The sequence below is a fragment of the Pseudonocardia petroleophila genome, assembly GCF_014235185.1.
GTDB classification, from domain to species: Bacteria; Actinomycetota; Actinomycetes; order Mycobacteriales; family Pseudonocardiaceae; genus Pseudonocardia; species Pseudonocardia petroleophila.
The window spans coordinates 4288238-4344269 of sequence record NZ_CP060131.1; the positions used below are offsets into that span (position 1 = coordinate 4288238).

At 74.6% G+C, this 56032-nt stretch carries 57 protein-coding genes (2 of these 57 cut by a window edge); 30 read left to right on the plus strand and 27 right to left on the minus strand.

Translation table 11 applies throughout. The features are described 5' to 3' along the window. From H6H00_RS21205 to H6H00_RS21220, 4 genes are all read left to right on the plus strand, one after another. A protein-coding gene (locus H6H00_RS21205) for a sensor histidine kinase (protein ID WP_255425294.1) crosses the window boundary here: on the plus strand, window positions 1-7 show its final stretch. The gene continues 2510 nt to the left of window position 1, outside the view; only the last 7 of its 2517 coding nucleotides appear in the window; its start codon lies off the left edge, out of view; it ends in the stop codon at window positions 5-7. Further along, window positions 4-684 (plus strand): response regulator, encoded by a 681-nt coding sequence (locus tag H6H00_RS21210; RefSeq protein WP_185717482.1) that lies wholly within the window; start codon window positions 4-6, stop codon window positions 682-684. Before H6H00_RS21205 ends, H6H00_RS21210 begins: the two co-directional genes overlap by 4 nt. Window positions 685-735: 51 nt before the next feature. Continuing rightward, window positions 736-1464, plus strand: a complete 729-nt coding sequence (locus H6H00_RS21215) for an alpha/beta fold hydrolase (RefSeq protein WP_255425295.1) — start codon at window positions 736-738, stop codon at window positions 1462-1464. Window positions 1465-1544: 80 nt separating this feature from the next. After that, window positions 1545-1745 (plus strand): hypothetical protein, encoded by a 201-nt coding sequence (locus H6H00_RS21220; protein ID WP_185722928.1) that lies wholly within the window; start codon window positions 1545-1547, stop codon window positions 1743-1745. Window positions 1746-1762: 17 nt separating this feature from the next. Here H6H00_RS21220 and H6H00_RS21225 read toward each other — a convergent pair whose 3' ends face one another. Beyond that, complete coding sequence (locus H6H00_RS21225; protein WP_185717483.1) at window positions 1763-2917, minus strand: acyl-CoA dehydrogenase family protein; 1155 nt, start codon at window positions 2915-2917, stop codon at window positions 1763-1765. A gap of 50 nt (window positions 2918-2967) precedes the next feature. Between H6H00_RS21225 and H6H00_RS21230 the strand changes: the two genes are divergently transcribed. The 6 genes from H6H00_RS21230 (at window position 2968) to H6H00_RS21255 (ending at window position 9031) form a co-directional block, all read left to right on the plus strand. After that, entirely contained in the window at window positions 2968-4062 is a 1095-nt protein-coding gene (locus H6H00_RS21230) for a sensor histidine kinase (protein ID WP_185717484.1), read from the plus strand. Continuing rightward, window positions 4059-4832 carry a LytR/AlgR family response regulator transcription factor gene (locus H6H00_RS21235; protein WP_185717485.1) on the plus strand — a complete coding sequence of 258 codons (774 nt, stop codon included), beginning with the start codon at window positions 4059-4061 and terminating at the stop codon, window positions 4830-4832. Before H6H00_RS21230 ends, H6H00_RS21235 begins: the two co-directional genes overlap by 4 nt. A 13-nt stretch (window positions 4833-4845) precedes the next feature. Continuing rightward, window positions 4846-5193 (plus strand): DUF485 domain-containing protein, encoded by a 348-nt coding sequence (locus H6H00_RS21240; RefSeq protein ID WP_185717486.1) that lies wholly within the window; start codon window positions 4846-4848, stop codon window positions 5191-5193. Further along, on the plus strand, window positions 5193-6866 hold the full coding sequence (locus tag H6H00_RS21245; RefSeq protein WP_255425851.1) for a sodium/solute symporter: 1674 nt from the start codon (window positions 5193-5195) through the stop codon (window positions 6864-6866). The genes H6H00_RS21240 and H6H00_RS21245 overlap by 1 nt, the downstream gene beginning before the upstream one ends. A gap of 177 nt (window positions 6867-7043) precedes the next feature. Continuing rightward, window positions 7044-7385, plus strand: a complete 342-nt coding sequence (locus H6H00_RS21250) for a DUF485 domain-containing protein (RefSeq protein WP_185717487.1) — start codon at window positions 7044-7046, stop codon at window positions 7383-7385. Continuing rightward, a complete protein-coding gene (locus H6H00_RS21255) occupies window positions 7382-9031 on the plus strand; it encodes a monocarboxylic acid transporter (protein WP_255425296.1) in 1650 nt (549 codons plus the stop codon). Before H6H00_RS21250 ends, H6H00_RS21255 begins: the two co-directional genes overlap by 4 nt. Before the next feature lie 74 nt (window positions 9032-9105). Here the strand turns inward: H6H00_RS21255 and H6H00_RS21260 are convergent, their stop codons facing one another. The 5 genes from H6H00_RS21260 to H6H00_RS21280 all read right to left on the minus strand — a co-directional run bounded on the left by H6H00_RS21260 (window position 9106) and on the right by H6H00_RS21280 (window position 13410). Continuing rightward, a complete protein-coding gene (locus H6H00_RS21260) occupies window positions 9106-9417 on the minus strand; it encodes a DUF202 domain-containing protein (RefSeq protein WP_185717488.1) in 312 nt (103 codons plus the stop codon). Continuing rightward, window positions 9414-9749, minus strand: coding sequence for a YidH family protein (locus tag H6H00_RS21265; protein WP_185717489.1), 336 nt, complete (start codon window positions 9747-9749; stop codon window positions 9414-9416). The genes H6H00_RS21260 and H6H00_RS21265 overlap by 4 nt, the downstream gene beginning before the upstream one ends. Then, entirely contained in the window at window positions 9746-10726 is a 981-nt protein-coding gene (locus H6H00_RS21270) for a sensor domain-containing diguanylate cyclase (protein WP_185717490.1), read from the minus strand. Before H6H00_RS21270 ends, H6H00_RS21265 begins: the two co-directional genes overlap by 4 nt. A gap of 155 nt (window positions 10727-10881) precedes the next feature. After that, window positions 10882-11829: an alpha/beta hydrolase gene (locus H6H00_RS21275; RefSeq protein WP_185717491.1), complete on the minus strand. Its 948-nt coding sequence runs from the start codon at window positions 11827-11829 to the stop codon at window positions 10882-10884. Between the two features lie 165 nt (window positions 11830-11994). Continuing rightward, window positions 11995-13410, minus strand: a complete 1416-nt coding sequence (locus H6H00_RS21280) for an RNA polymerase sigma factor (RefSeq protein ID WP_185717492.1) — start codon at window positions 13408-13410, stop codon at window positions 11995-11997. A gap of 220 nt (window positions 13411-13630) precedes the next feature. On the opposite strand from H6H00_RS21280, the gene H6H00_RS21285 reads away from it, so the two are divergent. Then, the gene (locus tag H6H00_RS21285) at window positions 13631-14497 is read left to right on the plus strand and encodes an inositol monophosphatase family protein (protein ID WP_255425297.1); all 867 of its coding nucleotides are present in this window, start codon (window positions 13631-13633) and stop codon (window positions 14495-14497) included. Window positions 14498-14546: 49 nt separating this feature from the next. Here the strand turns inward: H6H00_RS21285 and cei are convergent, their stop codons facing one another. Further along, the gene (gene cei, locus H6H00_RS21290; protein ID WP_185717493.1) at window positions 14547-15179 is read right to left on the minus strand and encodes an envelope integrity protein Cei; all 633 of its coding nucleotides are present in this window, start codon (window positions 15177-15179) and stop codon (window positions 14547-14549) included. After that, on the minus strand, window positions 15176-16294 hold the full coding sequence (locus H6H00_RS21295) for a phosphotransferase family protein (protein ID WP_185717494.1): 1119 nt from the start codon (window positions 16292-16294) through the stop codon (window positions 15176-15178). Before H6H00_RS21295 ends, cei begins: the two co-directional genes overlap by 4 nt. 221 nt (window positions 16295-16515) lie before the next feature. On the opposite strand from H6H00_RS21295, the gene H6H00_RS21300 reads away from it, so the two are divergent. Beyond that, window positions 16516-16815, plus strand: a complete 300-nt coding sequence (locus tag H6H00_RS21300) for a DUF4193 domain-containing protein (protein WP_172164589.1) — start codon at window positions 16516-16518, stop codon at window positions 16813-16815. Window positions 16816-16901: 86 nt separating this feature from the next. Here H6H00_RS21300 and H6H00_RS21305 read toward each other — a convergent pair whose 3' ends face one another. Beyond that, window positions 16902-17384: a DUF3093 domain-containing protein gene (locus tag H6H00_RS21305; protein WP_185717495.1), complete on the minus strand. Its 483-nt coding sequence runs from the start codon at window positions 17382-17384 to the stop codon at window positions 16902-16904. 149 nt (window positions 17385-17533) lie between these two features. Here H6H00_RS21305 and dut point away from each other — a divergent pair, with 149 nt between their 5' ends. Both dut and H6H00_RS21315 read left to right on the plus strand, forming a co-directional pair. Next, complete coding sequence (gene dut, locus H6H00_RS21310; RefSeq protein ID WP_255425853.1) at window positions 17534-17989, plus strand: dUTP diphosphatase; 456 nt, start codon at window positions 17534-17536, stop codon at window positions 17987-17989. Then, complete coding sequence (locus tag H6H00_RS21315) at window positions 17986-20469, plus strand: DUF3710 domain-containing protein (RefSeq protein ID WP_185717497.1); 2484 nt, start codon at window positions 17986-17988, stop codon at window positions 20467-20469. The genes dut and H6H00_RS21315 overlap by 4 nt, the downstream gene beginning before the upstream one ends. Window positions 20470-20480: 11 nt before the next feature. Here the strand turns inward: H6H00_RS21315 and H6H00_RS21320 are convergent, their stop codons facing one another. Next, complete coding sequence (locus H6H00_RS21320; protein ID WP_185717498.1) at window positions 20481-21161, minus strand: alpha/beta hydrolase; 681 nt, start codon at window positions 21159-21161, stop codon at window positions 20481-20483. Window positions 21162-21337: 176 nt separating this feature from the next. On the opposite strand from H6H00_RS21320, the gene H6H00_RS21325 reads away from it, so the two are divergent. Together H6H00_RS21325 and H6H00_RS21330 are read left to right on the plus strand one after the other, a co-directional pair. Next, complete coding sequence (locus H6H00_RS21325; RefSeq protein ID WP_185717499.1) at window positions 21338-21715, plus strand: OB-fold nucleic acid binding domain-containing protein; 378 nt, start codon at window positions 21338-21340, stop codon at window positions 21713-21715. Beyond that, on the plus strand, window positions 21712-22350 hold the full coding sequence (locus H6H00_RS21330) for a DUF3159 domain-containing protein (protein WP_255425298.1): 639 nt from the start codon (window positions 21712-21714) through the stop codon (window positions 22348-22350). The genes H6H00_RS21325 and H6H00_RS21330 overlap by 4 nt, the downstream gene beginning before the upstream one ends. Here H6H00_RS21330 and H6H00_RS21335 read toward each other — a convergent pair. Next, window positions 22347-22688 (minus strand): ArsR/SmtB family transcription factor, encoded by a 342-nt coding sequence (locus H6H00_RS21335; protein ID WP_185717500.1) that lies wholly within the window; start codon window positions 22686-22688, stop codon window positions 22347-22349. The genes H6H00_RS21330 and H6H00_RS21335 overlap by 4 nt on opposite strands. A 37-nt stretch (window positions 22689-22725) precedes the next feature. On the opposite strand from H6H00_RS21335, the gene H6H00_RS21340 reads away from it, so the two are divergent. Then, the gene (locus H6H00_RS21340) at window positions 22726-23775 is read left to right on the plus strand and encodes a cation diffusion facilitator family transporter (RefSeq protein ID WP_185717501.1); all 1050 of its coding nucleotides are present in this window, start codon (window positions 22726-22728) and stop codon (window positions 23773-23775) included. Between the two features lies 1 nt (window position 23776). On the opposite strand, the gene H6H00_RS21345 is transcribed toward H6H00_RS21340, so the two are convergent. Continuing rightward, complete coding sequence (locus tag H6H00_RS21345) at window positions 23777-24433, minus strand: potassium channel family protein (protein WP_185717502.1); 657 nt, start codon at window positions 24431-24433, stop codon at window positions 23777-23779. Window positions 24434-24437: 4 nt separating this feature from the next. Continuing rightward, a complete protein-coding gene (locus H6H00_RS21350; protein WP_185717503.1) occupies window positions 24438-25100 on the minus strand; it encodes a potassium channel family protein in 663 nt (220 codons plus the stop codon). A 60-nt stretch (window positions 25101-25160) separates the two neighbouring features. Here H6H00_RS21350 and H6H00_RS21355 point away from each other — a divergent pair, with 60 nt between their 5' ends. Next, the gene (locus tag H6H00_RS21355; protein ID WP_185717504.1) at window positions 25161-27182 is read left to right on the plus strand and encodes an APC family permease; all 2022 of its coding nucleotides are present in this window, start codon (window positions 25161-25163) and stop codon (window positions 27180-27182) included. Beyond that, window positions 27179-28363, plus strand: a complete 1185-nt coding sequence (locus tag H6H00_RS21360; RefSeq protein ID WP_185717505.1) for a class I SAM-dependent RNA methyltransferase — start codon at window positions 27179-27181, stop codon at window positions 28361-28363. The genes H6H00_RS21355 and H6H00_RS21360 overlap by 4 nt, the downstream gene beginning before the upstream one ends. 45 nt (window positions 28364-28408) lie before the next feature. Here H6H00_RS21360 and H6H00_RS21365 read toward each other — a convergent pair whose 3' ends face one another. Further along, the gene (locus tag H6H00_RS21365) at window positions 28409-28567 is read right to left on the minus strand and encodes a hypothetical protein (RefSeq protein WP_185717506.1); all 159 of its coding nucleotides are present in this window, start codon (window positions 28565-28567) and stop codon (window positions 28409-28411) included. Between the two features lie 91 nt (window positions 28568-28658). Between H6H00_RS21365 and H6H00_RS21370 the strand changes: the two genes are divergently transcribed. Continuing rightward, window positions 28659-29546, plus strand: a complete 888-nt coding sequence (locus tag H6H00_RS21370) for an HTD2 family dehydratase (RefSeq protein WP_185717507.1) — start codon at window positions 28659-28661, stop codon at window positions 29544-29546. Next, window positions 29543-32068, plus strand: a complete 2526-nt coding sequence (locus tag H6H00_RS21375) for a Tex family protein (RefSeq protein ID WP_185717508.1) — start codon at window positions 29543-29545, stop codon at window positions 32066-32068. The genes H6H00_RS21370 and H6H00_RS21375 overlap by 4 nt, the downstream gene beginning before the upstream one ends. Window positions 32069-32075: 7 nt before the next feature. On the opposite strand, the gene H6H00_RS21380 is transcribed toward H6H00_RS21375, so the two are convergent. The 3 genes from H6H00_RS21380 to H6H00_RS21390 form a co-directional block, all read right to left on the minus strand. Continuing rightward, window positions 32076-32759 (minus strand): HAD family hydrolase, encoded by a 684-nt coding sequence (locus H6H00_RS21380; RefSeq protein WP_185717509.1) that lies wholly within the window; start codon window positions 32757-32759, stop codon window positions 32076-32078. Between the two features lie 17 nt (window positions 32760-32776). Then, window positions 32777-33496, minus strand: a complete 720-nt coding sequence (locus H6H00_RS21385) for a tyrosine-protein phosphatase (RefSeq protein ID WP_185717510.1) — start codon at window positions 33494-33496, stop codon at window positions 32777-32779. A 64-nt stretch (window positions 33497-33560) separates the two neighbouring features. Further along, window positions 33561-33788 (minus strand): hypothetical protein, encoded by a 228-nt coding sequence (locus H6H00_RS21390; RefSeq protein ID WP_185717511.1) that lies wholly within the window; start codon window positions 33786-33788, stop codon window positions 33561-33563. Between the two features lie 171 nt (window positions 33789-33959). On the opposite strand from H6H00_RS21390, the gene H6H00_RS21395 reads away from it, so the two are divergent. Genes H6H00_RS21395 through ilvD form a run of 4 tightly spaced genes read left to right on the plus strand, consistent with a single transcriptional unit; the run spans window position 33960 to window position 40183 of the window. Continuing rightward, the gene (locus H6H00_RS21395; protein WP_255425300.1) at window positions 33960-35708 is read left to right on the plus strand and encodes a DEAD/DEAH box helicase; all 1749 of its coding nucleotides are present in this window, start codon (window positions 33960-33962) and stop codon (window positions 35706-35708) included. Between the two features lie 46 nt (window positions 35709-35754). Further along, window positions 35755-37164 carry a hypothetical protein gene (locus H6H00_RS21400; protein WP_185717513.1) on the plus strand — a complete coding sequence of 470 codons (1410 nt, stop codon included), beginning with the start codon at window positions 35755-35757 and terminating at the stop codon, window positions 37162-37164. Between the two features lie 20 nt (window positions 37165-37184). Further along, entirely contained in the window at window positions 37185-38513 is a 1329-nt protein-coding gene (locus H6H00_RS21405) for an MFS transporter (protein WP_185717514.1), read from the plus strand. Next, a complete protein-coding gene (ilvD, locus tag H6H00_RS21410; protein ID WP_185717515.1) occupies window positions 38510-40183 on the plus strand; it encodes a dihydroxy-acid dehydratase in 1674 nt (557 codons plus the stop codon). Before H6H00_RS21405 ends, ilvD begins: the two co-directional genes overlap by 4 nt. Here the strand turns inward: ilvD and H6H00_RS21415 are convergent. Then, window positions 40178-41452: an HNH endonuclease signature motif containing protein gene (locus H6H00_RS21415; protein WP_185717516.1), complete on the minus strand. Its 1275-nt coding sequence runs from the start codon at window positions 41450-41452 to the stop codon at window positions 40178-40180. The genes ilvD and H6H00_RS21415 overlap by 6 nt on opposite strands. Window positions 41453-42301: 849 nt before the next feature. On the opposite strand from H6H00_RS21415, the gene H6H00_RS21420 reads away from it, so the two are divergent. From H6H00_RS21420 to H6H00_RS21435, 4 genes are read left to right on the plus strand one after another with little or no spacing between them, the layout of a single operon-like run. Then, window positions 42302-42919, plus strand: a complete 618-nt coding sequence (locus H6H00_RS21420; protein WP_185717517.1) for a TetR/AcrR family transcriptional regulator — start codon at window positions 42302-42304, stop codon at window positions 42917-42919. After that, on the plus strand, window positions 42913-44646 hold the full coding sequence (locus H6H00_RS21425) for an ABC transporter ATP-binding protein (RefSeq protein WP_185717518.1): 1734 nt from the start codon (window positions 42913-42915) through the stop codon (window positions 44644-44646). The genes H6H00_RS21420 and H6H00_RS21425 overlap by 7 nt, the downstream gene beginning before the upstream one ends. Window positions 44647-44699: 53 nt before the next feature. After that, a complete protein-coding gene (locus tag H6H00_RS21430; protein WP_185722616.1) occupies window positions 44700-46634 on the plus strand; it encodes an ABC transporter ATP-binding protein in 1935 nt (644 codons plus the stop codon). A 10-nt stretch (window positions 46635-46644) separates the two neighbouring features. Further along, complete coding sequence (locus H6H00_RS21435) at window positions 46645-47058, plus strand: VOC family protein (protein WP_185717519.1); 414 nt, start codon at window positions 46645-46647, stop codon at window positions 47056-47058. Here H6H00_RS21435 and H6H00_RS21440 read toward each other — a convergent pair. Then, window positions 47051-47473 carry a pyridoxamine 5'-phosphate oxidase family protein gene (locus H6H00_RS21440; RefSeq protein ID WP_185717520.1) on the minus strand — a complete coding sequence of 141 codons (423 nt, stop codon included), beginning with the start codon at window positions 47471-47473 and terminating at the stop codon, window positions 47051-47053. The genes H6H00_RS21435 and H6H00_RS21440 overlap by 8 nt on opposite strands. An 81-nt stretch (window positions 47474-47554) precedes the next feature. Between H6H00_RS21440 and H6H00_RS21445 the strand changes: the two genes are divergently transcribed. Continuing rightward, a complete protein-coding gene (locus H6H00_RS21445) occupies window positions 47555-48883 on the plus strand; it encodes an MFS transporter (protein WP_185717521.1) in 1329 nt (442 codons plus the stop codon). A gap of 3 nt (window positions 48884-48886) precedes the next feature. Here H6H00_RS21445 and H6H00_RS21450 read toward each other — a convergent pair whose 3' ends face one another. The 8 genes in view from H6H00_RS21450 to H6H00_RS21485 are tightly spaced (at most 8 nt apart) and all read right to left on the minus strand, a layout consistent with a single transcriptional unit that may run on beyond the window. Next, window positions 48887-50068 carry an MmgE/PrpD family protein gene (locus H6H00_RS21450; RefSeq protein WP_185717522.1) on the minus strand — a complete coding sequence of 394 codons (1182 nt, stop codon included), beginning with the start codon at window positions 50066-50068 and terminating at the stop codon, window positions 48887-48889. Next, window positions 50065-51372 (minus strand): TRAP transporter large permease, encoded by a 1308-nt coding sequence (locus tag H6H00_RS21455; RefSeq protein ID WP_221775617.1) that lies wholly within the window; start codon window positions 51370-51372, stop codon window positions 50065-50067. Before H6H00_RS21455 ends, H6H00_RS21450 begins: the two co-directional genes overlap by 4 nt. Beyond that, window positions 51369-51920, minus strand: a complete 552-nt coding sequence (locus H6H00_RS21460) for a TRAP transporter small permease (protein WP_185717523.1) — start codon at window positions 51918-51920, stop codon at window positions 51369-51371. The genes H6H00_RS21455 and H6H00_RS21460 overlap by 4 nt, the downstream gene beginning before the upstream one ends. Window positions 51921-51928: 8 nt before the next feature. Next, the gene (locus H6H00_RS21465; RefSeq protein WP_185717524.1) at window positions 51929-52963 is read right to left on the minus strand and encodes a TRAP transporter substrate-binding protein; all 1035 of its coding nucleotides are present in this window, start codon (window positions 52961-52963) and stop codon (window positions 51929-51931) included. Continuing rightward, entirely contained in the window at window positions 52960-53991 is a 1032-nt protein-coding gene (locus tag H6H00_RS21470) for an LLM class flavin-dependent oxidoreductase (RefSeq protein ID WP_185717525.1), read from the minus strand. The genes H6H00_RS21465 and H6H00_RS21470 overlap by 4 nt, the downstream gene beginning before the upstream one ends. Beyond that, window positions 53991-55142, minus strand: a complete 1152-nt coding sequence (locus H6H00_RS21475; RefSeq protein WP_185717526.1) for an acyl-CoA dehydrogenase family protein — start codon at window positions 55140-55142, stop codon at window positions 53991-53993. Before H6H00_RS21475 ends, H6H00_RS21470 begins: the two co-directional genes overlap by 1 nt. After that, entirely contained in the window at window positions 55139-55630 is a 492-nt protein-coding gene (locus H6H00_RS21480; RefSeq protein ID WP_185717527.1) for a MaoC family dehydratase, read from the minus strand. The genes H6H00_RS21475 and H6H00_RS21480 overlap by 4 nt, the downstream gene beginning before the upstream one ends. Next, a protein-coding gene (locus H6H00_RS21485; RefSeq protein ID WP_185717528.1) for a CaiB/BaiF CoA transferase family protein crosses the window boundary here: on the minus strand, window positions 55627-56032 show its 3' end. The gene runs 743 nt beyond the window's last position; 406 of the gene's 1149 nt are visible here — the last part of the coding sequence; its start codon lies off the right edge, out of view; the stop codon is at window positions 55627-55629. Before H6H00_RS21485 ends, H6H00_RS21480 begins: the two co-directional genes overlap by 4 nt.

The window sequence follows — 56032 nt, forward strand, 5'->3', positions numbered from 1 at the left end:
CCCGTGACGCGCGTCCTCGTCGTCGACGACGACCCGCAGATCCTGCGCGCGCTGCGGATCAACCTCACCGCACACGGCTACGACGTCGTCGTCGCCTCCGACGGGGGCGGGGCGCTGCGCGCGGCCGCCGACCACCACCCCGACGTCGTGGTGCTCGACCTCGGCCTGCCCGACCTCGACGGCACCGAGGTGATCGCCGGGCTGCGCGGCTGGACCCCGGTGCCGATCATCGTGCTTTCGGCGCGGGTCGAGTCGACCGACAAGGTCCGGGCCCTCGACGCGGGCGCCGACGACTACGTGACCAAGCCGTTCGGGATGGCGGAGCTGCTCGCCCGGCTGCGGGCGTCGGTGCGGCGGGCCGCGGTGGCGACCGTCGACGGGGAGCCGGTCGTCGACGCGGGGGACTTCCGGGTCGACCTCGCCGCGAAGAAGGTCGTGCGCGACGGCGCCGAGGTGCACCTGACGCCGACCGAGTGGGGGATCCTCGAGCTCCTGGTGCGCCACCGCGGCAAGCTCGTGGGCCAGCGCGACCTGCTGCGCGCGGTGTGGGGGCCGGGTTACGGCAAGGAGACCAACTACCTGCGGGTCTACCTCGCGCAGCTGCGCCGCAAGCTGGAGGTGGAGCCGTCGCGGCCGCGGCACCTGATCACCGAGGCCGGCATGGGGTACCGGTTCGAGGTGTGAGACCCCTCGCGGTCGGGCACCGATCCCGTCCGCCGGGCCGTTGGACCGGACGTGCTCTCCGAGGTGGTCCGTGAACTCGCCCCCGTCGTCGGCGTCGGCCGGCGCACGCTGCGCCGCCATCCCGTGTGGACCGCGACCGGGCCCGGTGTCGGGCGGGGGCTCGGCGTCGTCGTGGTGCCGGGGTTCGGCGGGGCCGACGCGTCGATGTCGGCCCTGCGGACCTGGCTCGACGCCCGCGGCTACCGCGCGTCCGGTGCCGGGCTGGGCATCAACGTCGGCTGCACCGCCGAGCTCGTCGACCGCCTGGAGCGGCGGGTGGAGCGGCACGCGGCCGTCACCGGCGGGCCGGTCGTCCTCGTCGGGCACAGCCGCGGCGGCTGGATCGGGCGCCTGGTGGCGGTGCGCCGCCCCGACCTGGTGCGCGGACTGGTCATGCTGGGCACGCCCGTGCTGAACCCGCTCGACACCCGGGCCGCGGTCACGGTCGCCTGCCGCGCGCTGGTCCGGCTCTCCGACCTCGGTCTGCGGGGCCTGCTGGAGCGCGACTGCCTCGACGGGACCTGCCGCGCCGCCACCGAGGCGGGCCTCGCCGCGCCGCTCACGATGCCCGCGGTGTCGGTGTACTCCCGCAGCGACGGCGTCGTCGGCTGGCGGTCCTGCCTCGCCCCGGACGCCGAGCACGTCGAGGTGACCTGCAGCCACACCGCGATGGTCCGGGATCCGCTGCTGTTCGCCGCACTGGCCCCGCGCCTCGCCGCATGGGTACCCCGACCGGAGTAACCCCGGGGTAGGGTCGACACACGACGTGCGAGCGACCCCTTCGGGGCCCGCGGCACGCGACCCGAGGGAGTCACGGACACGTGAGCTGGACCGGAAGCCCCACCACCAACGACGAGGGCGGCCGGTTCGCCGCCGCCCAGGTCGCCAACGAGATGAGCAACGACCTGCAGAACCGCCGCGCCGCGCGCGTGGTGGCCGGCCGGGCGATCGACGTCGACGACTGCGCCGAGATGCTGGCCATGCTGGGCCTCGACGCCAACGAGCGCGTCGCCGTCGACTGACCCGTCGCGCGGGGGCCTCAGTCGAGACCCCCGCGCTTCACCAGCTGCGCGGCGATCACGTTGCGCTGGATCTCGTTCGTCCCCTCGCCCACGATCATCAGCGGGGCGTCGCGGAAGTAGCGCTCCACGTCGAACTCGGTGGAGTAGCCGTAGCCGCCGTGGATGCGCACCGCGTCGAGCGCGATCTCCATGGCCGCCTCCGAGGCGAACAGCTTCGCCATGCCCGCCTCCAGGTCGCAGCGCTGCCCGGTCTCGTAGCGCTCCGCGGCGTGCAGGATCAGCTGCTTGGACGCGGTGAGCTTCGTGGCCATGTCCGCGAGGTGGTTGCCGATCGACTGGTGCTGCCAGATCGGCTTGCCGAAGGACTCGCGCTCCTGGGCGTAGCGCAGGGCGTCGTCGAACGCCGCCCGCCCGACGCCGAGCGCACGCGCCGCGACCTGGATGCGGCCGGTCTCCAGGCCCTTCATCATCTGCGCGAACCCGCGCCCCTCGACGCCGCCGAGCAGGGCGTCGTCGGCGACGCGGTGGTCGGTGAAGGTCAGCTCGCAGCTCTCGACGCCCTTGTACCCCAGCTTGGGCAGGTCGCGGGACACGGTGAGGCCCGGCCCGTGCTCGACGAGCAGGATCGAGATGCCGCGGTGCGGCGGGGAGGCGTCCGGGTCGGTCTTGCACAGCAGCGCGATGAGCTGCGAGCGCCGCGAGTTGGTGATCCACGTCTTCGCCCCGTCGACGACGTAGCCGCCGTCGGGCGAGCGGCGGGCGCGGGTCGTCATCGCCTGCAGGTCGGACCCGCCGCCGGGCTCGGTGAGCGCCATCGTCGCCCGCACCTCGCCGGTGGCCATCCGCGGCAGCCAGCGCTCCTGCTGCTCCGGCGTGCCGAACGCGACCAGCAGCTTCGCGACGACGGTGTGCCCGCCCATCGCCCCCGCCAGGCTCATCCAGCCGCGGGCCAGCTCCGCTGTGACGAGCGCGTAGCACGGCATCGACACCGGCGCCTCGCCCCACGGCTCCGGCACTGCGAGCCCGAAGACGCCGAGCTGCTTCATCTGCTCGATCAGGTCCTCGGGGTAGGTGTCGGCGTGCTCCAGCTCGCGGACGACCGGCCGGACCTCGCGCTCCACGAACTCCCGGACGGTGGCGATCACGGCCTGTTCCTCGGTGCTCAGCTCCACGGGGCGAGCGTAGAGTCACGCGGGCCCGGGTCCCCGACGGAGAGGCGGAGATGGTCGCCCTGCCCCGCCTCCGGCTGCCGCACCTCGGGCTGCCCCACCTCCTCGGCCGACCGGTGCGCACCGGCCCGGGCCCGGAGTCGCTCGCCGTCCTCGCCGCGGGCCGCCGGATCGCGACCGAGCTGCGCGACGGCCTCGCCGCCCCGCGGGCGGCCGGGGCCGCCCGCGAGCTGCGACGCCTGCTCGACGTCACCGCGGTCGGCCTGGTCGGGCTCGACGGCGACCCGCACTGGGGCGGGCGCCCCGACAACCCCGCGACCGCAGCCCAGCTGATCGAGCGCGTGCGGCGCACCGACTCCCGGTCGGTGCGCGGCGACCTGGTCGCCCTGCCGGTGCACGCCCGTGACGAGCTGGTGGGCGTCCTGGTCACCCAGGGACGGCTGTCGGCGGGCCAGCTGCGCGAGGCCGCGGCGTGGGTGGGGGAGGCGCTGGAGCGGGGCCGCCTGGAGGCCTCCGCCGGCGTCGCGGAGGCCGCCGAGCTGCGGGCCCTGCGCGCGGAGATCTCGCCGCACTTCGTCTACAACTCGCTCACGGTGATCGCGTCCTTCGTGCGCACCGACCCGGAGCGGGCCCGGGACCTCATGCTCGACTTCGCCGCCTACACCCGGCACAGCCTCGCCCGCAGCGGCGACTACACCACCGTCGCGGGCGAGTTCGCCGCGATCGAGGCCTACCTCGCGCTGGCCCGCGCGGTGCTGGGGGAGCGGCTGCGGGTGCAGGTGCGGATCGCCCCGGAGATCCTGCCCGTGGCCCTGCCCTATCTCGCGCTGCAGCCGCTGGTGGAGAACGCCGTGCGGCACGGCGTGGAGCTGGGGCCGGGCGGGCTGATCCAGGTCACCGGGGAGGCGCAGGGGGGCGAGTGCGTGATCAGCGTCGAGGACGACGGCGCGGGCATGGACCCGGCCTACGCCGCCGACGTCCTGGCCGGGCGCGGGAAGCCCGGCAGCCTGGGGCTGGTCAACGTCGACCGCAGGCTGCGCAGCGTGTTCGGCCCCGGCTACGGCCTGATCGTCGAGACCGCCGACGGCGCCGGCACGCGGGTCGTGCTGCGGGTGCCGCGGTTCCAGCCGGGGGTGGCGGCCACGTGAGCGGCCTGCGCGTGCTGGTGGTCGACGACGTCGAACCCGCCCGCGACGAGCTGCGGCGGCTGCTGCTGGAGTCGCCCGGCGTCGGCGACGTCGCGACGGCCCCGGGCGCGGTCGAGGCGCTGCGGCAGATCCAGGCCGGCCCCGTCGACGTGGTGTTCCTCGACGTGTCGATGCCGGCGATGGACGGGATGGAGCTGGCGTCGCTGCTCGCGCGGATGACCGACCCGCCGGTGGTCGTGTTCGTCACCGCGTTCGAGGAGCACGCGGCGTCGGCGTACGGGATCGGGGCGGTCGACTACCTGCTCAAGCCGGTCGGTGCGGAGCGGCTCGCGGCCGCGCTCGACCGGGTCCGCCGGTTCACCGCGGCGGGCGGGCCCGACCAGCCGCCCGCGGAGCCGGTCGACGCGCTCGCCGCCGTCCCGGTGGAGCTGGGCGGGCGCACCCGCTTCGTCCGCCGCGACGACGTGCGGTTCGTCGAGGCCCAGGGCGACTACGTGCGGCTGCACACCCCGACCGGCGGGCACCTGGTCCGGATCCCGATCTCCCGGCTCGAGGAGCACTGGACGCCCGCCGGGTTCGTGCGCGTGCACCGCAGCTACCTGCTGGCCGTCGGGGCGGTGCGGGAGCTGCGCAGCGACGTCAGCGGGGGGCTGCTCGCGCACACCGACGCCGGGGACGTCCCGGTCAGCCGCCGGCACGCCCGGGACCTGCGCGAGCTCCTGCTCGAGGCCGCGACCCGCGGCGACTTCGACCCCCGCACCCGGCGATGACGGGGGAGCGCCGATGACCAAGCAGCGGCGGGTGGCCGTCACCAGCCCGCAGACCAGCCTGGTGATCGCGCGCAGGCGGGCGGGCGTGCGCGTCGACCCGCCGCACCTCGCGCCCGCCGACATGGAGCGCGCCCGGCGGCTGCACCGCGAGCAGCTGCGGCGGGCGCTCGGGGCCGTCGCCGGGCTGGCCGGGCTGATCATCGGGCTGCCGCTGGTCCTGGCCGCCTTCCCGGGCCTGGACGCCGTGCGCCTGTTCGGCGTGCCCGTGTCCTGGCTCGCGATCGCCGTCCTGCCCTACGCGGTGCTCGTCGTGCTCGCGTGGTGGCAGCTGCACCGGGCGGAGGAGGCCGAGGACGCGTGATCGTCGCCGCGCTCGTCCTCGTCGTCCTCGCCACGCTCCTGATCGGGGCGCGCGGGGTGGCCGCCATGCGCAGCACCTCGGACTTCCTGGTCGCCTCGCGGCGGATCTCGCCCGCGCTGAACGCCGCGGCGGTGTCGGGGGAGTACCTGTCGGCGGCGTCGTTCCTCGGCGTCGCGGGGCTCGTGGTCAAGGACGGGATCGGGGCGCTGTGGTACCCGGTCGGGTTCACCGCGGGCTACCTCGCGATGCTCGCGCTGGTGGCGGCCCCGATGCGCCGCACCGGCGCGCTGACCGTGCCCGACTTCGCCGAGGCCCGCCTCGGCTCCGCCGGCCTGCGCCGCCTCTCCGCGGTCGTGGTGCTGGTGATCGCCACGCTGTACCTGGTGCCGCAGTTCAAGGCGGCAGGGCAGGTGCTCGCGGTCGTGGCGGGCACGCCGTACTGGGTCGGGGTCGTCGTCGCGGGGGCGGCGGTGTCGATCACCCTGGCGCTGGGCGGGATGCGCGCGGCCACCTACGTGCAGGCGTTCCAGTTCGGGCTCAAGCTGCTGCTGTTCGTCGTCCCGGCGATCTGGCTGGTGCTCAGCGTGACCGGCGAGACGCGCGCGGCGGCGCTGTCCCCGGTGGAGTTCACGACGTTCACGCGCGACACCCCCGTCGACTTCCGGCTCGGCACGGAGCTGAGCGTCACCGAGCCCACCACCGTCTCCGTCGACGGGGGCCCGCCCGGGGTGCTCGACCCCGGCCGCTACGTCGTCGACGGCGGCAGCCGGTGGGTGTTCGCGCAGGGCTCGGACGTGCCCGACGTCGACGGGGCCGTCCCGCCCGGCGGGGAGAGCTGGTCGCGCCCCCTGCTCGACCCGGGCGGCGCGGGCCACCCGGTGCTCGCGACCCTGTCGATCCTGGTCGCCACCGTGCTCGGCACGATGGGCCTGCCGCACATCCTGGTGCGCTTCCACACCAGCCCCGACGGGCGCGGCGCCCGCCGCACCGCCGCGATCACCGTGGCGCTGCTCAGCGCGTTCTACCTGTTCCCGGCGGTCTACGGGGTGCTCGGTGCGGTCCTGCTGCCCGAGCTGTACCTCTCCGGCGGCACCGACACCGTCGTCGTCGCGCTGCCCGCGCGCGTCGACGGCGGGTTCGCCGGCACGCTGTTCACGGCCCTGCTGACGGCGGGCGCGTTCGCCGCGTTCCTCGCCACCTCGCTCGGGCTGCTGCTGGCGATGTCCGGGGCCGTGTCGCACGACCTGCTGCCCGGCACGACCTTGCGCCGGCTGCGGCTGACCTCGCTCGCGGCGGCCGCGCTCGTCGTCATGCTGGCGCTGCCCGCGGTGCACCTCGACGTGGGCGTGCTGGTGACCTCGGCGTTCGCCGTCGCCGCCTCCACGTTCTGCCCGTTGCTCGTGCTCGGCATCTGGTGGGCCGGGCTGACCGCCCGCGGCGCCGTCGTCGGGATGGTGGTGGGGCTGGTCGCCTCGGCCGGGGTGATCGTCGTCGACCTGACGCTCGGGTCCCCGGACGGCCTCGCCTCGATCCTGCTCGGGCAGCCCGCGCTGTGGTCGGTGCCGCTGGCGTTCGCGACGATGGTGCTGGTGTCGCTGCGCGGCCACCCGCCCGCGTGGGCCGCCGCCGCGATGCTGCGCCTGCACCTGGACGAGACCCGTCCGCGCGCCTGACCCCGGGGGGTCCCTGACTCTGCGTGACCGTTGGACGGCGTGGCCGACCGTTCGTCGACCGTTCGTCGCCCGTGCGGGTTGTGTGTCGTGGCCCACTTCCGGGTGGGAACCGGGACGGCTTTCCTGAGCGTCCGTTCCGGTCGGCCGAGTGCGGTCGGACGAGTGCAAGGAGGCACCGTGAGTACCACCGATCCGTCTCCCGCGGCGGCGACCCGGGACTGGCAGGCCATCGAGGCCGAGCCGGACTTCCAGGAGCTGCGCCGCAGGTTGCGCAGCTTCGTCTTCCCCGTCACCGGCCTGTTCCTCGGCTGGTACGTCCTCTACGTCCTGCTGGCGACCTACGCCGCGCCGTTCATGTCGATCCCGGTCCTGGGCAACATCAACCTCGGGCTGCTCCTGGGCCTGCTGCAGTTCGTGTCGACCTTCGCGATCACCGCCTGGTACGTGAAGTTCGCCGACCGCAGGCTCGACCCGCTGTCCAGCTCCATCCGCCAGGGCATCCAGGGGGCCGACAAGTGATCACCATCGTGCTCGCCCAGGGCGGGGTCGAGGGCAGCGACCCGATCCTCAACATCACCATCTTCGGCCTGTTCGTCGTGTTCACGCTGGGGATCGTCATCTACGTGAGCCGCCGCGCCACGTCGAGCGCCTCGGACTTCTACACCGCGGGCGGCGGGTTCTCCGGCCCGCAGAACGGCGTCGCGATCTCCGGCGACTACCTCTCGGCCGCCTCGTTCCTCGGCATCGCCGGCGCCATCGCGCTCAACGGCTACGACGGCTTCCTCTACTCCATCGGCTTCCTCGTGGCGTGGCTCGTCGCGCTGCTGCTGGTGGCGGAGCTGCTGCGCAACACCGGCAAGTACACGATGGGCGACGTGCTGGCGTTCCGGATGCGGCAGCGCCCCGTGCGCGCCGCCGCCGCGACCTCGACGCTCGCGGTGTCGTTCTTCTACCTGCTCGCGCAGATGGCGGGTGCCGGTGGCCTCGTCGCACTGCTGCTCAACATCACCGACGGCTTCGGCCAGTCGGTCGTCATCGCCATCGTCGGCGCGGTCATGATCGCCTACGTGCTCATCGGCGGCATGCGCGGCACGACCTGGGTGCAGATCATCAAGGCCGTCCTGCTGATCGCCGGTGCCGGCGTCATGACGATCTGGGTGCTCGCGCTCTACGGCTTCAACTTCTCCGCCGTGCTCGCCGACGCCGTCCGCGCGGGCGGCGAGACGGGCCAGGCGCTGCTGAACCCGGGCAAGCAGTACGGCAAGACCGCGATCACCCAGATCGACTTCCTGTCCCTGGGCCTCGCGCTCGTGCTCGGCACCGCGGGCCTGCCGCACATCCTCATGCGCTTCTACACCGTGCCCACGGCCAAGGAGGCCCGCCGCTCGGTGGTCTGGGCGATCTGGCTGATCGGCCTGTTCTACGTGTTCACGCTGGTCCTGGGCTACGGGGCCGGTGCGCTGGTCGGCCCCGAGGCGATCCGGGCCGCGCCGGGTGGCGCCAACTCGGCGGCCCCGCTGCTGGCCTACGAGCTGGGTGGCACCGTGCTGCTGGGTGTGATCGCGGCCGTCGCGTTCGCCACCATCCTCGCGGTGGTCGCCGGCCTGACGATCACGGCGTCGGCGTCGTTCGCCCACGACATCTACGCCAACGTGATCAAGAAGGGCGAGCTGTCCGACCCGAACGAGGAGGTGAAGGTCGCCCGCATCACGGCGGTCGTCATCGGCGTCGTCGCGATCGCCGGCGGCATCCTGGCCAACGGCCAGAACATCGCGTTCCTCGTGGCGCTGGCCTTCGCGGTCGCGGCCTCGGCGAACCTGCCGACGATCCTGTACTCGCTGTTCTGGAAGCGCTTCAACACCTCGGGCGCGCTGTGGAGCATCTACGGCGGTCTCGGCGTGACGGTCCTGCTGATCGTCTTCTCGCCGGTCGTGTCGGGCAAGCCCGTCGACGCGGCCACCGGCCGGAGCGCGTCGATGCTGCAGGGCGTCGACTTCCACTGGTTCCCGCTCGACAACCCGGGCATCGTCTCGATCCCGCTGTCGTTCCTGCTCGGCTACATCGGCACCGTGCTGAGCAAGGAGAAGCCGAACGCCGACAAGGTCTCCGAGATGGCGGTCCGCTCCCTCACCGGGGTGGGCGTCGAGAAGTCGGTCGCGCACTAGGACGACCCCGAACGACCGGGGTGACGCACGGCCCTCCCGTCCATCACGAGTGGACGGGAGGGCCGTTCGTCGTCCTAGCGCAGTGCGCCGGTGAGCACCGCACCGAGCACCGCGAGACCGAACAGGGCCACCGCGGTGCCGCCGGCGACGACCGCGCCCCGCGGCGGGGTCGACGGGTCGGTGAGCAGCCGGCGGGCGCGCCGCCGTCCGATCCCGGCCAGCAGCAGCGCGAGCACCACGCCGAGCACGGCGAGGACCAGCGCCCCCGAGCCGGGATCGCCGAGGTGGCGGACCGCGAGCAGGGCCCCGCCGGTCAGCATCGCGAGGGCGGTGCGCTCCCAGGCCAGCGCGGTGCGCTCGGGGGCCAGCCCCGGCGGCGGGATCACCGCAGGCCGCCGACCACCAGCAGCACCGCCACGGCCAGGCCGAGGGCGGCCAGCGCGGAGCCGAGCAGCGCGGGCATCCGGGTCGGGGGCAGGTCCGCCCCGCGCGTCATCGCGTCCTGCACGCGGTGCCAGCGCCGCATCGCCCCGGCGGCCACCGCGACGCCGAGCCCGGCCAGCACCACCCCGACGACGTGCCGCGCGCCCTCGACGCCGAACTCCGGCACCAGCGCCGCGACGGCTACCCCGGCGGCGACGAGCGCGAGCGCGGTCCGCAGCCAGGCCAGGTAGGTGCGCTCGTTGGCCAGGGTGAAGCGGGGGTCCGGGGCGGTCACGCCGGGGTCCCGGCGGCCCGGCGCCGCCGCTTCTGCTCGTACATCGCCTCGTCGGCGGCCTGCCACGCGCCGGGGAGCCCGGCGACCACGCTGTAGGGCGCGTGCCCGAACGAGCCGGACACCCCGGCCGCCGACAGCGACTGCTCCATCCGCTCCACCAGCTGCGCCGTCTGCTCGACGGTGGCGCCGACGGCGAGCATCCCGAACTCGTCGCCACCGAGGCGGGCCAGCACGTCGCCGCCGCGGACGCACAGCGACAGGGCCGTCGCGGCCCGGCGGATGTAGTCGTCGCCCGCGTCGTGGCCGCGGGTGTCGTTGACGGTCTTGAGGTGGTCGAGGTCCATGACGACCACGCACGCCGGGTCGCCGAAGCGGCGGAAGCGCCGCTCCTCGACGCGCAGGAAGCGGTCCCAGCCGCGGCGGTTGAGCAGGCCGGTGAGGGCGTCGGTGTCGGCCTCGCGGCGCGCGAGCTCCAGGTCCCGCGCCGCCGCGGTGGCCTGCGTGTCGGCCTCCAGCACGGCGGAGAGCATGCTCGAGAGCAGGTCGAGCAGCGGGCGGTGGGCGTGCAGCGACTCGGGCTGCCGGTCGGGGTCGAAGCCGCACACGGTGCCGAACAGGGCGCCGTCGGGCCGGACGATCGGGGTGCCGACGTAGGCGTTGACGACGAACGGCCGCGCCGCGACCGCCGCGGCCGCGTACTGCGGCACCTGCCCCACGTCGGGGGCGATCCGCGGGGTCTCCCCGGCCACCATCGTGCGGCACAGCGACGTCGCGTAGGGCAGCTCCGTGCCCGGCGGCAGGCCGTAGGCGGGGGAGTCGACCGAGAGCAGGACCTGCCGTCCGTCGACGATGCGGGTGACGGCCCACATCCCCATCGGCACGAACCGGGAGAGGTACTCGACGACGGTGGCGCAGGCCGCGTCGAACGTGCGGGCCGGGCGCAGGTGGGGTGCGACGAGCGGCGGGTCCGGTTCCATCGGCCCTCCTCGGCGCGGGTACCCCGCACACGATAGGCGGCCGCACCGACGAGGGCCTCCGCACTGGCCTCGGGGCCCGGCCGGACCGGCCGGACCCCGAGGTGTCCCGAACTGACGCGCTGCTCCCACCACGAAGCAACGAGAGGAAAGTTAGCCTAACCTGACCGATGGCGCAAGCCCGGCCGGCGCAGCAGGGCCGCGAACGCGGCGAGCACCTCACGGCTGCGGGCGTCGGCTGCGGCCACGGCGCCGAGGAAGGCGAAGTAGCCGTGGATCAGGCCCGGGCCGGTGACGTGCGTGACGGGCACCCCCGCGGCGCGCAGCCGCTCGGCGTAGCCGACCCCCTCGTCGTGCAGCGGGTCGAACTCCGCCGTGGCGACGACGGCGGGCGGGAGGCCGGCCAGGTCGGGTGCGGCGAGCAGGTCGACGCGCGGGTCCCCGGCCTGCTCGGGGGACGGCGCGTACTGCGCGTAGAACCACCTCATGTCGGCCGCGGTGAGGAACCGGCCCTCGCCGTTGCGCCGCACCGAGTCCTGCCCCATCGACGGGTCGGTGGCCGGGTAGACGAGCAGCTGGGCGGCCAGGGCCGGACCGCCCGCGTCCCGGCCGTGCCGCGCGAGACCGGCCGCGAGGCTCGCGCCCGCGCTGTCCCCGGCGACGGCGAGCGGGCGTCCCGGGTAGCGGTCGGCCAGGTGCAGCAGCGCCGCCCACGCGTCCTCCAGCGGGGCCGGGTGCGGGTGCTCCGGGGCGAGTCGGTAGTCCAGCGCGACGACGGTGGCGCCCACCGCGTTCGCGATGCGGCGGCACACGGGATCGTGGGTGTCGAGGTCGCCCATGACCCAGCCGCCGCCGTGCAGGAACAGCACCACCGCGTGCGCGTCGTCCGGGGTGTAGGTGCGGACGGGCAGCGGCCCGCCCGGTCCCGGCACCGTCGCGTCGACGACGGAGGCCACGGACTCCGGCACGAAGTCCGGCCCGCGCCGGGCCAGCGCCAGCGCCCGGTAGTGCGCGCGCGTCTCCCGGGCGGTGCCCCGCACCAGCGGTAGGGCGCCCGCGTCGGCCAGGCGGGTGAGGACGTCGGCGAAGTCGGGGTCCAGCGGCACGGGGCCTCCTCGGTCCGGGCGGTGGTGGATCACGGTGGATCACTCTGCCCCGGCGACCGGCACCCCGCCCGGCAGGGCGCGAGGCGACCGCAGGGTCGCCGACCGGCTGCGGACACGACGACGGCCCCCGGGCCGGAGCTCGGGGGCCGTCGCGCAGGACCGGGTCTAGTCCAGGTAGTCGCGCAGGACCTGGGACCGGCTGGGGTGGCGCAGCTTGGACATCGTCTTCGACTCGATCTGCCGGATCCGCTCGCGGGTGACCCCGTAGACCTGGCCGATCTCGTCGAGCGTGCGGGGCTGGCCGTCGGTGAGGCCGAAGCGCAGCCGCACCACGCCCGCCTCGCGCTCGCTCAGGGTGGCCAGCACCGACTGGAGCTGGTCCTGCAGCAGCGTGAAGCTGACCGCGTCGACCGCGACGACCGCCTCGGAGTCCTCGATGAAGTCACCGAGCTGGCTGTCGCCCTCGTCGCCGATGGTCTGGTCCAGCGAGATGGGCTCCCGGGCGTACTGCTGGATCTCCAGCACCTTCTCCGGGGTGATGTCCATCTCCTTGGCGAGCTCCTCGGGCGTGGGCTCGCGGCCCAGGTCCTGCAGGAGTTCGCGCTGTATGCGGCCGAGCTTGTTGATGACCTCGACCATGTGCACCGGGATGCGGATGGTGCGGGCCTGGTCGGCCATCGCGCGGGTGATGGCCTGGCGGATCCACCACGTCGCGTAGGTCGAGAACTTGTAGCCCTTGGTGTAGTCGAACTTCTCGACGGCGCGGATCAGGCCGAGGTTGCCCTCCTGGATCAGGTCCAGGAACGCCATGCCGCGGCCGGTGTAGCGCTTGGCGAGGGAGACCACGAGGCGGAGGTTGGCCTCCAGCAGGTGGTTCTTGGCGCGCTCGCCGTCGCGGACGATCCAGCGCAGGTCGCGCCGCAGCTGGGGGGAGACCTTCTCGCCCGCGTCGATGGCGCGACGCAGCCGCTCGGCGGCGTAGAGGCCGGCCTCGATGCGCTTGGCGAGCTCGACCTCCTCCTCCGCGTTGAGCAGCGCGACCTTGCCGATCTGCTTGAGGTACGCACGGACCGAGTCGGCCGAGGCGGTGAGCTCGGCGTCCTTGCGCGCCTGGCGCAGGGCCTCGGACTCCTCCTCGTCCCACACGAAGTCCGAGGACTTCGTCGGGGTGGAGGAGCGCTCGCGGGGGCCGCGACGGTTCGCGCCGGTGTTGGCCGGCTCGTCCTCGTCGTCGTCCTCGTCGTCCTCGTCCTCGTCGGTGGCCTTGCCGGGCACCTGGACGCCCTTGGCCGGGGCGTCGGGCGTCAGCTCGGCGTCGTCGAGGTCGACCTCGACCTCCTCGAGATCGGCGCCCTCGGGGGAGCCGTCGAGCTCGACGGGGTCGGCGTCGGGGCCGTCGAGGTCGGCGGGCTCGCCGTCCTTCTTGGCCGGCGCGGCCTTGGCGCCGGCACGGGCGCGCGGCTTCGGCCCGGTCTTGGCCGCGGGAGCGGTCTTCGCCCGGGGCGCCCGACGGGCGGGAGCGGGAGCCGTGGCCGGGTCGGCCGTGGGCTCGGTACGGGTTGCGGAATCTGCGGCTGCCACCTAGGCCCTCTCACTGCGGTGCGCTGGTGAGCCGGACGATCACATACCGGCTGCCTGACGAGATCTGTGGGACGTTGACCCGCCGGGTCGCCGCCCGGGAGCACCGGAGGGGCGGCCCCGCAGCGGGGTGTGCGGCCATTGTAACTGCGTGCGTCGCGGGTGCTCGCGCCTGCGATCCCGTAGGCGTGTCCGGGCGGCCGGGATGTGATCGGATGACCGGGTGAGCACCCCGCACGACAGTACTCCGCCCGCGGTCGATCCGGAGGCGTTGCGCCTGGTCGCGGTGCGTGTCGCCACCGAGGCGGCCACGCACCTGCGCGGCCTGCCGCGGCCGTGGGAGACCGGTGGTGCGGCCGGGTCGGTGGCCACCAAGAGCACCCCGACCGACGTCGTGACGGCCTCGGACACCGCGGTGGAGACGCTGATCCGCGATCGGCTCGCCGTGCTGCGTCCCGGGGACCCCGTGGTGGGGGAGGAGCACGGCGGCAGCGCGGGCGTCGACGTCGATCGGGTCGTGTGGGTCGTCGACCCGATCGACGGCACCGTCAACTTCCTCTACGGCCTGCCCTGGTACGCGATCTCGGTGGCCGCGACGCGCGGCGGCGAGTCGCTGGCCGGGGCCGTCGTGGAGCCGGACTCGGGGCGCCTGTGGAGCGCGGCGGCCGGCCTCGGGGCCACCTGCGACGGGCGGCCGCTGTCGGTGTCGGCGGCCACCGACGTGTCGCTGTCGCTGCTGGGCACCGGGTTCGCCTACGACGGGACGCGCCGCGCCCGGCAGGCGTCGCTGGTCGCGGCGCTGCTCCCGCAGGTCCGCGACGTCCGCCGCACCGGGTCGGCCGCGCTCGACCTGTGCGCCGTCGCCGCCGGCTGGACCGACGCCTACCTCGAGCACGGCTGCAACTGGTGGGACTGGGCCGCCGCCGCGCTCGTCGCGCGCGAGGCGGGCGCGGTGGTGCGGACGCCCGGGGCCGGGGGCCTCGCCCCGCCCGACGACGGCCTCGGCGCCGACGCCCTGCTCGCCGCGACGCCGGGGATCGCCGCCGAGCTGGCGGTGCGCGCCCGGGACGCGGGGGCCGGGTCCGTCTGAGGTCGTGCGCGGAGACGGTCGCCGGGGCGACCGTTCCCGCGCACGGGTCCTAGCAGGGCGTCGTGTCGCGGGCCTCGGTCAGCGCCGCCGGGTCGACCGCAGCGGGCGCGCCCGCCTCGCCGTCGTCGGCGGGGGAGGGGGCGCCCAGGGTCTCCAGCACGTCGCGCACCGGGCGGGGCGGGTTCACGTCGCCGAAGCCGGTGCCCACCGCGACGTCGACGGTGTCGTCGGCCCGCTCGTCGCGCACCAGCTCCGCGCAGGGCAGCACCAGCGACAGCGTGCTCGCCGCCGACTCGCCCGCGGGCCCGAAGCGCACCTGCCCGACGCACTCCATGTCGCCGTCGGGGAAGAACGGGTCGTTGTCGGGCGGGCCGGCAGAGCCGAAGCCCAGGTCGTCGAGCTGCGCGGCCACGAGGTTGGCCTGCCCGCGCTGCCCGCCGGCGTTGAAGACCCGGACCGGGATCGCGGCGGGCGGGGCCGGGACGACGGCGTCGAGCGCGCCGGACTCGAGCGTGGCACCGGGCGCGGTGCCCGCGGCGGGCGTCGGGCAGGACTGCGGCCCGCTCGGGCCGGACGCCCCGACGAGCACCACGGTCCAGGTGACGGCCGCGATCACGGCGAGCACCGCCACCACCGCGACGATCGGGGTGCGGCGCCGCCGCCGGTAGGGCACGGCGGTCATCGGTCGATCCCGTGGGCGAGCACGTGCTCGCCGAGCGCGACCAACGGGTCGACCGCGTCGTCGAGCCCGTCGGCCATCGACGCGGGCACCATCCCGGCGTGCACGCGGGCCAGGATCCCGGCGAGCACGACGGCGAGCTTGAACGTGCCGAACGCGACGTACCAGGGCAGCGGGTCGAGATCGAGTCCCGAACCGGCGGCGTAGGCGGTGGCGACCTCGGCGCGCGTCGGGAAGCCGGGCAGCCGCGTCGGGCTGGACAGGTGCTGCGCGCCGCGCCAGATCGCGGGGTCGTCGGCCTCGTGCCAGTAGACGAGCAGCAGGCCGAGGTCGGCGAGCGGGTCGCCGAGGGTGGAGAGCTCCCAGTCGAGCACCGCCCGGATGCGGCCGGGGTCCGCGCCGTCGAACAGGCAGTTGTCGATGCGGTAGTCGCCGTGGACGATCGTGTCGCGCTGGGTGGTCGGCACGGACGCGGCGAGGGTCTCGGCGAGCCCGGTGAGCGCGTCGGCCGTGCTCTGCTCCACGGCGCCGCCGGACTCGCGCGCGGCGTCCCACTGCTTGCCCCAGCGGCGAACCTGGCGGGCCATGAAGCCGTCGGGGCGCCCGAAGTCGCCCAGGCCGACCTCCGCGGGGTCGACGGCGTGCAGCGCCACCAGCACGTCGACCAGCGCCTGGCCGGCGCGGCCGCGGTCGGCCTCGGTCTCCGCCCAGCCCGCGGGCAGCTCGCCGAGCGGCACGACCCCGTCGACGAGCTCCATGACGAAGCACGGGGCGTCGACCGGCGGGCCGCCGTCGGAGTGGGCCAGCACCCGCGGCACGGGCACCGCGGTGCCGGCCAGGCCGGTGATGACGCGCCGCTCGCGCCCCATGTCGTGCGCGGTGGCCGCGACCTCGCCGACCGGCGGCCTGCGCAGCACGACCTCGCCCGCCGGGCTCGCGACGCGGTAGGTGAGGTTGGACCGGCCCCCGCCGATCGAGGACAGCGTGCAGTCCGACCAGCGCGGGTCGCCGAGCCGCTCGGCGAGCCAGGGGCCGACGGTCCCGGGGTCGGCACCGGGAACGGGGCCCGGAGACTCGGCTCGGGGCGAGTCGGATCCGGGGGCGGCAGACGCGGTCACGAACGGGAACCCTAGCCCGCGCCGCCGCCCGGGGCCGGGCCCGTCGCGGGGTCGGTCGCGGGGGGTTGACGCATGGGCTAAGGTTCGCGGCCGCGGGTCAGAGCTGGCGGTCCCGGACTGGTGAGACCGGCGTCACTCCCGAGGTCGGGCACAAACCCCGTCGCTGTGACGTTGTCCAGCGGCACGACGACGAAGAACTGCTGTTCACAGAGGGTGGGACGATGGCAACCGACTACGACGCTCCACGGCGCAACGAGACCGACGACATGGCCGAGGACTCGCTCGACGAGCTGAAGGCCCGTCGCAACGAGGCGCAGTCGTCCGTGGTCGACGTCGACGAGACCGACACGGCCGAGAGCTTCGAGCTCCCGGGCGCCGACCTGTCCGGCGAGGAGCTCACCGTCAAGGTGATCCCGAAGCAGGCCGACGAGTTCACCTGCTCGAGCTGCTTCCTGGTGCACCACCGCAGCCGGCTCGCGGAGAGCAGCCCGCAGTTCGTCTGCCGCGACTGCGCCGCCTGAGACCAGCGCCGCCCGATCAGCGCCGCGACGACCGACCGTTCGACGCCCCGGACCCGAGAGGTTCGGGGCGTCTTCGCGTCCGGGCCCTACCGGCCGAGCGCGGCGACCAGGCCGTCGGCGTCGCGCACGCTGACCACCCAGTACGGGGCGTCGGACGCGGGGTCGGTGACCTCCACCCGCACCACCGGCCGCACCCACGCGCGGTGCAGCAGGTGGGCGGTCGGGTCGAGGTCGGGACCCAGCGCCACCTGCTTGGCGTCGCGGTCGCGGATGACGTCGACGCGGCCGACGTGCGCCAGGGGCAGGACGGCGTCCCCGGCCCGCAGGACGCCGTCGCCGACGCGCACGCGGACCCGACCCAGCCAGACCAGCACCGCGACCGCCAGGGGGATCAGCGCGGCGTAGCCGATCCAGGCCCGGACGCCCGGGTAGCCCATGTGGATCTCGGCGCCGAGGAGCACCGCCACGCCGATCGCCGGCAGGTACCACCACCACGGCACGGACAACCGCTCGTCGAACCCGGAGGTGCCGGACGTCGCAGGCTCGGCCGTCGATGGGTGCTCGTTCACGATTCCTGAGGGTAGCGTCGGTCGTCGTGTCCGGCCCCGTCGATGCTCCCCAGCAGGTGCCGTCCACCGCACCGCCCACGGCGCCGCTCCGGCGCGCCCCGGGCGGATCGCCGGTCGACGAGCGCCCGGCCGACGCGTGCCCGGCCCCGCTGGACGTCCGCGTCGTCCGGCTCGACCCGGCCCTGCCGCTGCCCGCCCGCGCCCGCCCCGATGACGCGGGGGTCGACCTGAGCTGCACCGACGACGTCGTGCTGGCCCCAGGGCGCCGCGAGCTCGTGGGCACCGGGATCGCCATCGCCCTGCCGCCGGGGTTCGCCGGGTTCGTGCACCCGCGGTCCGGGCTGGCCGCGCGCACGGGGCTGTCGATCGTCAACGCCCCCGGCACCGTCGACGCCGGGTACCGCGGCGAGATCCGGGTCTGCCTGGTCAACCTCGGCCAGGACGAGGTGCGGCTGTCCCGCGGCGACCGGATCGCCCAGCTCGTCGTGCAGCGGGTGGAGCAGGTGCGGTTCGTGGAGGTCGACGCGCTGCCGGGCTCGGAGCGCGGAACGGGCGGGCACGGGTCCACGGGCGGTCACGCGGTGCTGGACGGGGGCCTGCGGTGACCGCCGAGGCCCGGGTCGGGCGCCGTGCCACGTCGACCGGCACGTTCGGCACGGCCGCGATCCGTCGCCGGTTCGCCGCCCAGCGCGACTTCGGACCGTTCGACGCCGAGGACCTCGACGCCGCGGTCGGCCCCCCGCCCGGCCTGCTCGACTTCGGCTCCATCCGCGTGCCGGTCCCACCGGAGGGCAGCGTCACCGTCGAGCCCACGGCCAACGGCCGCCTGCAGGCCGTGCACGTCGCGCTGCCCGGGGGGCGGTTGTCGGTGAGCGCGCTCGCGGCGCCGAAGTCGTCGGGGCTGTGGGCGGAGCTGGTCGCGGAGATCGACAGCTCGCTGCGCGAGGGCGGGGCCCGCGTCCGGTCGTTCCAGGGCGACTGGGGCCGGGAGCTGCACGCCCAGACCGGGGCCGCCACGTCGGTGTTCGTCGGGGTCGACGGGGCCCGCTGGATGCTCTACGGCGTCGCCACGGGCCCCGAGCGGCACGCCGTCGACCTCGACGCGGCGCTGCGCCGGATGCTCAAGGGCACGATCGTCGACCGCGGCCGCTCGCCGTTCCCGGTGCGCACGGTCCTGCCGCTGACCATCCCCGAGGAGCTGGCCGACGCCGACGTCGTCGACGACTCGGCGGCCGGGGTGCCCGGGCCGCCGCCCGTCGCGGTGCCGCAGGGGCCGGCGCCGGACCGGTCCCCGCACGACCGGCCGCCGTACGAGCAGCCGTCCCACGACCGGCCGCCGCGTGAGCGGCCGGTGCAGGGCCCGCCGCCGTCCCGGGCGCCGTTCGTCCCGCCCGGCGCCCGGCCCCCGGCGGCCGGTCCCGTCCCGGTCCGCACGCCCGCCCCGGTGGTGCCGCGCCGGATCGACGCGCCGACCGTCATCCGGCCGGTCACGGCGTTCCCGCCGGCCGCATCGGCCCCCGCGCCGCCGCGCCCGGCGGACCGGCGGCCCCTGCCCCCGGTCGTCGCGCCCCCGACCGGCCCGGCGTGGACGCCCGACGGCCGGGCGGCCGCGGACGGGGGCCGGTCCCCGGACGGCCGGACCCCCGACACGCGGACCCCGGACGCCCGCACCCCGGACGCCCGCACCCCGGACGCCCGCACCCCGGACGCGTGGACCCCGGACGCGTGGACCCCCGACCGCTGGACCCCGGAGCCCGATCCGGTCCGCCCCAGCGCCCCGCCCCCCGCGGACCCCACGCAGGCCCTCCCCGTGACGCCCCGCGACCGGCCCGACGAGACGCCCGTCCCGCTCTGGGCGGCTCCTGCGGGCCACCCCGCCGACGGCGACCTGGGCCCCGACCCGTATGCGGCGGACCCCTTCGCCGCCGACCCGTACGCCGCGGCCGATCCCCGCGCCGCCGACCCCCTGCCCGGCACCCGCGACGACGCGGCCACCGAGTGGTGGCCGGCCCTCGGCGAGAGCCTCCGGTCGGACCCGCCCCGCACCGACGACCGACCCGACCGCGAACCCGGTCCCTGGTCGGCCGCCGACCCGTGGGCCGCCGCCGCGCCCCGGTCCGACGACCGCGCCGCCGTCCGCGAGGCACCCGCGGCCGGCCGCCGCCGGGCCCACGACGACACCCGCGACGACGATCCCGCCGACCTGGAGTACGGCGCCCCGAACTACGGCCTCGCCGGGACAGGACCCGCGTACCCCGGGCGCGAGCCCGACCCGGCCCCCACCGAGTGGTGGCCGGCGCTGCCGCCGGAGGACCCCGCCCCCCGCCGCTCCCGCCACGGCTCGCCCGACGAGCCGCGCTCCGCCGGGTTCCCCGCACCCGGGGCGGTCGAGCCGGACGCCGTGCCCCGGTCGGGTCGCCGCCGCCGCGCCGACGACGTGCCGTCCGGCCCCGAGTCCACGCTCGACCTGGCCGCGCTGGTCCGCGACCGGCCCGGCCGCCGCCGGTCCCGCTACGAGCCCGAGTCCGGCGACCTCCGGCCCGCGGACCGCCGCGACGCCGAGCACCGTTCCGCCGAGCACCATTCGTCCGGGTCCCGTTCCCCCGGGCACCGTTCCGCGGAACACCGGGGTGACCACGGCCGGGACGTCCCCGCGGCCGGTCGCCGGGCCCGCCCCGAGACGGCGGAGCCGATCGAGGGGGACCGCCCGGCGTCCGCCTGGTCGGGCACCGAGCACGAGCGGCGCCACGCCGACGGGCTCGCCGGCCGGTCGGCGGGCTTCGACCCGCTGTCCGACCCCCTGACCGACTCGCAGGTGGGCTGGTCGTCGATCGACGCCCACCCGCCGGAGCACCACGACGACGGGCCGACGGCGGGCCGCCGGCGCGCCCCGGAGCCGGACGCCGTCACCGACCCGGTCCCCGCGGTCGAGCCCGCCCCCCGGCGCCGCCGCAGCGTCGACGTGCCGCCCGATCCCGACTGGACCCCGCCGTCGACGCGGGAGGGTCGCCCCGGATCGGCGCCGGCCCTGGCGTTCCTCGGCGACCCCGGCCCCCGTCCCGGCCGCCACCACCGCCCCCGCTGACCGCGGACGGGTCAGCGGGCGCGCGCCCAGCCGCGGACGGCGGCCCGCCCGAGCACGGCGGGATCGGCGCCGAACGCGTCGAGGGTCGAGGTCACCAGTGCGGCCCGGGGGAGCAGGGCCGCCCACCGCCGGGCCTCCGCGAGCGGGTGCACCGCGTCCCCGGACAGCCCGACCACCCCGGCCGGCACGTCCAGCACCCGCAGCTCGGCGGGGGAGGGGCCGGGTTCCGCGGCCGCAGCGTCGAGCGCGTCGGGCAGCCCGGGGCCGTGCCGGGCCCAGGCGCGCGCGAGCTCGTCGGCCAGCCACCGGGGTGCCCCGGACCGCGCGGACGCGACCGCGGCGGCCAGGCCGTCGCGGCGCACCTGCGCGGCGGTGAACCGCGCGGCGAGGGCGGCGGGTGCGTCGGCCGGGTCACCGCCCCAGGCGGGCAGGACCAGCAGCAGCCCGGCCAGCCGCCCGGGGTCCGCGTGGGCGGCCCAGCGCGCCGCGACGTGCGCCCCGAGCGACACCCCGCCCACCAGCAGCGGGCCGTCGGCGCGCGCCAGCGCGGCGTCCAGCGCCGCGCGGTACCCGGCGACCACGTCCCGCCCGCGACGCGGGGCGGGCGCCACGAGACCCACCCCCGCGACCCGCAGCGGCGCCGCGAACGCGGCCCGGACGAACACCTCGTCGGACCCGGATCCGGGGAGCACGACCGCCGTCGCCGGCCGACCGTCCGGCGAGCCGCCCCACCGTTCGGCGCTCGGCCGGGCACGTGCGGCTCGACGCGCGGGATCGGCCCCGTCCGGGGGCATCGACGCAGGTTTCCGGGGAGTTACGCTGGAAGGGTAGCGGGCCCGACGGCGGGCCCGGATGTGATGGGGGAGAGATGGGCACCACCGACGGTGGCGCGTTCAAGCGGATGCTCAAGCGTCTGACCAGCGACGTCGACACGCTGGACGCCGACGACCTCTCCTCCGACGCCGAGAAGTCCGGGGCCCAGCGCGCATCGGACTGCGCCTGCGGCGACGAGGTCGAGGTGCTCGGTAGGCTGCGCAGCGTGGAGTTCTGCCCGCAGGACGCCGCGGCGTCCCTGGAGGCGGAACTGTTCGACGGCAGCGAGGGAGTCACCTTGATCTGGCTGGGCCGGCGGCGCATCCCGGGTATCGAGCCCGGGCGCACGATGCGGGTTCGCGGGCGCCTCGCCGTCCGCGACGGGCGCAAGGTGCTCTACAACCCGTACTACGAGATCTGCCAGGCCCAGTGACGGCAGGTCCCGACGGGGAGCGTCCCGCGCGCACGATGCCGACGCTGCTCGACCAGATGGGCGGCGTGTCCGGCATCGTCGCCTCGTCGATCCCGGTGGGCGTCTTCGTCGTCGCCAACATCGTCTTCGAGCTGCAGCCCGCGATCATCGCGGCGGTCGTCGCCGGGGTGCTGGTCACCGTGTGGCGCATCGCGCGCAAGCAGCCGGTGCAGCCCGCGGTCTCCGGTCTGCTCGGCGTCGGCCTGGCCGCGTTCATCGCCTCGCGCACCGGCGAGGCCCGCGGCTTCTACCTGCCCGGCCTGATCACCAGCGGGTTCCTCGCGGTGGCGTTCCTGGTCTCGGTCCTGGTGCGCCGCCCCCTGGCCGGGGTGATCTGGCACGGCATCAACGGCGACGGGCAGGGCTGGCGGAACAACCCGCTGCTACTGCGGGCCTACACCTACGCCACGCTGCTGTGGACGCTCGTGTTCGCCTCCCGCGTGGTCCTGCAGGGCCTGCTCTACGACGCCAACGAGGAGACCTGGCTCGGCGTCGCTCGCCTGGCCATGGGCTACCCGCTCACCGGCCTGGCCCTGCTGTTCACGATCTGGGCCGTCCGCCGCGCCCACCGCGCCTCCGCGGACCCGGCCGTCTAGTCCCCCGTCACGTGGTGCGGGATCGACCGCACCACGTGCGAGGCGAACCCGTAGGCCTCCGCGACGAGCGCGTGCAGGTGGTCGCTGCCGACCCGGTAGAGCATCCGCCGGCCGTCGCGCCGCACCTGCACGAGCCCGGCCAGCCGCAGCCGGCCCAGGTGCTGCGACACCGACGAGCGCGACGCCTCCACCTGCGCCGTCAGCGTCGTGACGTCCTGCTCCCCGGCGGCGAGGAGCCGCAGCAGGTGCAGCCGCGTGGGATCGGCCAGGTGCCCCAGCACCTCCGCGGCGTTTTCGTGCAGGCCGCTGGCAGCTGCCACTCCGTCGTGCGCGCGCATGATTGCATGATGGTCCTGAGCAGGGCATCCTGCAACCGTGAACGAGTCACGCGAGGGTCACGGCCACGGTCACCAGGGCCACGGCCACGGCCACGGTCATCACCGCACCGGCGTCCGGGCCGCCGTCGCCGCGGTGCTCCGCCCGCACAGCCACGATCCCGCCGACTCGGTCGACGCCGAGCTCGAGGCCAGCGCCGACGGCATCCGGGCCCTCAAGATCAGCCTGGTCGTGCTGCTGGCGACCGCGCTGGCGCAGGCCGTGGTGGTGGCGCTGTCCGGGTCGGTCGCGCTACTCGCCGACACCATCCACAACGTCGGGGACGCCCTCACCGCCGTCCCGCTGTGGATCGCGTTCGTGCTGGGTCGCCGCGCCGCCACCCGCCGCTACACCTACGGGTTCGGCCGGGCCGAGGACCTCGCGGGCGTGTTCGTCGTCGCGATGATCGCGCTGTCGGCGGTGGTGGCGGGCTGGGAGTCGGTCCACCGGCTGATCGAGCCCCGACCGGTCGAGAACGTCGGCATCGTGCTGGCCGCGGGGGTCATCGGGTTCGCCGGCAACGAGCTCGTCGCGGTGTACCGGATCCGGGTCGGGCGCCGGATCGGCTCCGCCGCGCTCGTCGCCGACGGCCTGCACGCCCGCACCGACGGGTTCACCTCGCTCGCGGTGGTGGGCGGCGCGGTCGGCGTGCTGCTCGGGTTCCCGCTCGCCGACCCGGTCGTCGGGCTGCTGATCACCGCCGCGATCCTGGTGGTCCTGCGCGGGGCCGCCCGCGACATCTACCGGCGCCTGATGGACGCCGTCGACCCCGCGCTCGTCGACACCGCGGAGGCGGCGCTGCGCGCGGTCCCCGGCGTGCTCGACGTCGAGTCGCTGCGGCTGCGCTGGATCGGGCACCGGCTGCGCGCCGAGACCGCGATCGCCGTCGACCCCGGCCTGTCGGTCGTCGACGCGCACGCGCTCGCCGCCCGCGCCCAGCACCGCCTGCTGCACGACGTGCCGCGGCTGGCGGCGGCGTCGGTGCACGTCAGCCCGGCGGGGGAGCACGGGGCGGCGCACCACGCCGAGCTGGCGCACCACCTGGGGTAGCTCAGCGCTCCAGCGCCGCCCGGATGTCCTCCTCGACCGCGGCGGTCGCCACGAAGACGAGCTCGTCGCCCGGCTCCAGCGCGTCGTCGGCCTGCGGCACGATCACCCGGCCGCCGCGCAGGATCACCACGAGCGCGGAGTCGACGGGCAGCTTCACCGAGCGGACCGGCCGCCCGGCCAGCGGGGTGTCGGCGGGCAGCGTCACCTCGACGAGGTTGGCCTGGCCCTGGCGGAAGGTGAGCAGCCGGACGAGGTCGCCCACGGCCACCGCCTCCTCGACGAGCGCGGCGAGCAGGCGGGGGGTGGACACGGCGACGTCGACGCCCCAGTTGTCGCCGAAGAGCCACTCGTTGCGGGGGTCGTTCACCCGCGCGACCACCCGGCGCACCGCGAACTCGGTCTTGGCCAGCAGCGAGACCACGAGGTTGACCTTGTCGTCGCCGGTCGCGGCGATCACGACGTCGCAGCTCTCGATGTCGGCGTCCTCGAGGGTGGACAGCTCGCAGGCGTCGGCGTGCACCCACTCCGCCGCCTCGACGGTCTCCGGCGCGATGTTGGCCAGCTCGCGCTCGATGAGCATGACCTGGTGGTGGTTGTCGAGCAGTTCGAGCGCGATGGACCGCCCGACGGCGCCCGCTCCCGCGATGGCGACGCGCATGGGATCAGCCTTCCTGCGGGGGAGCGGCTGCGGCCGCGGTGACGTCGCTGACCGTGCCGGAGACCGCCGCGACGTAGACGGTGTCCTCGGCCTGGACGACGGTGTCGGGCCGGGGCAGCACGCCCGTGCCGAACCGGACCACGAACGCCACCCGCGACCCGGTGACGCGCTCCAGCTCGGACACCGGGTGCCCGACCCAGTCCTCGTGCACCGGCAGGGGCAGGATCGCGACCGTGCCCGAGGGCTCCCGCCAGGCCGACGCGACGCCGTCGGGCAGGATCATCCGCAGCAGCCGGTCGGTGCTCCAGGGCACGGTGGCGACCGTCGGGATGCCGAGGCGCTCGTAGACCGCGGCCCGCTTCTCGTCGTAGATGCGGGCGACGACCCGCTCGATGCCGAAGCTCTCCCGGGCGACCCGTGCCGCGATGATGTTGGAGTTGTCGCCGCTGGAGACCGCGGCGAACGCGCTCGCCCGCTCGACCCCGGCCTCGACGAGCACCTCCCGGTGGAAGCCCTCGCCGATCACCTGCCGGCCGCGGAACTCCGGTCCGAGCCTGCGGAAGGCCTGCGGGTTCCGGTCGACGACCGCCACCTCGTGGCCGAGGCGTTCGAGCCCGGCGACGAGCGACGAGCCGACCCGGCCGCACCCCATGATCACGACGTACACACCGCGGAACGTTAGCGCGCCCGCTGCCGGTCGGACAGGACGCGGGCATAGGCTGCGCGCGTGTCCACGCTCGCCACCGCGGTGAAGCGCATCCTGGTCGGGCGACCGCAGCGGAGCGATCGGCTCAGCCACCAGCTCCTGCCCAAGCGGATCGCGCTCCCCGTCTTCGCCTCCGACGCCATGTCCTCCGTCGCCTACGCGCCCGAGGAGATCTTCCTGACGCTGTCGATCGCGGGCGTCACGGCCTACGCGTTCTCGCCGTGGATCGGGCTCGCGGTCGTGATCGTGCTGCTCACGGTGGTCACGAGCTACCGGCAGAACGTGAAGGCCTACCCGTCGGGCGGCGGGGACTACGAGGTCGCCACCGTCAACCTGGGCAAGAAGGCCGGGCTGACGGTCGCGAGCGCGCTGCTCGTCGACTACACGCTGACCGTCGCGGTCTCGATCTCCGCGGCCGCGGCCAACGTCGGCGCGCTCGTGCCCTACGTCGCCGAGCACAAGGTGCAGTTCGCCGTCGCCGCGATCGTCGTGCTCACCGCGGTCAACCTGCGCGGGGTGCGGGAGTCCGGCGTCGCGTTCGCGATCCCCACCTACGCGTTCATGATCGGCATCGCCACCATGATCATCTGGGGGCTGACGCGGATCCTGCTGCTCGGCGAGACCGTGCAGGCCCCCAGCGCCGGTCTGGAGCTCGTGGCCGAGGGCGACGCGCTCACCGGGCTCGCGCTGGCGCTGCTGGTGCTCCGCTCGTTCACGCAGGGCTGCGCGGCGCTGACCGGCGTCGAGGCGATCAGCAACGGCGTCCCGGCCTTCCGCAAGCCCAAGTCGAGCAACGCCGCGAAGACGCTGCTGCTGCTCGGCGGCATCTCCGTCACGATGTTCATGGGCCTGATCTGGCTGGCCCAGCTCACCGGGGCGAAGATCGCGGAGAACCCGGCCGTCCAGTTCCCCGGCGCCCCGGCCGGCTACGTCCAGCAGACGCTGGTGGCCCAGCTCGCCGACGCGGTGTTCGACGACTTCCGGTTCGGCTTCTTCTTCGTCGTCGTGGTCACCGCGCTGATCCTCGTGCTCGCCGCCAACACCGCCTACAACGGCTTCCCGGTGCTCGGCTCGATCCTCAGCCAGGACCGCTACCTGCCCCGCCAGCTGCACACCCGGGGCGACCGGCTGGCGTTCTCCAACGGCATCCTGGTGCTCGCGGGCGTCGCGATCCTGCTGGTCGTGGGGTTCCAGGCCGAGGTCACGCGGCTGATCGCGCTCTACACCGTCGGCGTGTTCACCTCGTTCACGCTGAGCCAGTTCGGGATGCTGCGGCACTGGAACCGGCACCTGGCCGGCGAGACCGACCCCGCCGAGCGCACCCGGATGCGCCGCGCGCGCGTCGTCAACGGGTTCGGGGCGGGCATGACCGGCGTCGTGCTGGTCATCGTGCTGATCACGAAGTTCACCCGCGGCGCGTGGATCGCGATCGCCGCCATGGCCGTGTTCTACCTGCTGATGACGGCGATCCAGAAGCACTACGACCGGGTCTCGGCCGAGCTGATCGCGGGCGACGGCGACGGGGTGCTGCCCTCGCGCAACCATGCGATCGTGCTGGTCTCGACGCTGCACAAGCCGACGCTGCGGGCGGTCGCCTACGCCAGGGCGACGCGCCCCGACGTGCTCGAGGCGGTCACCGTCAACGTCGACGAGGCCGACACCAAGCGCCTGATGCGCGACTGGGACAAGCGCAAGATCCCGGTCGCGCTCAAGGTGATCGAGTCGCCGTACCGGGAGATCACCAAGCCCGTCCTCGACTACGTCAAGCGGATCCGCAGCGACAACCCCCGCGACGTCGTCACCGTGTTCATCCCCGAGTACGTCGTGGGGCACTGGTGGGAGCAGATCCTGCACAACCAGAGCGCGCTGCGGCTCAAGGGCCGGCTGCTGTTCCAGCCCGGGGTGATGGTCACCAGCGTGCCCTGGCAGCTCGCGTCCTCGGAGCGGGTCACGACGCGGCGGCCCGAGACCCCGCCCGGCTCCGCCCGGCGCGGCTACGAGACCCCGCCGGCCCCCGTCCCCCCCACGAAGGTGCGCCGATGACGCTCGACTGGACCGACCGGATCCTCGACCTCGAGGTCGGCGCGGTCGCGCACGGCGGGCACTGCGTCGCGCGGTCGGAGGGGCGGGTCGTGTTCGTGCGGCACGCGCTGCCGGGCGAGCGGGTGCGGGCCGTGGTGAGCGAGGACGGCGGCGGCGGGTTCTGCCGGGCCGACGCCGTCGCGGTGCTCGACGCGTCGCCGGACCGGGTGCCCGCGCCGTGCGACTGGGCCCGCGCGGGGGGCTGTGGCGGCTGCGACCTGCAGCACGCCGACCCCGCCGCCCAGCGCGCGCTCAAGGCCGACGTGCTGGCCGAGCAGCTGCAGCGCCTCGCCGGCGTCGTGCGCCCGACCGTGGTCGAGGAGCTGCCCGGCGGGCCGCTGGGCTGGCGGCACCGCGTGCGGCTCGCCGTCGACCCGGCGGGGCGGGCCGGGCTGCGCGCGCACCGCAGCCACGACGTCCTGCCCATCGCCGACTGCCCGCTCGCCCCGGCCGGCACGCTGCCCCCGGTGCTCGACCACGGCTTCGAGCCCGGCGGCGAGGTCGAGGTGGCCTCCGACGCCGACGGGCTGGTCCACGTCGACGCCCCCGGCGCGCACGGGGGCGGGTTCCCCGAGAACGGCCCGGCGGTCCAGCGGGCCGTCGGCCGGGAGTGGAAGCTCTCGCCCGGCGTGTTCTGGCAGGTGCACCCGGCGCTGCCGGACACCCTCGCGGCGGTAATCGGCGAGTGGGCCGCCGCGCCCGAGGGCAGCGTGGCCTGGGACCTCTACGGCGGCGTCGGGCTGTTCGCGGCCGTGCTGGCCGGGCAGGTCGGGCCCGCGGGCGGCGTCACCGTCGTCGAGTCCTCGCGCGCCGCCGTGGCCGACGGGCGGGCCGCGCTGGCCGATCTCCCGCAGATCGGGTGGCGGGTGGGGCGGGTCGAGAAGCTCGCGAGGGTCCTGGACGGGCAGCCGGACGTCGTCGTCGCCGATCCGCCGCGCAAGGGACTGGGCCGCGAGCTCGTCGGGACGCTCTGCGAGCGGGCGCCGCAGCGGATCGTCCACGTGGCGTGCGACCCGGCCGCGCTGGCCCGTGACGTCGCCCTCTTCGCCGCCGGCGGATACCGGTTGGCGGAGCTGCGCGCCTTCGACGCCTTCCCGATGACGCACCATTTCGAGTGCGTCGCGCTGCTGGTCCGGGAGTAAGGGGAAAAGCGCCCCGGAACCGTTCCGGGCGCTTCTCCGCACGGGTCAGCCGCCGAGGGTGAAGGCACCGCCGGACGCCGTGTCGGTGGCCACGACGCGGAAGTTCGTGGCGGTGCTGCTCTGGGCGCGTGCGGCGTCGAACGCGGCGCCGAGGACCGGCACCCCGGTCCGGATGGTGCGCATCTCGGGGTCGGACCCGTTCACCGTATGTGCGCTGATCGCGGTATTTCCTCACCCCGCGATCACCCGGTTCTTACCGATTCCGTGGGCGCCGGGCAGAGGGCATGATCGCGGCATGGACGACCTCGCCCGCTTCCTCGACGGCTGGGCGCCCGCCCCGCTCGTGACGACCGCCCGCATCGACCCGTGGCCGGGCGCGGCCTTCGCGGCCGTGCTCGACCAGCCGCCGCCCGGGGACGAGCTCCCCCCGATGTGGCACGGGTTCCACCTGCTCGACCACCCGGCGCAGGCGGAGCTGGGCGACGACGGGCACCCGGCGCACGGCCGGTTCCTCCCGCCGCTGCCGGACCGGCGCCGGATGTTCGCCGGCGGGCGGCTGGAGGTCCGCACCCCGCTGCGGGTCGGCGATCTCGTCACCCGGCGCTCGACGCTGGTGTCGGCGGTGCCCAAGTCGGGGCGCAGCGGGGCGATGGTGCTGGTGACGCAGCGACACGAGTTCACCGTCGACGGGGCGCTCGTGCAGGTCGAGGAGCAGGACTTCGCCTACCGCAGCCAGCCCGCGGGCACCGCCCGCGCGCTCGCCCCGGCCGCCGCGGGGGAGCCGCCCGCCGGCCCGTGGCGGCTCGACCTGACCCCGGACGCGCCCCTGCTGTTCCGGTTCAGCGCGCTGACCCACAACACCCACCGCATCCACTACGACCACCCGTACGTCACCGGCGTCGAGGGCTACCCCGGCCTGGTCGTGCACGGCCCGCTGCTCGCCCTGCTGCTGCTGGAGCTGCCCCGCCGGTTCGCGCCGGACCGCCGTGTCACCGCCTTCTCCTACCGGCTGCGGCAGCCGGTGTTCGCCGGCGCGGCGGTGGTGGCGTCGGGTGCGCCGGAGGAGCTGGGGGCCGGGGAGGCGGGCCGGTCACCGGCGGTGACCGGCGCGGTGACGCTCACCGATGCGGGGGCCCGCCCGCCGGTGGTGCGCCGAGCGTCACCGGGCACCATGGACGGGTGACGAGTACTGCCACCGCCCTCCGGAACACCGTCCCGCACGGCCCGCACACCGTCGAGCAGCGCATCGCCGACGAGCTCGGCGTCCGGCGGAACCAGGTGGCCGCGGCCGTCGAGCTCCTCGACGGCGGCGCCACGGTCCCGTTCATCGCCCGGTACCGCAAGGAGGCCACCGGCACCCTCGACGACGCGCAGCTGCGCACGCTCGAGGAGCGCCTGGGCTACCTGCGTGAGCTGGAGGACCGGCGCACCGCCGTGCTGGACGAGATCCGCAGGCAGGGCAAGCTCGAGCCCGAGCTGGAGGGCCGGATCCGCGCTGCGGAGTCGAAGGCGCGCCTGGAGGACATCTACCTCCCGTTCAAGCCCAAGCGCCGCACCAAGGCGATGGCCGCCCGCGAGGCCGGCCTGGAGCCGCTGGCCGACGCCCTGCTCGGCGACCCGTCGCTCGACCCGCAGGAGACCGCCGCGGGCTACGTGAACGACACGGTCGCCGACGCCGCCGCGGCCCTGGAGGGCGCCCGCGCGATCCTCGTCGAGCGCTTCGGCGAGGACGCCGACCTCATCGGCGGGCTGCGCGAGCGGATGTGGACGCGCGGCGTGCTCGTCACGAAGGTCCAGCCGGGCAAGGAGGCGGAGGGCGCCAAGTTCTCCGACTACTTCGACTTCTCCGAGCCGTTCACCAAGCTCCCCTCCCACCGGATCCTCGCCGCGCTGCGCGGGGAGAAGGAGGAGATCCTCGACCTCTCGCTCGAACCGTCGGCCGAGCCGGCCGAGCCCGGCGTGCGCACCGACTACGAGGCCACGATCGCGGCCGCGTTCGGCATCACCGACGAGGGCCGACCGGCCGACAGGTGGCTGAACGACGTCGTGCGCTGGGCCTGGCGCACCCGGATCCTGCTGCACCTGGGCATCGACATCCGCGTGCGGCTGCGCACCGTCGCGGAGGAGGGGGCCATCGGCGTCTTCGCGACGAACCTGCGCGACCTGCTGCTCGCCGCGCCCGCCGGCAGCCGCGCGACGATGGGCCTGGACCCGGGGCTGCGCACCGGGGTGAAGGTCGCCGTCGTCGACGCCACGGGCAAGGTCGTCGCGACCGACACGATCTACCCGCACGAGCCCCGCAAGGACTGGAAGGGCTCGCTGGCCACGCTGACCAGGCTCGCCGCCGCGCACGACGTCGAGCTGGTGGCGATCGGCAACGGCACCGCCTCGCGGGAGACCGACCAGCTCGCGCGCGAGCTCGCCGCCACCAACCCCGCCCTGAAGCTGACGCCGGTCATGGTGAGCGAGGCCGGGGCGTCGGTGTACTCGGCGTCGGCGTTCGCCTCGGCCGAGCTGCCCGACCTCGACGTGTCGATCCGCGGCGCCGTGTCGATCGCCCGCCGCCTGCAGGACCCGCTCGCCGAGCTGGTGAAGATCGACCCGAAGTCCATCGGCGTGGGTCAGTACCAGCACGACCTCGCGGAGTCGGCGCTGTCGCGCTCGCTCGACGCGGTCGTCGAGGACTGCGTGAACGCGGTCGGCGTCGACGTCAACACCGCGTCGGTGCCGCTGCTGCGCCGCGTCTCGGGGATCACCGAGGGCCTCGCCGCGCAGATCGTCGCGCACCGCGACGCCAACGGCCCCTTCCGCACCCGCACCGCGCTGGTGGACGTCCCGCGCCTGGGCCCGAAGGCCTTCGAGCAGTGCGCGGGCTTCCTGCGCATCCGCGGCGGCGACGACCCGATCGACGCCTCGGGCGTGCACCCGGAGGCCTACCCGGTGGTGCGCCGGATCGTGGAGACGGCGAAGGTCGACGTCGCCTCCCTCCTGGGCAACGCGCCGAAGATCAGGACGCTGCGCGCGAAGGACTTCGTCGACGAGACGTTCGGGCTGCCGACCGTCTCCGACATCCTCGGCGAGCTGGAGAAGCCCGGCCGCGACCCGCGCCCGGCGTTCCGCACGGCCACCTTCGCCGACGGCGTCCACAAGATCTCCGACCTGCGTCCGGGGATGCTGCTGGAGGGCCAGGTCACCAACGTCGCGGCGTTCGGGGCGTTCGTCGACGTGGGCGTGCACCAGGACGGCCTGGTGCACGTGTCGGCGATGTCGAAGGACTTCGTGTCCGACCCGCGCGAGGTCGTCAAGAACGGCGACGTGGTGCGCGTCAAGGTGATGGAGGTCGACGAGGCGCGCAAGCGCATCTCGCTGACCCTGCGCCTCGACGACGAGGTGGGGGCCGACGGGAAGCCGGTGTCGCAGCGCGAGCGGCGCTCCGGCGGCGACCGCCCCGAGGGGGAGCGCCGCGGCGGCGGGCCCCGGGGCGGCCCCCGCGGGTCGGGCGGCGGCAAGGACGGCGGGGCGAGGCGCGGCGACGGCAAGGGCGCCGACGCCGGGCGCAGCGGGGGTCAGCGCGGCGCGGGTCAGGGCGGCGGCCGCGGGGGGTCCCGCGGCGGCTCGAGCAGCAGCCCCGGTGGCGGTCTCGGCAACAGCGCCATGGCCGACGCCCTGCGCCGCGCCGGACTGGCCGACGGCGGCAAGGAGTAGCGGAGGCTCAGCCCGCCAGCACCGCCACCACGTGCTCGACGTCGGAGAGGTCGTCGAGCACGTGGTGGGCGCCCGCGGCCGTCAGCTCCGCGACCGAGGCCGGGCCGGTGGCGACGCCGACGGCCACGACACCGGCGGCGAGCGCGGCGCCCACGTCGTGCACGGTGTCGCCGACGACGAGCACGTCGGCGTCGGCGAACGGGCCGTGGGCCGCCTCGGCGCGCTCCCGGCTGCGGCGCACCAGCTCGGCGCGTACGGGGTGGTCGTCGCCGTAGCCGCCGACGGCGGTGTCGAGGTGCGCGTCGAGGCCGAACGCCGCGACCTTCCCGACGCCGACGGGCGCGATGTTGCCGGTCACCAGCGTCTGCACGACGTCGGTCCGGCCGGCGAGCGCGGCCAGCACCGCGGCGGCGCCGGGCAGCAGTCGGCCCTCGACGGCCATCCGCCCGGCCCGCCCGGCGAACTCCTCGGCGTAGCGGGCGAAGAACGGCTCCAGGTGCGGGCCGGCGTCGTCGATGCCGTGCTGGGCGAACAGCTCGGGGGTGATCGACAGGTCGGTCCGGCCCGCGGCGACCAGCGCACCGCGCCACGGGATCCCGGTGACGGCGGTGAACGCCGCCGCGTACGCCTCGACGCCCACCCCGCCCCCGACGAGCAGCGTGCGGTCGACGTCCCACTGGATCAGCCTCATGCGCTGATCCTGCGCGATCAGGCGGCGACGACCTGCGCCGCCCCGAGCAGCCGGTCCGACAGACGGGCGAGCACGGCGTCGTCGACGCCGTGTGCGGCCAGCCAGCCCGCGGCGCCGCCCTCGTGGGCCTCGACCTCGTCGAGCACCGCCTCCAGCGCCGCGGCCTGCACGCCCATCAGGGCGCGGTTGCGCGGCTCGTGGATCCCCGCGGCGCGCAGCGTGGCCCACAGCTGCGGGAGGTTGGCCTCGGTGCGCAGGTAGTCGGCCAGGACGTCGGCCCGGCGCACCCCGACGGCGCTGAGCAGCACCGCGACGACGACGCCGGTGCGGTCCTTGCCCGCGGTGCAGTGCACCAGCACCGGGCCGGAGGAGGAGGCGACGACCCCGGCGATGTGCGCGATGGAGCCGGCGGCGTCGCGGGCGAGGATCCGGTAGGCCTCGGCCAGGTCGTCGCCGGTGGACCGCTCCGCGGCGAGCGCGGGCGCGAGGTCGGCGCCCATCGGGACGGAGTGGACGGTGGTGCCGGGGCGGTCGAGGCGGTGCGGGGCGGGGTCCTCGCCCGGGACGCGCAGGTCGATGACGTCCGAGGGCGGCCAGACCGCCACCGAGGCGGACGCGGCGGTGCCGGACAGCGGCAGCTCGCTGCGGTAGAGCACGCCCCGGCGCACGATCCGGCCGTCGTCGGTGCGCAGACCGCGCACGTCGCGGAGGTTGGCGGGTGCGGGGGAGATCGTCACGTCGACCAGGGTCCCCGCGCGAGGTGAACGGCGAGCGACATCGTGACCGACGTCCCGTGTGACGTCAGCGGTTGCGCGGGTGGTCCCGGGCCGCGCGCTCGCTGCCCCGCTTGTAGTCGCCGGTGACCCGGGCCATGAGCTGCTGCGGGTCACCCGACTCGACGTCGACGAGGAACTGCGCGGCGGCGGCCCCGCGCAGCGTCGTGGCGGGCCGGCCGCGGTGGGTGATGCGGACCTCGTCACCGCGCTGCACGTAGTCGAAGCCGCCGGGGGAGTGCGCCACGCCGGTCATGCTCGCACCCCGATGTGGTGGTGGGCGGCGCCACCTGGGAGTATTACCGGTCGATGGTGCGTTGAAGGCCATCAGAGACCGCAACGGCCAGGCAGATTTCGTGCAGAGGGCCCGCGGGCTCGCCCGCGGGTACGCCGACGTGTGCCCGCCGACTGCGACGGAAGACTTCATTTGTCCCAGCACGACACGTCCCGGCACGACTCCGACCAGATCACCTTCGCCGAGCTGCCCCTGCGCGCCGAGCTCCTCTCGGTCGTCGAGGAGCTGGGCTACACCAGCCCGAGCCCGATCCAGGCCGAGGCCATCACCCCGCTGGTGGAGGGCCGCGACCTGCTCGGCCAGGCCGCCACCGGCACCGGCAAGACGGCGGCGTTCGCGCTGCCGATGCTGGAGCGCCTCACCGACCTGCGCCCCGCGCGCGACCGCGGTGCGGCCCCGTTCGGCCTGATCCTGGCCCCCACCCGTGAGCTCGCGCTGCAGGTCTCCGAGGCGGTCACCCGCTACGGCTCGCACCTGCGCACCCGCGTCCTCACCGTCTACGGCGGCGCGCCGGTCGGCCCGCAGCTCAAGGCGCTGCACCAGGGCGTCGACGTGGTCGTGGCCACGCCGGGCCGCGCGATCGACCTGATGAACCGCGGCGCGCTCAAGCTCCAGGACCTCGAGATGGTCGTCCTCGACGAGGCCGACGAGATGCTCGACATGGGCTTCGTCGAGGAGATCGAGACGCTGCTCGACGCCACCCCGGACACCCGGCAGGTCGTGCTGTTCAGCGCCACCATGCCGCGCCGCATCGAGACCCTCGCGCAGAAGTACCTGCGTGAGCCGGTCACCGTGCGGATCGCCCGCGAGGAGGCCGTCGAGGGCGAGGCGCCGCAGGTCCGCCAGACCGCCTACCTCGTGCCGCGCACCCACACCACCGCTGCGCTCGGGCGCGTGCTGGAGGCCGAGCGCCCGAAGGCGGCCATCGTCTTCTGCCGCACCCGGCTCGACGTCGACGCCGTCACCGAGACGCTGACCGGTCGCGGCCTGCGCGCCGAGGCGCTGCACGGCGGCATGGACCAGGAGCACCGCACCCGCGTGGTCGAGCGGCTGCGCAGCGGGCGCACCGAGCTGCTCGTCGCCACCGACGTCGCGGCCCGCGGCCTCGACATCGACCTGCTCACCCACGTCGTCAACCACGACGTGCCGCAGAGCTCCGAGGCCTACGTCCACCGCATCGGCCGCGTCGGCCGGGCCGGGCGCGAGGGCGTCGCGATCACCCTCGCGCCGCCGTCGAAGGTGTACGCGCTGCGCAACGTGGAGCGGCTCACCGGGCAGACCATCGAGATGGCGCCGGTGCCCACCGCCGCCGACCTGCGGGCCGCCCGCCTGGAGCGCACGCGCGACGCGCTGCGCGCCGAGCTGGAGACCGGTACGCCCGACGCAGGAGACGGCGTCGACGCGATGATCGCCGGCCTGGCCGAGGACTTCGACCCGGCCGACGTCGCCGCGGCCGCGATCCGGCTGATGACCGCCGCCGCCGGCTCGCCCGACGACGGTGAGGACATCCCGGTGGTCAGCGCGCCCCGCTCGGGCTCGCGCGACGCCCGCGGCCCCCGCGACACCCGCGGGCGCGGCGGATCGGCGGCGGGCACCCGCGCGCCGAAGGCCGGCACCACGCGGCTGTTCGTCAACGCGGGCCGCGCCAGCGGCGTGCGCCCGCAGGACATCGTGGGCGCGCTCGCCAACGAGTCCAACCTGACGGGCCGCGACATCGGCGCCATCCAGATCCACGAGCGCCACGCGCTCGTCGAGATCCCGGAGCACGCCGCCGACGACGTCCTGCGCAGCCTGCGAGGCACCACGACGCTCAAGGGCCGCCGGGCCAACGTCCGGCGCGACCGCGGGTTCGCGGGCGCCGGAGCGGGCCAGAGGGACTAGTCGCTTTAGGACGAACGGTCCAGCGCCGCTCTGCTAGTTTCGCCCGATGCGCGGGCGGACGGCGGTGGCGGCGCTGGCCGCGTTCACGGTCATCTCCGGGTGCTCGGCCGTCGTGCCCGGCACCGGGTCGCCCGCCCGTGACGTCCCCGTCGCCGCCCTGCCCTTCGACGACGCCGAGCGCGTCCTCGCCGAGCAGATGGCGATCCTGCGGTCGTGGGACGTCTGCGCGATGCACGACGTCGCCGCGGCCGAGCGCGAGACCGGGGCCGTCGCGTTCGCCGTACGCCCGGTGGGCGGGTACGACGGCTGCGAGATCGCGCTGGAGTCGGCCGCGGACGGCGCCCTGTCCTACGTGACGATCGAGGTCGCCGAGGTGGTGCGGGGCTCGGGCACGCCGCGCGAGATCGGCGGGCGCACGTTCGCGCCGGTCGCCCCGGCCCCGCGCGCGCAGGGCCGTCCCGAGTGCGGCTACGCCCGGGAGGTCGCGCTGGGCTGGGGCGTCGTGGTGCGGGGCGAGGTGGCCGAGGACCCGGCCGCCTCCTGCGCGCTCGCCGGTGACTACCTCGCCGACGTCCTGCCGCGCATCGACGCCCCGCCCCGGCGCGCGGCGGCGGCCACCGCCCCGGCGTTCGCGCTGGGGGAGCAGGACCCGTGCGCGGTCCTCGCCGGGCTGGCCGTCGACGTCGCGGACGTCACCGTCGACGGGCCGCGGACCTGCTCGGCCCCGGGTGTGGCGGTGGCGTTCGGGCTGGCCCAGGTCGAGACCGACGTCCCGGGCACGGCGACGCTGCTGCCGGGCGGCCGCGTCGAGGTCGTCGACGACGCCCCGGACGGCTGCACGGTGACGCGCCAGGCGAGCGACACCACGCTGCTCGCCCCGTCGCTGCCCTACCTGTTCCGCGAGGTCCTCGCGGTCACCGCGGCGGACTGCGCGACCGCCCGCTCCCACCTCGACGCGGTCGCCCTGCCGGGTCCCGCGGCCGCGGCGCCGGGGGCGCTGGAGCTGGGCTCGCTGGAGGACTTCCCGACCGCCGACGACGTGGGCGCGCCGTTCGACCCGTGCGCGACCATCGGCTGGTCGGCGTTCCCCGCACCGGTGCGGCCGCCGGGGATCGACCCGCGCCCGTTCCCCTCGCCCGTCGACCCGGGCACGCTCTACCGCGTGGGCTGCGACTACTCCTCCGACGCACTCGCGTCGGTCCTGAGCTGGGGCCCGGCCACCGGCGCGTACACGACGGACCCGGCCGCGCGCCCGGGCGTCGCCACCCGGTTCGGCGGCCGTCCCGGGCTGGAGCACCGGGCCGCGCCGACGCCGGGCGAGGCGCCCCTGTGCCTGTCGACCATGCAGATCGGCAACGGCATCGCCGGGGTCGTCACACTGGCCCGCGACACCACGGCCGACCTGTGCGCGGTCAACCGCGCCGTGCTGGAGACGCTGGCACCGCTGGTGCCGTGAGCAGGAGGGTGGGTACCTCGATGGCCGACGACGTCCGTCCGGATCCGGTGCGGACGGCGGTGCGGCGCGCGATGTGGCGCCTGCTGCCGTTCCTCGGGTTCTGCTACCTGCTCAACTACATCGACCGCGTCAACGTCGGGTTCGCCGCGCTGCGGATGAACCCCGACCTCGGGCTCTCGGCCGCGGCGTACGGGCTCGGCGCCGGGCTGTTCTTCGTCGGCTACTTCTTCTTCGAGATCCCGAGCAACGTGATCCTGCACCGCGTCGGGGCCCGGCTGTGGATCGCGCGGATCATGGTGACCTGGGGGATCGTCGCCTCGGCCACGGCGTTCGTGACGAACGAGATCGGCTTCTACGTCGTGCGGTTCCTGCTCGGCGTGGCGGAGGCCGGGTTCTTCCCCGGCATCATCCTGTACCTGACGTACTGGTTCCCGCGGGCGCAGCGGGCGCGGGTGGTCGCCCTGTTCTTCCTGGCCGTGCCGCTGTCCTCCGTGCTGGGGGCGCCGATCTCGACGCTGCTCATCGAGAACGGCGACGGCCTGCTCGGGTTCGAGCAGGGCTGGCGGTTCATGTTCTTCGCCGAGGGCGTCCCGGCGGTGCTCGTCGGGTTCCTGGTGCTCGTGCTGCTGCCCGACCGCCCGACCCGTGCCCGCTGGCTCGCCGCCGACGAGGCCCGGGCCCTGGAGGCGCGGATCGCGGCCGAGGACACCGAGCAGGTGCCGGAGACCACCGGGATGCGCGGCGCGCTGCGCGACGGCCGGGTGATCGCGCTGTCGGTCGTCTACTTCGGGGTGGTGTTCGGGCTCTACGTGCTCGCGTTCTTCCTGCCGCAGGTGGTGTCGGACCTGCAGGAGCAGTTCGCCGTGGAGTTCTCCCTGGTGCAGATCGGGCTGATCACGGCGGTGCCCTACGCGGTGGCGTCGGTGGCGATGCTGCTCAACGCCCGGCACTCCGACGCCACCGGGGAGCGGTCGTGGCACGTCGCGGTGCCGGCCTTCGTCGGGGCGGCGGGGGTGGCGGTCGCGCTGTTCCTGGACTCGCCGTACCTGGTGATCGCGGCGATGTGCGTCTGCGCGGCGGGCGTGTTCGCCGCGATCCCGGTGATCTGGCAGATCCCGCCGACGTTCCTGACGGGCGTCGGGGCGGCCGCCGGCATCGCGCTGATCAACTCGTTCGGCAACCTGTCCGGCTTCGTCGGCCCGTACCTGACGGGGTGGCTGCAGGGCGTCACCGGCGACTTCCGGGCCGGGATGTTCGTCGTCGCCGCGTTCATGGTGCTGTCCGGTGTGGTGGTGCTGGTGGTCGGCAGGAAAGCTGGGCACCCCACCACCCGAGGAGTTCGCGCATGACCGACATCAAGCCCCGTTCCCGCGACGTCACCGACGGCCTGGAGCGCGCCGCCGCGCGCGGCATGCTCCGCGCGGTCGGGATGCGCGACGAGGACTTCGGCAAGCCCCAGATCGGCATCGCGTCGAGCTGGAACGAGATCACCCCGTGCAACCTGTCGCTGCAGCGCCTCGGCCTCGCGGCGAAGGAGGGCGTGCACCGCGCGGGCGGGTTCCCGATGGAGTTCGGCACCATCTCCGTCTCCGACGGGATCTCGATGGGCCACGTCGGGATGCACTGGTCGCTGGTGTCGCGCGAGGTCATCGCCGACTCCGTGGAGACCGTGGTGCAGGCCGAGCGGCTCGACGGCACCGTGCTGCTCGCGGGCTGCGACAAGTCCCTGCCGGGGATGCTCATGGCGGCCGCGCGGCTCGACCTCGCCGCGGTCTTCCTCTACGCCGGGTCGATCATGCCCGGGTACGTGGGGGAGCGGGAGGTGACGATCGCCGACGCGTTCGAGGCCGTCGGCGCGTGCGCGCGCGGGCTGATCACCCGCGAGGAGGTCGACGCGATCGAGCGCGCGATCTGCCCCGGTGAGGGTGCCTGCGGCGGCATGTACACCGCGAACACGATGGCGAGCGCGGCCGAGGCGCTGGGCATGGCGCTGCCCGGCTCCGCGAGCCCGCCCGCGGTCGACCGGCGCCGCGATGGCATCGCCCGCGCGTCCGGCGAGGCCGTCATCGGGATGATCGAGAAGGGCATCACCGCGCGGCAGATCCTCACCAAGCAGGCGTTCGAGAACGCGATCGCCGTCGTGATGGCGTTCGGCGGGTCCACCAACGCGGTGTTGCACCTGCTGGCCATCGCCTGGGAGGCGGGCGTGCCGCTGGAGCTGGCCGACTTCACCCGCATCGGCGACCGCGTGCCGCACCTGGCCGACGTCAAGCCGTTCGGGGCGCACGTGATGTCCACCGTCGACCGCGTCGGCGGTGTGCCGGTCGTCATGAAGGCGCTGCTCGACGCCGGGCTGCTGCACGGCGACGTGCTCACCTGCACCGGGTCGACGCTGGCCGAGAACCTGGCCGTGATCGACCCGCCCGACCTCGACGGCGAGATCCTGCGCGCCCTGTCGAACCCGATCCACCCGACCGGCGGCATCACGATCCTGCACGGCTCGCTCGCGCCCGAGGGGGCCGTCGTCAAGAGCGCGGGGTTCGACTCGTCGCGGTTCGAGGGCACCGCCCGCGTGTTCGACGGCGAGCAGGGCGCGATGGACGCCGTGCCCGACCTGCAGCCCGGCGACGTCGTCGTCATCCGCTACGAGGGCCCGCGCGGCGGCCCGGGGATGCGCGAGATGCTCGCCGTCACCGGGGCGATCAAGGGCGCCGGGCTGGGCAAGGACGTGCTGCTGCTGACCGACGGCCGGTTCTCCGGCGCCACCACCGGCCTGTGCGTGGGGCACGTCGCGCCCGAGGCCGTCGACGGCGGGCCGATCGCGTTCATCCACGACGGCGACCGGATCGTGCTGGACATGGCCTCGCGCACCCTCGACCTGCTCGTCGACGACGCGGAGCTGGCGCGACGCCGGGACGGATGGACGCCACCCACCCCCACGCCGGAACTGCGGCGGGGAGTGCTGGGGAAGTACTCGAAGCTCGTGGGGTCGGCGGCGCAGGGTGCGGTCTGCTCATGACCTGACGGCGAGGTTGCGGCGGGGGCGCTGTGCGGGGTCGATCCATCGGGGTGGGACGAACTCCGGTAGCCCGTCCCGGATCCGGACCGTCCAGTCCGAATGATGGATCTGGCGGTGGTGCGCCTTGCACAGCATCACCAGGTTGTTCAGCTCGGTCGGTCCCTCGCGTCCCCAGTGATCCACATGGTGGACGTCGCACCAGGACGGTGGTCGGTCGCATCCGGGGTGGGCGCAGCCGCGGTCTCTGACGGTGATGGCTTTGCGGAGCCCGTCGGGGATGGTCCGCTTCTCCCGCCCCACGTCCAGCGGTTGGCTGTCGCCGTTCATGACGATCGGGACGACTCCGGCGTCGCAGGCCAGCGTGCGCAGGGTGGCGGGGGTGATGGTGCCGCCGAACTCCAACATCGCCCCGCGCGCTCGGTCCTCGAGGTCTTCCAGTCGGATGATGACGGTGAGGTGGGGGCGTCGGCCGCCGGTCTCGGGGAGGTCGTCGCCGTGGTCGAGGACGTACCCGCACACGTCGGCCAATGCTTCGGCCTGCCGCTGGGCCGCGGTCCGGTCGTCGTCGGCGGTCAACGGCCTGGCCTTCGCATCGATGACCGCGGCGATGGCGTCGTAGAGGGCGGGGTCCTCGAACCGGCCCTTCAACGACCCGCCCGCCCCGCCACGGTGCCGGGTCAGACGAAGCTCGTTCACAGGCGGCGGCGAGTCGTCGGGTTCGGGCCCGTCCTGGTCCAGTCGGTCGATCAGCAGGGTGCCGAAGCTGAGCAGTTGTCCGGGCTTGGCCTGTTGGGCGTAGTCGGCGAGCTGCACCTCCGTGCCGGCCCACTCCTCGGTGGTGAGCCGTTCGGCAGCCCGCGTGCCCAGGACGCGGTGGATGACCTCAACATGCCGCCACCCGATCGTCCCCTTGTCGAGCGCGGCGGCGGTGGCGGGCATCCGCGCGGGGAGCTGCTCTCCGCTCAGGGTGGTGCGGCCGTGGACGTCGGCGGCCGCGGCGGTGAAGGACCGCGCCTGCCGGTGGTCCCACGACAGCAGATCCGACACCGCAGCAGCGGTGCTCGGATAACCGCGGGACAGGAACGTGCCCCGGTCGTCGAGGATGGCGACTGCTGCGCTGGAGATCGCCTCGACCCGCCGGTGCACGCCTTCGCAGAGGGTCAGGAGCGAGATCAGGTCGTTCTCGGAGGCGTGGGTGGTGGCGGCGGCGAGGTCGTCGAGTGCGGCAGCGAGGTGCTGGTGCGCGTCTTGGAGGGTGTCGCCGGCCATGGCCTGATTCGACTAGAACACACGTTCGAATGGAAGCGGATTGTCGCAGCTCAGGGACCGTTCGGCGCATGGCTGGGCGCTTCGGATAGTGGGCTGTCCGGCCTTCTTCGGCGTGGTGCGCAGGCGCCGGTCGGGCGTGGGTCGTCTGGGGTGAACTACCGGATCACGTGGCGGGGTGGGCGGCCGTTCCCGATCGACGTGCCCGACCTGCGCCCCGGAGGCTCGCCGTGTCGGGCGAGACGCCCGGTGGTCCCGAACCGCAACCCCACCGCCCGGATCGACCCCGTGCATGACCGGCTGGCGTCCTGGCCCTCGGTAGACCGGACCACGCCAGGACCGGCAGCCGGCTTGTCGGGTCAACCGGGCGGCACGTCTCCCGTCGATGCCCGCCGGAGCGCAACCCTCTGCGGACGCACGAGGGCATCGTCGCGGGCAGGCCACGACGTATGACGTCAGGGACCTCGGCCGAAGGCCTCCGGCCAACGCCAGGTCGCTGGGTCACACGATCAGCCTCATCGGCAGCGCCGTGGCGACATCGGTGCGGCACGATCGCGGCCAAGTCGCGTGGCGGCGGCGGGCTCGTCGGGCTGCGGCAGCGAACTCCGGGGCGGAGCTGGGTCCGAGCACGACGGCGAGATCGCACGGCGCCGGCCTGCTCGCCAGGCTTCCGTGCACACGGCGTGCCGCGCGGCGGCACGCCTCAGCAAGCGCGTCTGCGGCCAACTCGCCGGGCGCCTGCCGCAAACTCGCCGGGCGGCTCTCGCAAACTCGCGGGGCGGCAGCGGCAAACTCGCGGGTCCGGGCATAACCGATTGTTTACTGAGTGCTCGCTCAGATACCGTCGCGCCCATGACCACCGCCCGCACCGGCCGCGCCCGCCGCCTCGCCCCCGAGGCGCGGCGACGGGCGCTGGTCGAGGCGACCCTGCCGCTCGTGCTGCGGCACGGGGCCGCCGTCAGCACCCGGCAGATCGCCATGGCCGCAGGCGTCGCCGAGGGCACGATCTTCAGCGTCTTCCCGCACAAGGAGGCGCTGATGCGGGCGGTCACCGCGGCCGCGCTCGATCCCGGGGCCACCCTGCGCGAGCTCGGTGACGTCGACCGGTCCCTGCCGCTGCGCGCCCGCCTCGTCGCCGCGGTGGAGATCCTGCAGAGCAGGCTCACCGGCGTCTTCGGGCTCCTCGACGCCCTCGGCATGCACCGCCCTCCCGACGACGAGGAGTGCGAGCACCCCGCGCCCAGCACCATGAACGACGCGTTCCGCGCGGCCGTCGCCGACCTCGTCGGTCCCGACGCCCGCACCCTGCGCGTCCCGCCCGAGGAGCTGGCGCACGTGCTGCGGCTGCTCGTGTTCTCCGGCACCCACCCCCGCATCTGCGACGGGTCGCCGCTCTCCGCCGAGCAGATCGTCACCGTCCTGCTCGACGGCTACTCCCACCACCACCACGCCGGGAACAGCCCATGTTGATCAAGATCCTGCGCGGGTACCTGCGCGCCTACTCCAGACCCCTGCTGGCGGTGGTGGGACTGCAGCTCGTCGGCACCATCGCGGCGCTCTACCTGCCCAGCCTCAACGCCGACATCATCGACTCGGGCATCGCCCGCGGCGACACCGCCTACATCCTGGGCACCGGCGGCTGGATGCTGCTGGTGACGCTCGCGCAGGTGGCCTGCTCGATCGGGGCCGTCTGGTTCGGCGCCCGCACCGCGATGGGCTTCGGCGCCGACCTGCGCGCCGCCGTGTTCCACCGCGTCGGGGAGTTTTCGGCGCGGGAGGTCAGCCGGTTCGGGGCGCCGTCGCTGATCACCCGCAGCACCAACGACGTGCAGCAGGTGCAGATGCTGGTGCTGCTGTCGTGCACGATGCTCGTCTCCGCGCCGATCATGTGCGTCGGCGGCATCTTCTTCGCCCTGCAGGAGGACATCGGGCTGTCCTGGCTGGTGGCCGTCAGCGTGCCGGCGCTGGTCGTCGCGATCGGGCTGATCATCGTCCGGATGGTCCCGCAGTTCCGGCTCATGCAGGTGCGCATCGACGCCGTCAACCGCGTGCTGCGCGAGCAGATCACCGGCATCCGGGTGGTGCGCGCGTTCGTGCGCGAGCCGCTGGAGTCCGAGCGGTTCGGCGTCGCGAACACCGGGGTCACCGAGGTGGCGATCCGCGCGGGCCGGCTGCAGGCACTGATCTTCCCGGTCGTGATGCTGCTGCTCAACGCGTCCAGCGTGGCGGTGCTGTGGTTCGGCGCCGAGCGGATCGACGCCGGGCAGATGCAGATCGGGGCGCTGACCGCGTTCCTGCAGTACCTGCTGCAGATCCTGATGGCCGTCATGATGGCCACGTTCATGGCGATCATGATCCCGCGCGCCGCGGTGTGCGCCGACCGGATCGGCGAGGTGCTCGACACCGAGTCCTCCGTCGCCCCGCCGAGGCGCGCGACGGTCCCGGCCCGCGCCGACGGCCTGCTGCAGTTCGACCGCGCGGGCTTCACCTACCCCGGTGCCGCCGCCCCGGTGCTGCGCGAGGTCTCGCTGACCGCCCGGCCCGGGCAGACCACCGCGATCATCGGCAGCACCGGGGCGGGCAAGACCACCCTGCTGTCGATGGTGCCGCGCCTGTTCGACGCGACGGCGGGCTCGGTCCTCGTCGACGGCGTCGACGTCCGCGAGCTCGATCCCGAGGTGCTGTGGAAGCGGATCGGGCTGGTGCCGCAGAAGCCGTTCCTGTTCTCCGGGACGGTCGCGAGCAACCTGCGCTACGGCGACCCGGACGCCTCCGACGACGCACTGTGGACGGCGCTGGAGATCGCCCAGGGCGCCGACTTCGTGCGCGCGATGGAGGGCGGCCTCGACGCCCCGATCAGCCAGGGCGGCACCAACGTCTCCGGCGGCCAGCGCCAGCGCCTGGCGATCGCCCGCGCACTCGTGCGCAAGCCCGAGATCTACCTGTTCGACGACTCGTTCTCCGCGCTCGACCTCGCCACCGACGCCCGCCTGCGGGCGGCGCTGGGGCCGGTCACCGCGACGGCGACGGTCGTGATCGTCGCCCAGCGCGTGTCGACCATCCAGGGCGCCGACCAGATCGTCGTCCTGGAGGACGGGGCGGTGGTCGGGATCGGGCGCCACGACCAGCTCCTGGAGACCTGCCCGACCTACGTCGAGATCGTCGAGTCCCAGCTCAGTGCGGAGGTGGGCGCGTGAGTGCCCCGGCGAAGCCCCGGCAGGACAAGGAGACCGTCCAGGCCGCGCGCGGCATGGCGGCCGAGCGCCGCGGCGGCGGGCCGCCGTGGGGCGGCATGGGCCAGCCCGCGGAGAAGGCGTCGAACTTCTGGCCGTCGCTGCGCCGCCTCGCCGTCCGGCTGTCGCCGGAGCGCGTCGGCGTGGTCGCGGTGATCGTGCTCGGCGTCGTCAGCACGGCGCTCAACGTCATCGGCCCGTACCTGCTCGGCGCGGCCACCGACGTCATCTTCGCGGGGGTGGTGGGCCGGCAGCTGCCGGCCGGGATCACCGCGGAGCAGGCGGCGCAGGCCGCCCGCGCGTCCGGTGACGACGCCGTCGCCAACCTCATCGCGGCCCAGGACGTGGTGCCCGGCGTCGGGATCGACTTCACGGCGCTGTCCATGGTGCTGCTCGGCGTGATCGCGCTGTACCTCGCCGCGTCGGTGTTCGGCTACGGCCAGGGCTACCTGCTCAACGGCATCGTGCAGCGCACCGTGTTCGCGCTGCGCCGCGACGTCGAGGACAAGATCAACCGGCTGCCGCTGCGCTACTTCGACTCCCAGCAGCGCGGCGAGGTGCTCAGCCGCGTCACCAACGACATCGACAACGTCCAGACCAGCCTGCAGCAGACGATGAGCCAGCTGCTCACCTCGCTGCTGACGATCGTCGGCGTGGTCGTGATGATGTTCGTCGTCTCGCCGCTGCTGACGCTGATCGCGCTGGTCACGATCCCGGTGACGCTGTGGCTGACGAAGGCGATCGCGTCGCGGTCGCAGCCGCAGTTCGTGGCGCAGTGGCGGCACACCGGGCGGCTCAACGGGCTGATCGAGGAGTCGTTCACCGGCCACGAGCTGGTGCGGGTGTTCGGCCGCCGCTCCGAGACCGAGGCCGAGTTCGCCTCCCGCAACTCCGAGCTGTTCGAGGCGAGCTTCCGCGCCCAGTTCATCAGCGGGATCATCATGCCGACGATGATGTTCGTCGGGAACCTCAACTACGTCGCGGTCGCCGTCATCGGCGGGCTGCGGGTGGCGTCGGGGTCGCTGAGCCTGGGCGACGTGCAGGCGTTCATCCAGTACTCGCGGCAGTTCACGCAGCCGCTGACGCAGGCGGCGTCGATGGCGAACGTGCTGCAGTCGGGCGTGGCGTCGGCGGAGCGGGTGTTCGAGCTGCTCGACTCCGAGGAGCAGACGCCCGACCCGCAGTCGCCGCAGGTGCGCACCGAGCGCCGGGGGCGGGTGGCGTTCGAGAACGTCGCGTTCCGCTACCTCGCCGACACCCCGCTGATCGAGGACCTGTCGCTGGTCGCGGAGCCGGGGCAGACCGTCGCGATCGTGGGGCCGACCGGCGCGGGCAAGACCACGCTGGTCAACCTCATCCTGCGGTTCTACGAGCTCGACGGCGGCCGGATCACCCTCGACGGCGTCGACATCGCCGCGATGGCCCGCTCCGACCTGCGCTCGGGCATCGGGATGGTCCTGCAGGACACGTGGCTCTTCGGCGGCACGATCCGCGACAACATCGCCTACGGCAACCCCGACGCCACGCCGGAGCAGCTGATGGCGGCCGCGGAGGCCACCTACGTCGACCGGTTCGTGCGGTCGCTGCCCGACGGCTACGACACCGTCATCGACGAGGAGGGATCCAACGTCAGCGCGGGGGAGAAGCAGCTCATCACGATCGCGCGGGCGTTCCTGGCCGACCCGTCGCTGCTGATCCTCGACGAGGCCACGAGCTCCGTCGACACCCGCACCGAGGTGCTGGTGCAGCGGGCGATGGCGGCGCTGCGCAGCGACCGCACGAGCTTCGTCATCGCCCACCGCCTCTCCACCATCCGCGACGCCGACCTGATCCTCGTCATGGAGGCGGGGAGCATCGTGGAGCAGGGCACCCACGAGGAGCTCCTCGCCGCCCGCGGCGCCTACTGTGCGCTCTACAACGCCCAGTTCGCCGCGGCCGCGGCGATCGAGTGAGGGGGAGACCGTGCTGCTCGACGGCGTCAACCACATCGCCTGGATCTCCAAGGACGTGGCGCGCCTCGGCGCGTTCTACGCGACCGTGTTCGACGCCGAGGTCGGGCCGACGCGCCAGCACGGCGAGGACCCGGGCGAGACGATGACGACCATCCGGATCGGCCCGCGCACCGAGCTCAACATCGTGACGATCGAGGGCAACACCGAGCCCGACCGGCAGACCCCGATGTGGGGCCGCGGCCGGATCGACCACGTCGGGCTCGGTACCGCCACCCCGGAGGCGTTCGAGACGATCCGGGAGCGGCTCGTCGCGGCCGGGGCGAGCGACGGGCACGTCAACGACTTCGGCGGCGCGCTCAGCCTGTTCTTCCGCGACCCCGACGGGCTGGAGGGCGAGGTCCTGCTGCCGAAGCAGGTCAGTTGACGAAGCGGCGCACCCGCTCCGGGTGCAGGACGAACCGCACCCACTCGGCGTCGAGCATGCCGGCGAGCTCGTCGGCCCGGTCGGCGGCGGCCGGGCCCCAGTAGCGGGCGAACAGGCGGGCGACCAGGTCGGCCTCCCCGCCCGGCTCCTCGGTGACGGAGCCGGTAACCGACACCCAGTGCTCGCGCTCGCCCACCGGTGCGGCGACGACGAGCGAGGCCCGGGGGTCGCGGCGCAGGCGGCGCACCTTCGGGGCGTCCGGGTCGGTGAACAGCGTGATCGTGCCCTCGGGGGTGGTCTCGAACCACACCGGCCGGGGCTGCGCCGGCGTCGGCCCGCCCGCCACGGTGAGGAAGCCCTGCAGGGGGCGGCGCAGGAGGACGAGGTCGTCGGGGGTCAGGACGTCGGTGCTCATGCCCCCGTCCAACCGACGCGTCCGGCGCGGTGTTCCACGGCCCGACCGATGACTTTCCGGACGCCCGCCCGTCCTACCTGCATGCGCACCGCATCCGACCGGGTCTTCCGGCACCTGCTCGTCGACACGCTGTTCGTGTCGGTCACCCACTTCACCGTGTGGTTCGCGATCACCTTCTACGTCTACCTGCAGACGCGGTCGGTGTTCGCGACCGGGATCATCGCCGGGCTGTTCCTGGTGATGACGTCGCTGTCGGGGATCTGGTTCGGCAGCCTCGTCGACCACCACCGCAAGCGCACGGTGATGATCGGGTCGAACCTCGCCTCGCTCGCGCTGTACGCGGCCGGGTTCGCGGTCTACCTCGTCGCGGGCGACGCCGCGTTCACCGACCCGACGAGCCCGCTGCTGTGGGTGTTCGTCCTGCTCCTGATGAGCGGGGTGATCGCCGGCAACGTGCGGGGGATCGCGCTGTCCACGACGGTCACGATGCTGGTGCCCGCCGAGCGCCGGGACAAGGCCAACGGGCTGGTCGGCACGGCGTCGGGGGTGTCGTTCCTGGTCACGTCGGTGATCAGCGGGCTGCTCGTCGGGCTGTCCGGGATGTTCCACGCCCTCGTGCTGGCCCTGCTCGTCGTCGGGCTGTCGGTGGCGCACCTGCTCACGGTGCACGTGCCCGGTGACCGGGCCGCCGCGGCGGAGGGCGACTCCGGCCGCGTCGACCTGCGGGGCACGCTCGCGGTCGTCGCGGCCCTGCCGGGGCTGTTCGCGCTGATCGCGTTCAGCACGATCAACAACTTCCTCGGCGGCGTCTACATGGCGCTGCTCGACCCCTACGGCCTGTCGCTGATGTCGGTGCAGGCCTGGGGCCTGCTGTGGGGCCTGCTGTCCACCGGCTTCATCGTCGGCGGCCTGGTGATCGCCCGCCGCGGGCTGGGGAGCAGCCCGCTGCGCTCGCTGCTCGTCGCCAACGTCGTGCTGTGGGTGCTCGCGACGACGTTCACGCTGCACCGGTCGGTCGTCGTGCTCGCCGTCGGGATGTTCCTGTACCTGTGCGTGATCCCGTTCATCGAGGCCTCCGAGCAGACCGTGCTGCAGAAGGTCGTGCCCTTCGAGCGGCAGGGCCGGGTGTTCGGGTTCGCGCAGAGCGTCGAGCAGGCCGCCTCCCCGCTCACGGCGTTCCTGATCAGCCCGGTCGCGCAGTTCGTCGTCATCCCGTTCATGACGACGGGCGCGGGCGTCGACCTCATCGGCGGCTGGTTCGGCACCGGCCCCGACCGCGGGATCGCCCTGGTGTTCGTGCTGACCGGGCTCGCCGGGCTCGTCGTGACGCTGGCCGCGTTCCGCACCCGGCAGTACCGCGCGCTGTCGGAGCGCTACCGGGCGGCGTCCGCGGTCGCCGAGCCGGTCTGACGCTCAGCGCCCGGGCAGGGCGTCGCGCAGCAGCTCGGCGGCGATGTCCCAGTCCAGCGCCGAGACCTCGGCGGCCCGGTCGCCCGCGCAGCCCGCCACCTTCGCGGCCAGGTCGGCCGCGGAGGCGGGACGCTCGGGGTGGCCGTCGGGCAGGTCCAGCGCGACCTCCGTCGGCGGGCCGGTGGCGTGGTCCACGACCAGCCGGGTGCACCCGGCCACGACGTCGTCCCCGCCCGGCTCGGCGTGCACCTCGACGCGGTCGAGCAGGGCCCGCACCTGCGGGCGGGCCACCGCCGCGTCGGTGAACGACGCCGCGTCGGGGAACCCGTCGACCAGCGCGGCCGCGACGGCGTACTCGCAGGAGAACTTCGCCTCCAGACCGGTGCGCGGGCGGCTGTGGATCAGCGGCTGCAGCGAGCTCGCGCGGGCGTGCACGCGGATCCGGCGGACGTCCCGCGGGTGCCCGAGCAGGCGCGCCGCGCTGATCGGGCGCTGCAGGGCGTAGCAGCAGGGGTGCAGCTTGACCGCCAGGCCGCCGGGGATCGCGGGCCCGGTCGGGTCGGGGACGCCGGTGCCGCCGAGCAGCGCGAACCACTGGTCGAGCGCGGCCGGGTCGGCCGAGGCGCCCGCCGCGGCCAGCCGGGCGGCCCGCACCCCGGCGGCGGCGGCGAACCCGACCTGCAACGACTTGCCCGCCGTGCCGAACGCCCGCTGCACCCCACCCGCCGCGGGCACGGCGAGCGCCATCGCCCGCGCGAGGCCGGCCTCGTCGAGCCCGAGGGCGGTGCCCGCCGCGACCGCCGCGGCCGGGGCGCCCGCGGTGCAGGTGGCGTGCCAGCCGCTGCGGTAGTGCGCCCAGCCCAGCGCCGCGCCGAGCCGCGCCATCACCCCGGCGCCCGCGAGGTAGGCCCGCGCCCCGCCCCCGCAGGCCAGCGCGGCCGGGGCGCAGACCACGCTGACGTGCGAGGTCGAGGGCAGGTGCACGTCGTCGAAGTCCAGGACGTGGCCGACGGCCGCCCAGCGCAGCGCCGCGTCCTCGCCCTCGGTCCAGCCGGCGACCGGGTCGTCGAGCGCGGCGACGGTGACCGCGACGGTGTCGACCAGCGCCCGGCGGGCCTGCTCGACGTCGGCCGGGGTGGGATCGAGGTCCGCGGCCCAGCCGGCGAGATCGGCGAGCCCCGTCATCCGATCAGCCCCGGCAGGAACGTCACGATCTCCGGGAACGCGATGAGCAGCGCCAGCAGCACGCCCTCGATCGCGATGTAGGGGGCGACGCCGCGGAAGACGTCGCCGAGGTCGAGCTCCGGCACGACCGACTTCATCGTGTACAGGTTCAGGCCCACCGGGGGCGTGATCACCGCGATCTCCAGGTTCACGACGAGCAGCACGCCGAACCACAGCGGGTCGAACCCGAGCTCGGTGATCGCCGGCACCAGGATCGGGGTGACGACCAGCAGCAGTGACGCCGCGTCGACGAGGCAGCCGAGCACGACGAGGATCAGCATGATCCCGACCATGACCACGTACGGCGACACGTCGAGCCCGACGACGAAGCCGGTGACCTGGTCGGGGATCCGGGCGACCACCAGCATCTGCGTGAACACGAACGCCGACCCGACGATCGCGAGCACGGCGGCCGTGACCTGCGCGGTGGAGACGAAGATGTGCCGCAGGTTCTGCCACCCGAGCTTGTGGTAGATCACCCCGGTGACGGCGAAGGCGGCGAGCGCGCCGACCGCGGCGGCCTCGGTGGGAGTGGCGAAGCCGGTGTAGATCGAGCCGAGCACCAGCGCGATGAGCAGCAGCGCGGGGGAGATCTTGCCGACCGCGGTGAGGCGCTCCGACCAGGTGAACCGCTCCTCGTCGCGCGGGGCGTTCTCCGGCGCCACCTTGGCCCGCACGACGACGTAGACGATCATCATCGCGGCCAGCAGCAGGCCGGGGAGCAGCCCGCCCGCGAACAGGTCGGCCACGCTCTCCCCGGTGACCGAGGAGTACAGGATGAACATCAGGCTGGGCGGGATCAGCATCGCCAGCGCCCCGGACGCCGCGACCGACCCGCTCGCGAACGCCGGCTTGTAGCCGCGGTCGAGCATCTCCGGGACGGCCATCCGCCCGATCACCGCGACCGAGGAGATGCTCACCCCGGACATCGCGCCGAACAGCGTCGAGGAGCCGATCGCGGACGCGCCGAGCCCGCCGGGCACCCGGTTGAACCACCGGTGCGCCGCGCCGAACAGGTCGCGCCCGAGCCCGCTGACCGCGAGCGCCTCGCCGAGCAGGATGTAGAGCGGCGCCGCGACCAGCGCGTACTCCTGCAGCTGCGCCACCAGCGCCAGCGGCACGAGCTCCACCGCGGTGAAGCCGCCCAGCCCCAGCAGTCCGACGACGCCCGCCACCGCGAGCGCCACGAAGATCGGCGCGCGCAGGAAGATGAGGATCAGCAGCAGCACGACCGCCAGCCCGACCGCGAACCCCTCGGGCATCATGCGCGCACCCCGCCGGCGATCCCGTCGGCCTCGGCGCGGGCGCCCGGGTCCCCAGGTACTGCGGCCACGCCGTCGTCGGTCGGGCCCGGCGGGAACAGCACCGCGACGAGCACCAGGAAGACCCCGGTCACGCACAGCACCGCGTCGGGGAGCCACAGCGGGATGTTGAACGTGCCCGCGCCGGTCAGGCCGCCGGCGTACGCCACGACCGTCGACCGCCCGGCGCTGATGGCCAGGACGATCCCGAGGAACGCCGTGGCCAGCGAGACGACCACGTCGGCCGCGCGGCGCAGCGCGGGGGGGAGCGCGCGGTGCAGCAGGTCCATCGAGATGTGGTGGCCGGTGGCGTAGAGGTGGGGGACGGCCAGCGAGGTCGAGACGAGCACCCCGGCGGCGTTGAGCGGGTAGGCCCAGTCGGTCGGGGCGCTGAGCGCGAAGCGCAGCACGACGTCGAGGCTGATCGTCAGCATCATCAGCCCGATGACCGCCATGGCGACGACGGCCATGGCCCCGGTGCAGGCCAGCACGGCCCGGCGGACGGTTCTCATGGGGCTCCTCACGCGTTCTCGATGAGTGCGACGGCGCGGTCGGCGACGGCGGGGTCGCCCAGCAGCTCCTGCCAGCGCCCATACACCGGTTCCACCGCGGCGCGGAACGCCGCGAGCTCGGCCTCGGTCGGCTCGATCAGCTCGACGCCGCCCTCGACGACGGCCGGGAAGTACTCGTCCTCGTGCACCCGCGCCATCACCTCGGTGCCGTCGCGGAAGATCGCGCGACCCGCGTCGTCGAGCGCGGCCCGGGCCCCGGGGCTCTGCTCGGCGTACCAGTCGGCGCGGCAGTAGGCGTCCACCGTGTACGCCCCGAAGTGCGCGGCCGTCCCGAAGCGGATGATCTCCTGCAGGTCCCGGGAGACGACGGTGCCGACGTAGCTCATCATCCCGTCGATGGTCCCGCGCTCGAGCGCCTCGAAGACCTCCGCGGACCCCATCGACACCGGCGCACCACCCAGGGCCTTCACGGTCTCGCCCTCGATCTCACCCGCCACCCGGATGCGCATGCCGCGCAGGTCCTCGGGCCGGCGGATCGGGCGGTCGACCGTCCACAGGTACTCGAAGGTGGTGGGCATCCCGCCGAGCAGGCGGACGCCGACGGGCGCGAGCTGGGAGTTGACCAGGGCGAACAGCGGGCCGTCGGGGTCGATCGCCCGGCGCTGCCGCGCGAAGTCCTCGGCCCCGAACGGCAGCTCCATCGCCCCGAGGATCGGGTAGGACGACGACACGTACGAGCTGGTCTGGAACATCAGGTCGGCGACGCCCAGCAGCAGGCCCGGCAGCAGCTGCTCGGCGCCGAGCAGCGTGCCGGAGTCGAACATGTCGCAGGTCAGCTGCCCGTCGCTGCGCTGCGCGAGGGTGTCCATGAAGGTCTGGACGCCGGGGTAGAGGTCGTCGTAGGAGGCCGGGATGTAGGTCGCGGTGGTGAGCTCGGCGGGGCCGGTCGCGGCGGGGCCCGCGGCGCAGCCGGTGAGCCCCCAGCCGGCCAGGCCGAGCCCGGCGGCGAGCACCGACCGGCGGCTGACCTCGCGCCCGCTCACGCGCGCACCCCGGTCGGGCGCACCGCCGGGAGCACCTCGCCGGTGAGCCGGTGCAGGCTCGCCATCACCTGCTCGTGCGCCAGCCCGGGCCACTGCGGGCGCAGCAGGACGTGGGTCGGGCCGACGGTGTCGACCAGCTCCTGCAGCCGCCGCCGGCAGGTCTCCGGGCCGCCGAGCACGAAGCGGCCGCGGCGCAGCTCGTCGAACTCCTTGTCGAAGGTCTGGGAGTCGGGCAGCACCCGGTCCTGGCCCCACGACCGGTAGGCCGCGTACTTGGCGGCGAGTGCGTCGCGGACCCGGTCGACGGCGTCGGCGTCGCTCTTGCCCACGAACACCTCCTGCAGCACGTTGACCTCGGCGTCGGCCCGCCCGTGCGCGGCGCAGGCGTCCCGGTAGAACGCCACCTGGCGGCGCAGGTGGTCGGCGTCGACGTGCGCGGCCGCGGCGAGCCAGGGCAGCCCGGTGGCGGCGGTGCGGGTCAGCGCGGCGTCGGTGTGCCCGGCCAGCCAGATCGGCGGGTGCGGGCGCTGCACCGGGCGCAGCACCGGCCGGACCCGGTCCAGCCGCCCGGCCTCGCCGTCGAAGCTCACCTCGTCGTCGGTCCACAGCCGGCGCACGAGGTCGAGGTTCTCGGTGAACCGGCGCAGCCGACGACCACGGGGCACCCCGAAGGCGTCGAACTCGACGTCGCGGTAGCCGAGCCCGGCCCCGAGGACGAGCCGCCCGCCGGAGAGGATGTCGAGGGTGGCGAGCTGCTCGGCGAGGTCGACGGGATGGGTGAGCGCCATCAGCGTGATGGCGGTGCCGATCCGCATGTCCCCGGTCTCGGGCAGCAGCCGGCCCAGCACGGCCAGCGGGTGCAGGTACTGGAACTCCTCGGCGAGGTAGTGCTGGGTGGCCCACACCGAGTCGAACCCGGCGTCGCGGGCGTGGTGCACCTGCTGCACCTGCTCGGCGAAGCGGGCGCCCGCGTCGTCACCGGGCGGGAACTGGCTGCACAGCACGAGACCGAACTGTGGGGTCGTCATCAGAACGACCTCGGCATGCCCAGGACGTGCTGGCCCACGTAGGAGAGGATGAGGTTCGTCGAGACGGGCGCGACCTGGTAGAGCCGCGTCTCGCGGAACTTGCGCTCGATGTCGTACTCGACGCTGAACCCGTAGCCGCCGTGGGTCTGCAGCGCCGCGTCGGCCGCCTCCCACGACGCGTCGGCCGCGAGCAGCTTGGCCATGTTGGCCTCGGCGCCGCACGGCCGCCCGGCGTCGAACAGGTCGCAGGCCTTCCAGCGCATCAGGTCGGCCGCCTCCACGTGGACGTGCGCCCGGGCGATCGGGAACTGCACGCCCTGGTTGGCGCCGATGGGGCGGCCGAACACCTGGCGGTCACCCGCGTAGCGCGAGGCCCGCTCGACGAACCAGCGCCCGTCGCCGACGCACTCCGCGGCGATGAGGATCCGCTCGGCGTTCATCCCGTCGAGGATGTAGCGGAAGCCCTCGCCCTCCTCGCCGATCAGCGCGTCGGCGGGGATGCGGGCGTCGGTGAAGAACACCTCGTTGGTCTCGTGGTTGACCATGGTGCGCAGCGGCCGCAGCTCCACGCCCTCGGTGACGCGCAGGTCGATCAGGAACAGCGACATGCCGTCGGACTTGCGCTGGACCTGGTCGCGCGGGGTGGTGCGGGCCAGCAGCAGCATGAGGTCGGAGTGCTGGACGCGGGAGATCCACACCTTCTGCCCGTTGACGACGTACCCGTCTCCCGTGCGCACGGCGGTGGTGGTGATGGAGGTGGTGTCGGTGCCCGCGGTGGGCTCGGTGACGCCGAAGGCCTGCAGCCGCAGCTCCCCGGAGGCGATGCCGGGCAGGTAGCGCTGCTTCTGCTCCTCGCTGCCGTGCCGCAGCAGCGAGCCCATCGTGTAGAGCTGCGCGTGCACCGGTCCGGCGTTGCCGCCGTTGGCGTTGATGCCCTCCAGCAGCACCGACGCGTCGCCCAGACCCAGCCCCTGCCCGCCGTACTCCTCGGGCACCAGCGCGCCCAGCGCCCCGGTGCCGGTGAGCGCGGCGACGAACTCCTCGGGGTAGCGGCGGGCCTCGTCGAGCTCGCGCCAGTAGGGGTCGGGGAAGTCGGCGCAGATCCGGTCGATCAGGGCGCGCAGGTCCTTGCGCAGTTCCGTGGTGGTCATCGGCCCTCCTCGAACCGCGGGCCGTGCCCGCGCTTGTAGACCAGCAGCGTGCGCAGGAACTCGATGACGACCTCGCCGGTCTGCTTGGTGCCGGTGGTCGCCACCGTGACGACGCCGAGCGTGGGCCGCGACCGGGACTCCCGCACCGCCTCCACCGTCGACCGCGAGTGGATCGTGTCGCCCTCGAACACGGGGTGCGGCAGCGTGACCCTCTCCCAGCCGAGGTTGGCGAAGACGTTCTGCGAGACGTCGGTGACGCTCTGCCCGGCCACCAGCGACAGCGTCAGCGTGGAGTTGACCAGCGGCCGCCCGAACTCGGTGCGCCGGGCGTACTCGTGGTCGAAGTGCACCGGCGCGGTGTTCTGGGTCAGCAGCGTGAACCAGATGTTGTCCGTCGTGGTGATGGTGCGCCCGAGCGGGTGCTCGAACACGTCGCCCACCACGAAGTCCTCGTAGAAGCGGCCCTGCCAGCCGGTGTGGGTCGTCATGCGTCCTCCTCCAGTGCGGCCAGGACGGCCGCGGTGTGCTCGCCCAGCGCGGGCACGGCGCCGCCGCCCGCGATCCGGTCGCCGGGGGCGCCGGGCGGGCGCAGCGTGCGGACGGTGCCCCCGGGTGTGCGGGTGTCGAGCCAGCGCTCCGGCGGCGCCAGCTCGGGGTGCGCGGCGAGGTCGGCGAGCTCGGTGAGCCGGCCCCAGGCGATGCCGGCCGCCTCCAGCCGGGCGATCAGCACGTCGACGGGACGGCGCGCGCAGGCCGCGGCGAGGGCCGCGTCCAGCTCGGACCGGTGCGCGACCCGCAGCGGGTTGGTGGCGAACCGGACGTCGGTGGCCAGCGCGGCGTCGTCGAGGACCGCGGTGCACAGCCGCACCCACTCGCGCTCGTTCTGCACG

Excerpts from the sequence above, each read along its gene's own strand:
- ilvD (WP_185717515.1), top strand. The coding sequence starts at position 38,510 with ATGACCGACATCAAGCCCCGTTCCCGCGACGTCACCGACGGCCTGGAG.
- H6H00_RS21425 (WP_185717518.1), top strand. The coding sequence starts at position 42,913 with ATGTTGATCAAGATCCTGCGCGGGTACCTGCGCGCCTACTCCAGACCC.
- H6H00_RS21445 (WP_185717521.1), top strand. The coding sequence starts at position 47,555 with ATGCGCACCGCATCCGACCGGGTCTTCCGGCACCTGCTCGTCGACACG.
- H6H00_RS21430 (WP_185722616.1), top strand. The coding sequence starts at position 44,700 with ATGGCGGCCGAGCGCCGCGGCGGCGGGCCGCCGTGGGGCGGCATGGGC.
- H6H00_RS21450 (WP_185717522.1), bottom strand. The coding sequence starts at position 50,068 with ATGACGGGGCTCGCCGATCTCGCCGGCTGGGCCGCGGACCTCGATCCC.
- H6H00_RS21405 (WP_185717514.1), top strand. The coding sequence starts at position 37,185 with ATGGCCGACGACGTCCGTCCGGATCCGGTGCGGACGGCGGTGCGGCGC.
- H6H00_RS21440 (WP_185717520.1), bottom strand. The coding sequence starts at position 47,473 with ATGAGCACCGACGTCCTGACCCCCGACGACCTCGTCCTCCTGCGCCGC.
- H6H00_RS21270 (WP_185717490.1), bottom strand. The coding sequence starts at position 10,726 with ATGGAACCGGACCCGCCGCTCGTCGCACCCCACCTGCGCCCGGCCCGC.
- cei (WP_185717493.1), bottom strand. The coding sequence starts at position 15,179 with ATGACCGCCGTGCCCTACCGGCGGCGGCGCCGCACCCCGATCGTCGCG.
- H6H00_RS21240 (WP_185717486.1), top strand. The coding sequence starts at position 4,846 with ATGACCAAGCAGCGGCGGGTGGCCGTCACCAGCCCGCAGACCAGCCTG.
- H6H00_RS21470 (WP_185717525.1), bottom strand. The coding sequence starts at position 53,991 with ATGACGACCCCACAGTTCGGTCTCGTGCTGTGCAGCCAGTTCCCGCCC.
- H6H00_RS21420 (WP_185717517.1), top strand. The coding sequence starts at position 42,302 with ATGACCACCGCCCGCACCGGCCGCGCCCGCCGCCTCGCCCCCGAGGCG.
- H6H00_RS21400 (WP_185717513.1), top strand. The coding sequence starts at position 35,755 with ATGCGCGGGCGGACGGCGGTGGCGGCGCTGGCCGCGTTCACGGTCATC.
- H6H00_RS21415 (WP_185717516.1), bottom strand. The coding sequence starts at position 41,452 with ATGGCCGGCGACACCCTCCAAGACGCGCACCAGCACCTCGCTGCCGCA.
- H6H00_RS21370 (WP_185717507.1), top strand. The coding sequence starts at position 28,659 with ATGGACGACCTCGCCCGCTTCCTCGACGGCTGGGCGCCCGCCCCGCTC.
- H6H00_RS21475 (WP_185717526.1), bottom strand. The coding sequence starts at position 55,142 with ATGACCACCACGGAACTGCGCAAGGACCTGCGCGCCCTGATCGACCGG.
- H6H00_RS21455 (WP_221775617.1), bottom strand. The coding sequence starts at position 51,372 with ATGATGCCCGAGGGGTTCGCGGTCGGGCTGGCGGTCGTGCTGCTGCTG.
- H6H00_RS21480 (WP_185717527.1), bottom strand. The coding sequence starts at position 55,630 with ATGACGACCCACACCGGCTGGCAGGGCCGCTTCTACGAGGACTTCGTG.
- H6H00_RS21300 (WP_172164589.1), top strand. The coding sequence starts at position 16,516 with ATGGCAACCGACTACGACGCTCCACGGCGCAACGAGACCGACGACATG.
- H6H00_RS21325 (WP_185717499.1), top strand. The coding sequence starts at position 21,338 with ATGGGCACCACCGACGGTGGCGCGTTCAAGCGGATGCTCAAGCGTCTG.
- H6H00_RS21380 (WP_185717509.1), bottom strand. The coding sequence starts at position 32,759 with ATGAGGCTGATCCAGTGGGACGTCGACCGCACGCTGCTCGTCGGGGGC.
- H6H00_RS21390 (WP_185717511.1), bottom strand. The coding sequence starts at position 33,788 with ATGACCGGCGTGGCGCACTCCCCCGGCGGCTTCGACTACGTGCAGCGC.
- H6H00_RS21230 (WP_185717484.1), top strand. The coding sequence starts at position 2,968 with ATGGTCGCCCTGCCCCGCCTCCGGCTGCCGCACCTCGGGCTGCCCCAC.
- H6H00_RS21345 (WP_185717502.1), bottom strand. The coding sequence starts at position 24,433 with ATGCGCGTCGCCATCGCGGGAGCGGGCGCCGTCGGGCGGTCCATCGCG.
- H6H00_RS21460 (WP_185717523.1), bottom strand. The coding sequence starts at position 51,920 with ATGAGAACCGTCCGCCGGGCCGTGCTGGCCTGCACCGGGGCCATGGCC.
- H6H00_RS21335 (WP_185717500.1), bottom strand. The coding sequence starts at position 22,688 with ATGCGCGCGCACGACGGAGTGGCAGCTGCCAGCGGCCTGCACGAAAAC.
- H6H00_RS21360 (WP_185717505.1), top strand. The coding sequence starts at position 27,179 with ATGACGCTCGACTGGACCGACCGGATCCTCGACCTCGAGGTCGGCGCG.